The organism is Stenotrophomonas sp. NPDC077421, from assembly GCF_049545505.1.
GTDB lineage: Bacteria > Pseudomonadota > Gammaproteobacteria > Xanthomonadales > Xanthomonadaceae > Stenotrophomonas > Stenotrophomonas nematodicola.
In genome coordinates, this window is sequence record NZ_JBMWDP010000030.1 from 1 (window position 1) to 53,484 (window position 53,484).

Below are 53,484 nucleotides of genomic sequence, written 5' to 3' on the forward strand. Positions count from 1 at the left end.
AGGATGAACAGCAGGTCCAGTGCCTTGACCACGTCCGGGTTCAGGTCGTACTGGCCGTCGGCGGACTCGAAGGTCTGCTTCAGGAAGCGGCTGACGTAATCCAGCGAGGTGTCCGGCGTGTTGGCCGGCAGGCCCTTGCCGTGGCGGTAGATCAGCGCGGACAGCGTCGGCACCTTGGCGATCAGGCGCACGGCGGCCTGGCGGCGCTGTGCCGCGTCGGACAGGTCCAGCGACGCGTGGTAGATGCCCGACAGCTGCGCGATCGCGGCCGCCAGGATGGCCATCGGGTGGGCATCCTTGGCGAAGCTGGCGATCAGCGTGTTGATCGACGCATCGACGTTGGCCTCGGCGGCCAGCTCATCGGTGAAGGCCTTCAGCTGCGCGGCGTCCGGACGCTCGCCGTTGATCAGCAGGTAGACCACTTCGACGTAGCTGGACTTTTCCGAGAGCTGCTCGATGGGGTAGCCGCGATACAGCAGCACGCCCTTGTCGCCGTCAATGTAAGTAATGGCGGACTTGCAGCTGGCGGTGGCGGTGTAGCCGGAGTCGTAGGTGAAGAGACCGGTTTCCTTGGTCAGCTTGGAGATATCGACGCAATCGTTGCCAAGCGTGGGTTTGATGACCGGCAGAACAACCGACGTATCGCCGGCGTTGAGCGTGACCTGATCAAGATCGGACACTGTGTGCGCTCCTCAGGGGAAGGCGCCCACCCAAGCGCATGGGGCAGGCACGTGAAGGAAGTCCACAGCCTCTGCTGTGGATCACGTCATTATCGCACAGCACCATTTGCCACGCCCTAGGACGGAAGTCGTAGACGCAGGGCGTGCGCGCCCCGCTCCAGCAGGCATTCGCGGCTGCCGGGCCGACCGGCATGGACACTGCGTTGCTGCTGCGGCAACAATTTATGAACTGCCGTTCATTCGCCAGCAGGGTTCAAACAGGCAAAAAAAAACAACGGCCGCCTGGCGACCGTTGTTTTCATGCAGCAGCGTGGACCGCTTATTCGGCAGCAGCAGCCGGAGCCGGCTTGCCGAAACGCTTCTGGAACTTGTCGATACGGCCGCTGGTGTCGATCACCTTGTGCTTGCCCGTGTAGAACGGGTGCGAAGCGGACGAGATTTCGATCTTGACGAGCGGGTACTCCTTGCCGTCTTCCCACTGCACGGTTTCTTTCGTCGCCATGGTGGAGCGGGTCAGGATCTTGAAATCAGAGGTAACGTCCTGAAAAACGACGTCACGGTAGTTCGGATGGATATCGGCCTTCATGGACACACCGTAGAGAATATGAAAAACGTAAGCGCGGCATTATAGTCCCGGCGCCCTTCCAGGGCAAGCCGGGACCTCCGCTACATGAACAGGCCTGCCGTGGCGGCCTTACCGGACCCCGAGGGCGGCCCGGACCTGGGCTTCAAAGCGCCCCTGGTCGTAGGCCATCAGCAGCTGGGTATTGTCCGGCTGCCCCGTCTGGCGGTTCCAGTCGACAATGGTAGCACCCCGGCTGTGGACACCGGCCAGTTCCACGTTCAACGGACGCGATTCAACCCGGATCGCCCCCTCCGGCTGCAGCGCCCAGGCCATCGCCAGGGCGTCGGCCGCAAACCAGCGCTCGCCGCGGCTGTCTTCGGACCACAGGCGGGTCTGGCGCGAGATCAGTTCGTAGAAGCGCGCCTTGTCGCTGTCGGCGGCCAGCCATTGCTCGACGTCCTTGTGCAGCAGGCCGTGGGCCACGGTGGCTTCCCAGTCCGCCACTTCGATCTGCGGGAAGCCGGTGAACACCACGTGCGCCGCTTCCGGATCGAAGGCGATGTTGAACTCGGCAGCCGGGGTGATGTTGCCGTGGCAGGTCACCGCCCCGCCCATCACCAGGAAGCGCTTCACGCGCTGCGGCAAGGTGGGGTCGAGCTTCAGCGCCAGCGCCACGTTGGTCAGCGGGCCCAGCGCGACCAGGAACAGCTCACCGGCGTACTGGTGCGACAGACGCAGGATCGCCAGCGCGGCATGCTCGGCCTCGGCGGTGCGGGCAGCGGGCGGAAGGTTGACGTCGCCGAAGCCATCGGCGCCATGCACGTGGGCGGCATCCACCGAGGGGTGCAGCAGCGGGTCGGCGCAACCGGCGAACACCGGCACATCGTCGCGGCCAGCCACTTCGCACAGTTTCAGGGCGTTGCGGACCGTGTGGTCCAGGCCGACATTGCCGGCGGCGATGGTCAGGCCAACGATCGCGTGGCGTTCATCGGCGAAGGCCATCAACAGGGCCAGGGCGTCGTCGACACCCGGATCGGTGTCGATCAGCAGCGGAATCTTCTTGGTCATCTTTGCCGTCTTGATAATCGGCAAGGGACTTTCGCACCCTGTCATGACAAATACAAGGCGGGGGCTGACGCCCTGTCAGGCCGCCGCGTAGCGCACCGCCGAGCCGATCCAGCGCCGCACCACGGTGTCGGCCACCGCAGGCGCTTCGGCGAGCAGGCGCTCGGCCAGTGCGTGCACGCCGGGCAGCAGGTCGGCGTCTCGCGCCAGGTCGGCCATGCGGAACGCGGCCAGACCGGTCTGCCGGGTGCCGAGCAGTTCACCGGGGCCGCGCAGCTCCAGGTCCTTCTCGGCGATCAGGAAGCCATCGTTGGTCTGGCGCATGGTCTCCAGCCGCGCACGCGCCATGTTCGACAGCGGCGCCTGGTACAGCAGCACGCAACGCGACACCGCCGATCCGCGCCCGACCCGCCCGCGCAGCTGGTGCAGCTGCGCCAGGCCGAGCCGCTCGGCGTTTTCGATGATCATCAACGATGCATTGGGAACGTCCACGCCGACCTCGATGACCGTGGTGGCCACCAGCAAGTCGATCTCACCGGCCTTGAACGCAACCATCGTGGCCAGTTTTTCGCTGGCCTTCAGCCGCCCGTGCACCAGCCCCACGCGCACGCCCGGCAGCAGCGCCTGCAGCGATTCGAACGTGGCCTGTGCAGGCGTGGCATCGAGCTCCTCGCTCTCTTCGATCAGCGTGCACACCCAGTACACCTGCTGCCCTTCGGCACAGGCCACCGCGATGCGCTGGATCAGGTCCGGGCGCCGGTCGTTGTTGAGCGCGACGGTCTGCACCGGCGTTCGCCCCGGCGGCAGCTCGTCGATCGCCGAGACATCCAGGTCCGCGTACTCGGACATCGCCAGCGTCCGCGGAATCGGCGTGGCGGTCATCACCAGCTGATGCGGCACGCTGCGCCCGTCGGCGCCCTTGTCGCGCAGTGCCAGCCGCTGATGCACGCCGAAGCGGTGCTGCTCGTCGACGATGGCCAGCGCCAGATCCTTGAACACCACGCTGTCCTGCATCAGCGCATGGGTGCCGACCACGACCTGCGCCTCGCCCGAGGCCACTTCGGCCAGCACCTTGGCGCGCGCCTTGCCCGTGACCTTGCCGGCCAGCCAGGCCGTGCGCACGCCCAGGGGGTCGAGCCAGCCGCGCAGGTTGTTCAGATGCTGCTCGGCGAGCAGTTCGGTCGGCGCAGCCAGCGCCACCTGCTTGCCCCGCTCCACCGCCAGCATCGCCGCCATCGCCGCGACCACGGTCTTGCCCGAGCCGACGTCGCCCTGCACCAGCCGCAGCATCGGATGCGCCTTGGCCAGGTCCTTGCGGATCTGCTCGTACACGCGCTGCTGCGCACCGGTCAGCCGGAACGGCAGGCTCTCGCGCAGCCGCTCGACCAGGGCACCCTGTCCGCGCAGCGAGGGGGCGTGGTGCGCCTGCAGCGCCATGCGCTGGCGGCGCAGACTGAGGTGGTGCGCCAGCAGTTCCTCGATGGCCAGTCGACGTTGCGCCGGGTGGCGGCCGGCGGCCAACGCAGCCAGGTCCGCATCCGGCGGGGGACGGTGCACGGTCAGCAGCGCGGCGCGCAGTGACGGCAGCCCCAGCCCGGACAACCAGTCGGGCGGGAGCAGTTCCAGCGCGGCCTCGTCGGGCAGGCGATCCAGTGCCAGCCCGATGAACCGGCGCATCGTGGCCGGCCCGACGCCCTCGACGGCCGGATAGACCGGGTCGAGGCGGTCACCCAGTTCGTCATCCTCGTGGCTGCCCAGCACGCGGTAACTGGGATGCACGATCTCCAGGCCAAGCTGGCCCGGTTTGGCCGTGCCATAGCAGCGCACCCGCGCGCCCACCGCGAACTGCGCCACCTGCTGGGCGCGGAAGTGGAAAAAGCGCAGCAGCAGCGTGCCGTACGAGTCGTCCTCGATGGCCACCTTCAGCATCGGTCGCCCGCGGAACCCGCGCTCCACCGCGCTGACCCGGCCCTCCACCTGCGCGGCCATGCCGGGCTGGAGCTGGGCGATGGTGGTCAGCCGGGTGCGGTCTTCATAGCGCAGCGGCAGATGCAGCCACAGGTCCTGCAGCGAGGACAGGCCGCGCGCCGCCAGCTTGGCGGCCACGGCCGGGCCGACACCGGCCAGCATCGCCAGAGAGGCGTCGCCGGAAGGCGTCAGGGCCGGGGTGACCGCCGACTTGCGTGCCACGTGGGGGTCAGTCGATGACCATCACCGCGTCGACCTCGAAGTTGGCGCCCTTCGGCAGGCCGGACACTTCGATGGTGGAACGGGCCGGGAACGGGGCCTTGAAGTAGTCCTGCATCACCGCATTGACCTTGGCGAACTCGGCCAGATCGGTCAGGTACAGGCCCAGGCGGACCACCTTGTCCAGCGAGCCGCCGGCTTCTTCGGCCACGGCCTTGAGGTTGTCGAAGGCGCGGCGCGCCTGTGCTTCGATGTCGCCCGCGCCGACGATGTCGCCGGTGGCCGGGTCCAGCGGAATCTGGCCGGAGAAGTACACGGTGTTGCCGGCGCGCACGGCCTGCGAGTACGGGCCGATGGCGGCAGGCGCCTTTTCGGTGTTGATGATCTGGCGGGACATGGTCGCTCCGGTACTTGGAAAAACAGAGCGGTGATTGTAGCAACCCGGTAGCGCCGGGCCATGCCCGGCGACGTTTGGTTCATGCCGCGCTGCACGCTCGCCGGGCATGGCCCGGCGCTACCGGTGCACCATCCACTCATGGCCTCCGGGCCGGGCGCATCCGTAGACTGGCTGCTGATTCCTGTGGGACCAAGCCATGGCAAACGTCTTCGACTCCCCCTTCAAGGGCAAGCTGCTGACCGAAATGGTCACCAACCCCAACATCCTCGTCGGCCGCTACAGCTACTACTCCGGCTATTACCACGGGCACGGCTTCGACGACTGCGCGCGCTACCTGCTGCCTGATCGCGACGACGTGGACAAGCTGATCATCGGCAGCTTCTGCTCGATCGGAAGTGGCGTCAGCTTCATCATGGCTGGCAACCAAGGCCACCGGCACGATTGGGCATCGACGTTTCCGTTCTTCTACATGCAGGAAGAGTCGGCCTTTGCCGCGGCCAATGACGCCTTCAGGCCGGCCGGTGACACCGTGATCGGCAACGATGTGTGGATCGGCGCCGAGGCGATGATCCTGCCGGGACTGCGCATTGGCGATGGTGCCGTGATCGGTAGCCGGGCACTGGTGACCCGCGACGTAGCGCCCTACGCCATCGTGGGTGGCAACCCGGCCAAGGTGCTGCGCAGCCGGTTCGAAGCGGAGGACATCGCGCGGTTGCTGGAAATGGCGTGGTGGGAGTGGCCGCTGGCGCAGATCAAGGCGGCGATGCCGTTGCTGACCGCTGGGGATATCGGCGCGCTGCATGCCTACTGGCGCAAACACGTCGCGTGATGTTGCGGGGGTCAGAGCCCTCTCCGTTGGAGAGGCATCCGACCCCGGGTTCGCGTTACTGGCGGCGCACCGACTGCACGACCGACAGGCGGCGCAGGCGCCGCATCACTTCGGCCAGATGGTTGCGGTCGCGCACCTGCACGTTGAAGCACAGCACGGCCGCGTTGAAGTCGCGGTCCAGGTAGTCCACCCGCTCGATGTTGGAATGGCTCTGGGCGATCGCGGCGGCCAGCTGCGCCAGCACGCCGGTCCCGTTCTCGACCTCGACCACCAGCGAGGTGTCGTAGTCGCCGGACACCGTGGTGTCCCAGCCGATCGGCACCCAGCGTTCGGGCGACTTGCGCAGCTCGGCCAGGTTCGGACAGTCCATGCGGTGCACCACGATGCCCTTGCCGGCGGTGTGGTAGCCCATGATGTCGTCGCCCGGGATCGGCTGGCAGCAGTTGGCGAAGGTGACCACACCGCGCTCGCTGCCGTTGATCAGGATCTTCTCCTGCGAATGCCGGGAATGCGCGCCGCCGCGCAGCTCGGCATAGGCCATCAGCGCCTGCGCGGCCTGGTTGGGCATCCAGTTGCCCAGCGCCACTTCGGCCAGCAATGCCTCCAGGCGCGGATAGCGGTGCTCGGCCAGGAAGGCATCGAGGCGGCCCTTGGGCAGCCGCTCCAGCGAGCTGTCCATCGCCTCCAGCGCGCGGTCCAGCATGCGATGGCCCAGCTGCACGGCGTCTTCGTGTTCGAGCTGTTTGAGCTGGTGGCGGATCGCGGTACGTGCCTTGGAACTGACCACGAACTCCAGCCACTGCGGCTTGGGCGTGGCCGAACGTGCGGTGATCACCTCCACGGTCTGGCCGCTGACCAGCTTGGTGCGCAGGGGAACCAGCTTCTTGTCCACGCGCGAGGCCACCGCCATGTTGCCCACGTCGGTGTGCACGGCATAGGCGAAATCGAGGGCGGTGGAGTTGCGCGGCAAGGCCAGGATCTTGCCCTTCGGGGTGAACAGGTACACCTCGTCCGGGAACAGGTCCACCTTCACGTTGTCGAGGAACTCCAGCGAGGAGCCGGCGGCGCGCTGCGAATCGATCAGCTCCACGATCCATGCATGCGCACGGCTCTGCGCGCTGTTGGGCGAGTCACCGCCGAACTTGTAGGTCCAGTGCGCGGCCACGCCGCGCTCGGCGATCAGATCCATTTCCTCGGTGCGGATCTGCACCTCGATCGGCGAACCATACGGCCCGAACAGCACCGTATGCAGCGACTGATAGCCGTTGGCCTTGGGGATCGCGATGAAGTCGCGGAAGCGCCCGTCCAGCGGTTTGAAGGTGGCGTGCACCGCGCCCAGCGCGTGATAGCACTGCGGCACGCCGCGCACCACCAGGCGGAAGCCGAACACGTCCATCACCTGGTCGAAGGATTTGTTCTCGTCGCGCATCTTGTTGTAGATGCTCCACGGGGTCTTGATGCGGCTGACCAGGCGGTGCTCCAGCCCTTCCTTGGCCAGGCGCTGGCTCAGCTGCACTTCCACCTGCGCCATCGCCTCGCGGCGGACCACCGGCTGGCTGCGGATGTGCTTTTCCAGGATGGCATGGCGCCACGGATACAGCGCCTTGAAACCCAGGTTCTGCAGCTCGCTCTTGACCAGGCTCATGCCCAGGCGCTGTGCGATCGGGGCGTAGATCTCCAGTGTCTCGCGCGCGATGCGGCCACGCGCTTCGCGGCTCTGCGCGCCCAGTGTGCGCATGTTGTGCAGGCGGTCGGCCAGCTTGATCATGATCACGCGCAGGTCGCGCGACATCGCCAGCAGCATCTTGCGGAAGCTCTCGGCGGCCGCTTCCTGGCGGTCGCGGAACTTCAGCTTGTCCAGCTTGGTGACACCATCCACCAGTTCGGCCACGGCCTCGCCGAATTCGGCGGCCAGTTCCTCGCGGGTCAGCGGGGTGTCTTCGATGGTGTCATGCAGGATCGCGGCGATCAGCGCTTCCACGTCCAGGCCCAGCTCGGCCAGCACCTGCGCCACCGCCACCGGATGGGTGATGTAGGGCTCACCGGATTTACGGGTCTGGCCGGCGTGCGCCGAGGCCCCCACTTCCCAGGCGCGGCGCAGCAACGGCAACTGCTCCGGCGGCAGGTAGTGCGCCGCGCGTTCGAGCTGGAGGACATAGTCGGGTACGGCCGCGCCGGGGGGCGAGGCGACCTTGGCAGTGGGGCCTGGATTCATGGTCAGAAGACTATTCCAGCCACGTGATAACGGCAAATTATTGCGTCATGGCCGAACCCTGCCCCTCACATGCAGACAGCCCGCCAAGGGCGGGCTGTCTGGGGCAACAACGATGCATCGCGCGGGCGATCAGTCGTCGTTCTTGGACATGTCTTCGTCGGCAACGACTTCGGCAGCAGCCCATTCCAGTGCTTCACGCTCGGCACGCTCGCGCTCGGCCTTCTCGACTTCGTCGATCAGGGCGTTGTCGATCTTGCGGGCGGCAATCTCGCGCAGCGCCAGCACGGTCGGCTTGTCGTCGGTTTCGCTGTTGTCCAGGGTGGCCTGGACGCCATTGGCCAGCTGACGGGCGCGCTTGGACGCCATCATGACCAGCTCGAAACGGTTGTTCACGACTTCCAGACAATCTTCTACGGTGATGCGGGCCATGCGGGCTCCCGGCAGCCGGCGAGGGCTGCTCAATCGAATGAGGGAAAGGGGACGGATTGTACCGGCGGGGGCTGGACAAAATCAAGCCAACCCGCTACCCGCCCCTTGTGAATCAGTCAGTTGTGGCCGCATCCTGGGTCAGGAGGGCCTGAATCAGGCCCGCATGGCGGACCTTCTGGGCCTCCCGCCGCAGCCGGCTGGCGGTGAAGATGGCACACAGCTCGTCCACGGCGGTCTCGAACACCTCGTTGACGATCACGTAGTCGAAGTCATTGAAATGCAGCATTTCCTCGCGTGCGGCCGCCAGGCGCTGGGCGATCACCGCCTCGCTGTCCTGCCCACGCTTGCGCATGCGGTCTTCCAGGGCCTGCCGGGACGGCGGCAGGATGAATACCGTGACCGTACCGGGCACCAGCTGGCGCACCTGCTGGGCGCCCTGCCAGTCGATCTCCAGCAGCACGTCCTGGCCGGCGGCCAGCTGCGGTTCCACCGACTGCCGGGCAGTGCCCTTCCAGTCGCCGTGCACCCAGGCATGTTCGAAGAAATCGCCGGCGGCGATCATGCGCTCGAACTCCGCGGCACTGACAAAGTGGTAGTGCTCGCCGTTGATCTCGCCGGGGCGGGTCGCACGCGAGGTGAACGAGATCGACAGGGCGATCTGCGGGTCGCGCGCCAGGGTGGCATTGACGATGCTGCTCTTGCCGGCCCCGGAGGGCGCGGCCACGATGTACAGGGTGCCGCGTGCGGGCTCGGCGGTCGGCATGGGCTGGCTGCTCATTCGATGTTCTGCACCTGTTCGCGGATCTGGTCGATCAGCACCTTCAGTTCGACAGCCGCGTTGGACGTGCGGCTGTCCACGGACTTGGAGCCCAGCGTATTGGCTTCGCGGTTGAACTCCTGCAGCAGGAAGTCCAGGCGGCGGCCGACCGGCTCGCGCTGCGTCAGCACGCGGCGGATCTCCACGATATGGCTGCCGAGGCGGTCCAGCTCCTCGTCCACGTCCAGCTTCTGCAGCCACAGCACCAGTTCCTGCTCGGCGCGACCGGGATCGACCGGATGCGGCAGATCGGCCAGGCGGGCCGACAGCTTGGCGCGCTGGCCCTCGCGGATCAGCGGAATCAGCGTGGTGACCTCGGCGGCGATGCGCTCCACGCCGTCCACGCGCTCCTGGATGGCCGTGGCCAGCTTGTCGCCTTCACGCTCACGCGCGGCCACGAAGCCGTCCAGCGCGGTATCCAGCAGCGCCAGCGCCTCGGCCTGCAGGGCCGCGGCATCGACCGCTTCGCCCTGCATCACGCCCGGCACCTGCAGCAGTTCGGTGAAGCTGACCTGCAGGCTGGGGAACCCGGGCGCCAGGCGCCGGGACAGCTCGCCCAGTTGGGCCAGCAGCGCGTCGTTGACCACCAGCGCACCGGTGACCTCCGGGGCACGCAGGCGCACCACCAGGTCGATCTTGCCGCGGCTGCAACGGGAAGCGACGCGCTCGCGCAGCTGCGGTTCCAACGCACGCAGTTCTTCAGGCAGGCGCACGCCCACCTCCAGGAACCGGTGGTTGACCGAGCGCAGCTCACAGGCCAGCGTGCCCCAGCGGGTGGCGCGCTCGCCGCCGGCATAGGCGGTCATGCTTCGAATCATGCGGGTTTCCGGTGCTCTCAAAGTGCAAATGGTACCCTAGCGGTCTTCTCACGGCCTCCTCGCCCGCCGGTCTCCGGCCCGGGCGCGGTTCCGCATCCCCCGTCCTACCCGGAAGCCAAGCATGTCCGATCCCCGTCCCAGTGGCCGCCAGGCCGACCAGCTGCGCGAAGTGCGCATCGAGCGCGCCTTCACCCGCCATGCCGAAGGCTCGGTGCTGGTCAGCTTCGGTGAGACCCGCGTGCTGTGCACCGCCAGCGTGGAAAACCGCGTGCCGGGTTTCCTGCGCGGCAAGGGCGAGGGCTGGGTGACGGCCGAGTACGGCATGCTGCCGCGTTCGACCCACACCCGTAACGACCGCGAAGCCGCCCGTGGCAAGCAGGGCGGCCGCACGCTGGAGATCCAGCGCCTGATCGGCCGCACCCTGCGTGCCTGCATCGACCGCGGCGCGCTCGGCGAACGCACCATCACCCTGGACTGCGACGTGCTGCAGGCCGACGGCGGCACCCGTACCGCGGCCATCACCGGCGCCTACGTGGCCCTGGTGGACGCGGTGAACTTCCTGCTCAAGCGCGGCGACATCAAGCGCAACCCGATCGTCGGCGCGGTCGCGGCGGTCTCCGTCGGCGTCTACCGCGGCACCCCGGTGCTGGACCTGGACTACGCCGAGGACAGTGACTGCGATACCGACATGAACGTGGTGATGAACGACGGTGGCGGCTTCATCGAGCTGCAGGGCACCGCCGAAGGCCATGCCTTCCGCCGCGACGAACTGGACGCGCTGCTGGCACTGGCCGAGACGGGCATCCACGCGCTGTTCGCGGCACAGCAGGCCGCCCTGGCATCGGCATGAACCGGCGCATCGCCCTGACCACGCTGGTGGTGGCCGATTACGATGAGGCCATTGCCTGGTACACCGGCAAGCTCGGCTTCACCCTGATCGACGACATCGACCAGGGCGACAAGCGCTGGGTGGTGGTCGGCCCGACCGACGGCAGCGCCGCCGCCCTGCTGCTGGCCCGCGCCAGCAATGACGAGCAGCGCGCACGCATCGGCAACCAGACCGGGGGCCGCGTCGGTTTCTTCCTGAACACCGATGACTTCCACCGCGATCATGCCGCCATGACCGCGCAGGGCGTGGTGTTCCTCGAACCCCCGCGCGAAGAGGCCTACGCCACCGTCGCGGTGTTCGCCGACCTGTACGGCAACACCTGGGACCTGCTGGAGCCGAAATGAAGACACTGGTACTGGCCAGCGGCAACGCCGGCAAGCTGAAGGAACTGCAGGCCATGCTCGGCGACCTGCCGCTGCAGATCGTGGCGCAGGGCGAGCTGGGCGTGGAGGATGTGCCCGAAACCGGCCTGACCTTCGTCGAGAACGCGCTGATCAAGGCCCGCCATGCGTGCGCCAGCACCGGCCTGCCGTCCCTGGCCGACGACTCCGGCCTGATCGTGGACGCGCTGGATGGCGCGCCCGGCCTGTACAGCGCGCGCTATGCCGGCAGCCCGACCAACGATGCCGCCAACAACGCCAAGCTGCTCGAGGCGATGCGCGATGTGCCGGCCGAACGCCGTACCGCGCGCTTCTACGCGGTGATCGTACTGCTGCGCCACGCCAACGACCCGCAACCCGTGATCTGCGAAGGCAGCTGGGAAGGAACCATCATCGATGCGCCACGCGGCAGCAACGGGTTTGGTTACAACCCGGTGTTCCTGGACCCGGTCCGCGGCCTGACCGCGGCGGAGATGGACCCGGCACAGAAGAACGCCATCAGCCATCGGGCCATCGCACTGGCCAGGCTGCGCGGATTCCTCGCCAGCGCATGAGCGACGGGGCGCGCCGCGAGTTCCATGCGAACGGACGCAGCTTCCAGGTGCTGCTCGCCCTGCTGATGCTGGGCGTCCTGGTCGTGATGGGCGGTACGTCCCTGCTCGGATCGGACAGCAGCGACCCGGCGCATCGGACCCCGTGGGGCTTCCTGTTCGGCCTGGTCGGCAGCATGTGGCTCCTGCTCGGCGTCGTGTTCGCGGTAATGAGCCGGCAACGCGTGGTCATCGGGACCGATGGCCATATCGAGGTCAAGAGCGTGCTCAATGGCTTCCGCACGCGGCGCTTCCATGTCCGTGAGGTGGCCGCGCTGCACTTTGGCAACTGGCAACACAGCACCCAGTCGGTGGTCAGCGAACTGGGCGTGGCCCTGCGCCCCGCTCCACACCGGCAGTGGCAGCATGTGCGGGTGATGAACACGCACGTGGCCGACGGGGGTGCGCTGGTACTGTTCCGCGCCATCGCCGCTGCGGTGCACGCCGCCCAGCCCGAGCTCTCCCTTCCCCGCGAACTGACGCCTGACAACGGCGCCCTCTCCCCGAGCCACGCCGCACGGCAACGTCCATGAACACCCCCTGCAATCACCTCCCCGGCGAAGCCTGCACCGACCACGATCACGATCATGAGGCGCGGCTGGTCCCGCCGCCGCTGTCGCTGTACGTGCACCTGCCCTGGTGCGTGCGCAAATGTCCGTACTGCGATTTCAACTCGCATGCGGCCAAGGGCGAACTGCCGTTCGACGCCTATATCGATGCGCTGATCCGCGACCTGGACCAGGACCTGCCGCTGGTCTGGGGCCGGGTGGTCAACAGCGTGTTCTTCGGTGGCGGCACGCCCAGCCTGTTTCCGCCGGACGCGATCGACCGCTTCCTGCAGGCAGCGGCTGCGCGGCTGCGCTTCGCACCGAATCTGGAAGTCACCCTGGAAACCAATCCGGGCACCGCCGAGCACGGCCGTTTCGACCGCTACCGCGCGGCCGGCGTGAACCGCATCAGCTTCGGCATCCAGACCTTCAACGACGAGGCGCTCAAGCGCCTGGGCCGCATCCACGACAGCGGCGAGGCCGAGCGCGCGGTCAAGCTGGCGCAGGACGCCGGCTACGACAACTTCAACATCGACCTGATGTACGCGTTGCCGCAGCAGACTCTGGGCCAGGCCGAGCACGACCTGGAACGCGCGTTCGCGCTGCAGCCCACGCATCTGTCGCATTACCAGCTCACCCTGGAGCCCAATACGGTGTTCTTCGCCCGGCCGCCGCAGGGCATCCCGGACGAGGATTCGGCGTGGGACATCCAGGAGCACTGTCAGCGTCTGCTGGCCGACGCCGGCTATGCGCAGTACGAGGTCAGCGCCTATGCGCGCCCGGGACGGCAGAGTGCGCACAACCTGAACTACTGGCGTTTCGGCGATTACCTGGGCATCGGCGCCGGCGCGCACGGCAAGATCAGCAGCGGCGCCGGGCAGAACGTGCTGCGCCGCTGGAAGCACAAGCATCCGCAGACGTTCATGGAGACCGCCGGCACGGCCGCATCGATCGGCGGCGACGACATCATCGATGCCGACCGCCTGCCCTTCGAATACATGCTCAACCTGTTGCGCCTGCACGAAGGGTTTGGCCTGCGCGATTTCGAATCGCGCACCGGGTTGGCGCGGGCACAGATAGCCGCACCGTTGCAGACTGCAGTAGCGCGCGGGTGGATGACCATGACAGGCGACCATGCGCAGCCCACCGAACTGGGCCGGCGCTTCACCAACGACGTCGTCGAACTGTTCCTCCCCTGACGCCGGGTTCTTCCCGGTTTGTTGCAGGTGGCATGGACCACACGGAACGCAGCCGGGCAGCACCCGGCTCCGTGGCGGCCCGCGGCCGGGGCGCCTTCACGCACCGTGTGGCGGCAAACCGGGGAAACCGTTAGATTCCGGGTACTCAGGGGAGCCGGAACCACCACGGATGTCTGCGTCCGCACCTTCATCGTTTCAGGCCGACAGCGCGCGCTTTGCCAGCGTCGATGCGCCGCCGCGCGTGCGCCGGCTGCTGGCCGCCCTGCACGCGCAGGCGGTACAGACGCTGAGCAACCCGCTCAAGCTGACCATCGTCGAGCTGGAGCGTGAGTTGTTCCGCGATGCGGAACGCGCACGCAACAGCCAGATCCAGGCCGACATCTACGCCCAGGCGCGGCAGCTGCACGAGGTGAACGCCCTGTTCGCGCCGCGCTTCCTGGCCGCCCTGGCCGACGCGCTGGCGCAGCTGCGCCAGCCGCGACAGGCACACCGCCCGGTGGCCGCCGCCACGCCGGTGTCGGCCAATACCCTCACCCTGGTCACCGATACCGACATCGACCGCGATATCGTGCTGGCCGACATCACCCGGCGCGAAGCCCAGCGGTCGGCCAGCGCGCTGCAGCTGCTGGGCCAGCGCTTCGGCGTCCTCGCGGCCGGCCCGGCGTTCGACGTGGAAGATCTGCCCTTCGGCCCGTACGTGCTGTGCCGGATCGCGCGCGAGCTGGGCGAACAGTTCTCGCTGGGGCTGGAGACCCAGCTGGCGTTGTTCCGTGTGTTCGACCGCCAGCTGATCGAGCGTCTCGGCGAGCTGCTGGAGCGCGCCAACATCCTGCTCGGCCACGAAGGCGTGCTCCCCGGCCTGGTCTATACCCCGTATCTGGCCCGTTCGGCGACCACCCGCCGCATCGTCACCGGCGCCGAGCGTGGATCGCCCGCCCGTGCCGGCGGCGCCGGCGCGCGGCCGCTGACCGGCTGGGGCGGTGCCACGCCCGCCGGTGCCTGGGCGGCCATGACCAGCGAAGCGATGGCGGCCCTGCCACGTTCGCTGCAGAACGCCACGCTCGCACCGATGACCGCTGCGGGGGCCGGTGCAGCGGTACCGGCATCCGCTGGCACCGGTGCGGCCGGTCCGGATCTCACGGCACCGGCGATGGCGGCCCTGCACCAGTTGCTGGGCGCCGCGCGCCAGGCCAACGCCGGGGCAGCACCTGCGGACGGCGGCGGTGCCGCGACGCCGGGCGGACCGGCCACGGCGGGTGCGCCCGGTTCCGCCTCCCAGCTTCCCGCGCAACCGGCGCCAGCCAGCACCGCCGTTCCGATTCCGGACGAGGCCCTGCAGGCCACCCTGGCACGCCTGCAGGGCCAGACCGCACACGCGGCGGGCACCCGCCGCAGCATGGCCGACCTGCACAACGCGCTGCTGGCCCAGGTACGCGCCGACCACGGGCCGCAGGCGGCGCTGACCATCAAGGACAACGACACCTTCGACCTGCTGGACATGCTCTACGGGCAGATCCAGCGCGAAGTCCGCCATGACGCGGCCGCCGCCGACCTGCTGACCCGTCTGCAGGTGCCGGTGGCGCGCGCAGCGCTGTCCGACCCCGCCTTCTTCGTGCGCGACCAGCACCCGGCCCGCGAACTGCTCAATGCCGTGGCCGAAGCAGGGGCCACCTGGCTGGGCGAGGAGGATGTCGATCCGCAGCTGGTGGCCAAGCTCAGCCACGCCGTCGACCAGGTGGTACAGAACTACAAGGGCGACACGGCGGTATTCGACGCTGCCAACGACGACATCCAGCAGCATTTCCGCGCACTGGCGCACAAGGCCGAACTGGCCGAACGCCGGCACGTGGAGGCGGCACGCGGCAAAGAGCGCCTGGAATCGGCCAAGCAGCAGGCCAGCGCCAGCATCGAGCAGCTGTGCGCGCAGGCCGCGCCGCCGCGCTTCGTGCAGTCCCTGCTCAAGCAGGCCTGGTCGGACACCCTGACCCTGACCCTGCTGCGCCACGGCGAGGAGTCGCCACAGTGGCAGCAGCGCCAGGAGGAAACAGCCCGCATCGCCGCCATCACCTGCCAGCCGCCGGGCGCTGCGGACAGCGACACCGCGCTGGGTGAGCAGGTCGAAGCCGCGCTGCTGCAGGTGGGGTACCACCAGGACGAGGCCGCCGCGATCGCCCGCCGGCTGTCCACGCCCGGTGGCGAGGATGACAGCACGTCGCGGACCGAACTGACCGCGCGCCTGAAAGCGCGCACCCGCCTCGGCGAACAGGCCGACAGCGCCGACCCGCGCAAGGTCGCACCGCTGGCGCGCAGCACGGCCGAGGAAGACTGCTACCGCCAGCTGCGCACGCTGCCGTTCGGCACCTGGTTCGAGTTCACCACCAACCAGCAAGGTGACGTGCGCCGCCAGCGCCTGTCCTGGTACAGCCTGGTCACGGACAACGCATTGTTCGTCACGCCGCGTGGGCAGAAGGCCGGCGAGCACTCGCTCGACGCCCTTGCCCGCCTGATGGCGCACGGCCAGGCGCGCATCGTCACCGAAGACAAGGGCCGGCTTATCGACCGCGCCTGGCAGGCCACCCTGCGCACCCTGCGCTCGCTGGCAGGCGCCGGCACTCCGGAGGCATCGGCATGAATACCCCCGACACGCGACGCGCGCCCCGCCGCCAGGTGGCCGAGCTGGTGCCGGTCACCGACTGCATGGCCGAGACCATCATCGGCCGCCTCGGCAACGTCTCCGAAACCGGCATGCTGATGCTGGCCTCCGTGCCGATGCACGAGGATGCCCTGTACCAGCTGCAGTTCGCCATTCCCGGGCCGCACGGCCAGCCGCGCGTGCTCGATGTGGGCGCGCACCTGCTGTGGAGCGAACAGACCCATGCGCCCGGCCAGGCCTGGGTGGGCTTCCGCTTCCTGACACTGAGCCGCGAACACCGCGAACAGCTGCGCGACTGGATCGCGCAGGAATCTTCGGCAGTGTGAGTGCCGGTTCCGGCACAGCGCCGCCGGCGCGATTGCGGCAGAATCAGGGGCTGCACTCCGCACTGTCGAACGAGCCCCCGTGATGAACCAGCCAGACCTCGGCGCCCTGTATTCCCACCACATCGGCGTGCTGTGCCGGCGCGCGGATGAAGCGCTGGCGCGCGGCGGTTTCGACCACCTGGTGATTCCCAGCGGCACCCAGCACTACCAGGCGTTCGACGACCGCGACTATCCGTATGCGGTCAACCCGAATTTCAAAGCCTGGCTGCCGCTGACCAAGGTCCCCAACAGCTGGCTGGTGTACACCCCGGGCAAGCGCCCCACGGTGATTTTCCACCAGCCGTTCGACTACTGGCACGTGGTGCCCGACGCGCCCAACGGCTGGTGGGTGGAGCATGTGGACATCGCGATCATCCGCACCCCCGAGGAAGCGCTGACGCTGCTGCCCAGGGACATCGCGCGCTGCGCGATCCTCGGTGAGCCGCAGAGCGCGCTGGGTGCCGTGGTGCCGAACAACCCCGAGCCGGTATTGAGCTACCTGGACTGGCACCGCGCCAGCAAGACGCCGTATGAAATCGCGTTGATGCGCCAGGCCCAGCGCCTCGGCGTGCGCGGCCACCGCGCTGCCGAAGCCGCCTTCCGCGCCGGCGCCAGCGAGTTCGAGATCCACATGGCGTACTGCCGTGCGGTCGGCCAGGACGCCAATGAACTGCCCTACGGCAACATCATCGGTCTCAACGAACACGCCGCGGTACTGCATTACACCGACCTGGGGCGCACCGCACCGCAGCCGCTGCGCAGCTTCCTGATCGATGCCGGCGCCAGCGCGCACGGTTATGCCAGCGACATCACCCGCACCTATGCGGCCGCCGGCCACGACGAGTTCCAGGCGATGATCGACGCGGTCGACACCGCGCAGCAGGTCATGTGCGCCGGGGTGCGTGCGGGGGTGGACTACAAGCAGCTGCACATCGACGCGCACCTGTCGCTGATGGGCATCCTCAAGGACGTCGGCGTGCTCAAGGTGTCTGCCGAGGCCGCCCTGGCCACCGGCGTCAGCGCCGCGTTCTTCCCGCACGGCCTGGGTCATCTGATCGGCCTGCAGGTGCACGATGTCGCCGGCTTCGCCGCCAGCGACCGCGGCGGCCGCGTCGAACGCCCGCAGGGCCACCCCTACCTGCGCCTGACCCGCGTGCTGGAGCCGGGCATGGTGGTCACCATCGAGCCGGGCCTCTACTTCATCGACATGCTGCTGGACGAAGTGAAGCAGGCCGGCAACGCCGACAGCATCGACTGGGGCCGCGTGGACTTCTTCCGCCCGTATGGCGGCATCCGTATCGAAGACGAGGTGCTGTGCACCGACGGCGACGCCGACAACCTCACCCGCCCTGCCTTCGCCGCCGCGGATTGACCAGCCGCGGGTAGAGCCGACCGCTGGTCGGCTATCGCGCGCAACGCGGGGTGTCGCGATGCCGGCGCGGAGAGCAGCCGACCAGAGGTCGGCTGTGCGGGGCGATGCGGCGTTGGTCGGCAACGCCGCGCCCCGGGCCGGCTCAGCGCGCGGCCATCTCCGCTTCGATCTCGTCCGCGCTGCGCGCCAAGGCGGCGGTCAGCACCTGGTGGCCGTTGTCGGTGATCAGCACATCGTCCTCGGTGCGGATGCCGATGCCACGCCAGCGCGCCTCCACGGTGCGATCATCGACCGAGACATACAGACCCGGCTCGATGGTGAACACCATGCCCGGTTCCAGCATCCGCGAGTCGCCAGCCAGGCGGTAATCGCCGACATCATGTACATCCAGCCCCAGCCAATGGCCGGTCTTGTGCCGGTAAAAGCGCTGGTAATGACCCTCGGCGATGTTCTCTTCCAGGCTGCCCTTCAGCAGTCCCAGCCGCAGCAGGCCTTCGGTGAGCGTTTCCACCGCCGCCAGGTGCCCGGCCTCGTACGCCTGGCCCGGGCGCGCCTGGGCCAACGCGGCCGCCTGCGCCGCGCCCACCAGATCGTGCAGCGCACGCTGTTCGGGCGTGAAACGGCCGTTGACCGGGAAAGTCCGCGTGATGTCGCTGGCATACCCGCGGTACTCGGCGCCGGCGTCGATCAGGACCAGATCACCGTCGCGGCTGCAGGCAGTGTTGTCGCGGTAATGCAGGATGCAGGCGTTGGCGCCGGCCCCGACAATGCTGCCGTACGCGGCCCAGGCATCGTTGGCGCGGAACTGGCGTTCCAGGTCGGCCTGCAGCTCGTACTCGTGGATGCCTGGCCGCGCCACCCGCATCGCGACGCGATGCGCCTGCACGCTGATGTCCGCCGCGCGCTGCATCAAGGCGATCTCGGCCGCAGACTTGAACAGGCGCTGCTCATGCAGCAGGTGGCCCAGCTCCAGGAACTCGTGCGGCGGCTGGGCGCCATGACGGACCTGGGAGCGCACGCGGTTGACCCAGCCGATCAGCTTGAGGTCGAACTCCGCATCACGGCCGAAGTGGTAATACACCCGCGAACGGCCCTCGAGCAGGCCCGGCAGGATGTCGTCCAGATCGTCGATCGGGTACGCATCGTCCATGCCGTAGCGCGACACCGCGCCCTCCTGGCCGGCGCGTGCGCCATCCCAGGCCTCGCGGTCGGCATCGCGCTCGCGGCAGAACAGGATCACCTCGCCGTGGCGGCGCCCGGGGATCAGCACCAGCACCGCCTCCGGCTCGGGAAAGCCGGACAGGTACCAGAAATCCGAGTCCTGGCGGAACGGATAGTGGGTATCCAGGCTGCGCACGCGCTCGGCGGCGGCCGGCAGCACCAGGATCGCGTCGTCGCCGGCCATTTCCATCAACTGGCGGCGGCGACGGGTGTATTCGGCGGCGGAGATGCCGGTCAGCTGCCGGATATCCATCTCAGTTCAGGCGCTGCCGATGGCGCGCGGCCATGACGCAGTCCCCGTGCAGCAGCAGCACCGCCACGCGGATGAACTCCTCGATTTCGGCCAGCGCATCGTCGTCATCGTCGTTGCCGCTTTCAAAATCCTCGCTCGACGCCTGGGCCAGCTTGGCCAGGTCGTTGAGCGCCTCTTCGCCTTCCTCGGACAGCGTCGGGCGGCGACCACCCGCGCCCAGCCCGAAGCCGCCCAGGAACGCGCGCGCCCAGGTGAACAGGGCGTCGGCCTGCGCGGCAGTGTCGCCGGCATCGGACAGCAGCAGCTCGAAGGCGAAATCACGGTCTTCCAGCTGGGCCACACTGGCCTCCAGCAGACGCGACAGCGCCTCGCCCTCTGCCGGCACCGGCAGGGCGTCGTCGGCCAGCACCCGCGCCGGCCATTCGCGCACCGGCGCACCACCGGCGGACAGCCAACCGCACAGGCCGCCGTGGAGTTCAGCGGCGCTGGCGCCCAGGCCCAGGGCCTGGCTGGCCTGGTTTACGTCGTCGACACTCGGAAGTTCGGTCATCTTGGGGCTCGATCAGAAAAAGGTGCCACCGCAGCCGATCACCACGGTTTGTGAGCGCGACAGTGTAGCAATCCGGCCGTCTTCCCCGGGTCGTTGCCGTGCGTCCGGGCTGCCCGCGACAGACCCCGGCCCGGACCGCCGCACGCCCCCGTCATTATTCGCTTGACCGCCCTGTACGCCCTTGCCTATCGTGCCGCTCATGGAACCCGCCGACGCCATCGCCCAGTTGCAGGCCTTCGCCGCACGCGTGGAGGCGTTGCTTGAGCGCAACCAGCGCCTGGCCGAGGAGAACCGCAGTCTCCGCCACCAGCAGGAACAGCTGGTGGCCGAGCGGTCCCAGCTTCTGGCCAAGAACGAGCAGGCCCGCTCCCGGGTCGAAGCGATGATCACCCGCCTCAAGTCCCTGGAGCAGCACACATGAGCCAGACCGAACCGGTCAGTGTCCGCATCCTGGACCGCGAGTACACGGTGGGCGTGGGCGCCGAGGAACGCGAAAGCCTCACGGCGGCGGCCAGGCTGCTGGACGCCAAGATGCGCGAGATCCGCGGCAGCAATCGCATGGCTGCAGTGGACCGGGTGGCGGTGCTGGCCGCGCTCAACCTCGCCCATGAGCTGCAGCAGCTGCGCGACGACCATGCCCGCCAGGCGGTGGCGCTGCAGCAGACGCTGGCCGACCTGAACCGGCGTCTGGACCGCGCCATCGACGGCGCCTGACCGCGCGTGGAACATCGCCACGCGTGCGGCGATGAACACGCGCCTGTCATCGATCTGAATTCTCCTGCAATCCAACCGACGAACGGCCTATCCCCCGGCGCGCGCTTGGCTATAATGGCGACGCGTTCTCTGCTGTGAACGACGGCGTGTGCAAACATTCGCCTTGTCCCTTAATTACGACCACGGGTGCGCGACGGCGCCGGGAGTGCAGGTCCGCCTTGTAGCGGGAAGCCCGAAGGAACCCCAGCGTACCCACTTGAACCCCGGGTTCAAGGTCGTTTCGCACGCATCGTCACCGCGGAGAATGCAATATTCCGGCAAGAGCGACGTTCCCCTGGAGCGTCGCTCTTGTTTTATCCGCCGCTCTCCTTCCATGACCTGGACCCCGGCATGACCGACCCGCGCCTGGCCCTGCGCCAGCAGTTGCGCCACGCCCGTCGAGACCTCCCCGCCGCGCACCGCCTGGCCGCTGCCGACACCCTGGCCGATGCGCTGCTGTCGTTGCCGTTCGCCCCCACCGCAGGCCATGTCGCCGGTTACTGGGCGATGGATGGCGAGATCGCCCTGCACCGCTGGCAGATGCAGTTGCCCGACAACGTGGTCTATTGCCTGCCGGTACTGCATGCGCAGACGCTGCGCTTCGCGCCTTGGCGTCCCGGGCAGCCGCTGACCGCCAACCGGTTCGGCATTCCCGAGCCGGACATGCCGATCGCGCAGACCCTGGCGCCCGAGGAGATGGCGCTGGTGGTGGCACCGCTGGTCGGATTCGACAGCCAGTGCCGGCGACTCGGCATGGGAGGCGGCTGGTATGATCGCAGCTTCGCATTCCGGCAGGCGCGCCAGGCCCCGCCGTGGCTGGTCGGCGTCGGATTCTCGATCCAGCAGGTGGACGCCCTTCCGGTCGCGCCCTGGGATGTCCCGGTCGATGCGATCTGCACCGAACTGTCCACCCTTGTTCCCGCGCCGGTCCACGATCGGCACCCACCGCGATAGAGATGGCATGACCGCACGCAAGCGCTACTGGCTGATGAAGTCCGAACCGGACGCCTTTTCCATCGACGATCTGCAGCGCGTCGGTCGCGAGCCTTGGAACGGCGTGCGCAACTACCAGGCGCGCAACTTCATGCGCGATGGCATGAAGGTCGGCGATGGCGTGCTGTTCTACCACTCCAACACCAAGGTCCCCGGCATCGTCGGGCTGGCCACCGTGGCCAGCGACGCTTACCCGGACGAGACCCAGTTCGACGCCGGGTCGGACTATTACGATCCCAAGGCCACCCGCGAAGAACCGCGCTGGCTGCTGGTGGACGTGGCCTTCGAGCGCAAACTGCGCAACACGATTTCGCTGGACGAGATCAAGCTGCATGCCGATGCGCTGGGCGAGGGGTTCCCGCTCATCGCGCGCGGCAACCGCCTGTCTATCCTGCCGGTGACAGCAGCGCAATGGAAAACGCTGCTGTCGCTGGAAAAGCACTGACCCTTTTCTTTCCTCCTCGTCACCAAGAGTTCTCCGCCATGTCCGAAGCCAAGCGCCTGGCCGCCGAAAAAGCCCTGGAATACGTCGAAGACGGCATGATCGTCGGTGTCGGCACCGGGTCCACCGTTGCCTACTTCATCGACGGTCTGGCCCGCATCAAGCACCGCATCAAGGGCACCGTGTCCAGCTCCGAACAGAGCACCGCGCGCCTGCGCGAGCACGGCATCGAGGTGATGGAACTGAATCACACCGGCACGCTCTCGCTGTACGTGGACGGCGCCGACGAATGCGACGGCAACAAGTGCCTGATCAAGGGCGGTGGCGCTGCCCTGACCCGCGAAAAGATCATTGCCGAGGCCAGCGAGCGCTTCGTCTGCATCGTCGACCCGAGCAAGCAGGTCAAGGTGCTGGGCCGCTTCCCGCTGCCGGTGGAAGTCATCCCGATGGCGCGCAGCCTGGTGGCGCGCCGGATCCTGGAAATGACCGGCGGCCAGCCGGCGTGGCGCGAAGGCGTGATCACCGACAACGGCAACGTCATTCTGGACATCCACCATCTGGAAATCACCGACCCGGTGAAGCTGGAGCGCGAGCTCAACCAGCTGCCCGGCGTGGTCTGCGTGGGCCTGTTCGCGCGGCGCCCGGCCGACGTGGTGATCGTCGGTGGCCAACCGCCGCAGGTGTTCTGATCCCCTGGCCGGCGCCCGGCGCCGGCCCTACCGTCGAGGTGAACGATGATTCTCAAGCGTCTGCTGCCGCTGCTGTTGCTGCTCGCCCTGACCGGTTGCGCCAGCACCGGCGCCCGCCACTGGGTCGAACTGGGCGGTACGCGGTACAAGGTCGAACTGGCGACCAGCGATGAAACCCGCGCACGCGGGCTGATGTTCCGCGACCACATGCCCGACGACCACGGCATGCTGTTCATCCACGAACGCGAGGAGCTGCAGGCGTACTGGATGAAGAACACCAAGATCGCGCTGGACATCCTGTACTTCGATGCGCAGCGCCGGCTGGTCAGCCAGTCGCGCGACGTTCCGCCGTGCTCGGCCGGCGACCGTTGCCCGCCCTACCCCAGCAGCGGCCCGGCACGGTATGTGCTCGAGCTCAACGCCGGCCAGGCCGAAAAACTGGGCCTGGCCGATGGCACCGAGCTGGTGTTCGGCCCCGGCATCGACGACGCCCGATAAGGGAGTGACCGCCGGCCACGGCTGGCGGTCTTTCACATGGCCCCGCTTGAATCGCGAGGCATTTGTCGCCAGTCTTGTCCCATGCAGGGGCAGATGACATTACCGGAGTGGGATTCGCTGGCCGACCTGGACGACGAGGCGCTGCCCCTGTTGCCCACCGCGCTGCTGATCGCCCGCGATGAGTACCCCGACCTGGACCCGAAGGTCTACGACGCGCTCATCCAGAGCCATGTCGAGCACCTGCGCACGGAGGTCGGCACGATCGAGATGTGGCCGATGAAGATCGCGGCCGTCAACCGCCACCTGTTCGACGAACTGGGCTACAGCGGCGACCACGGCGAGTACTACGACCCGCGCAACAGCTACCTCAACCAGGTGTTCGAACGCCGCCTGGGCAACCCGATCTCGCTGGCCCTGGTGCAGATGGAAGTCTCGCGCCGGCTGGGCATTCCGCTGGACGGAGTGTCCTTCCCCGGCCATTTCCTGGTGCGCCTGCCGGTCAACGACGGCGTCCTGGTGATGGACCCCTTCAACGGCGGTCGCCCACTGGACGTGGAAGAACTGCGCGAGCGCGCCCGCTCGCACCTGGGCGGCGAGGTTCCCGATGACGACGTGCTGGCGCAGATCCTCGATCCGGCGCCGGCACGCGCGATCCTGATGCGCATGCTGCGCAATCTGCACGGGGTGTATGCCGAGCGCGGCGAATGGGACCGCGCCGCACGCTGTGCGGACCGCCTGCTGAAACTGGCCCCCGAGCAGGACGACGCATTGCGCGACCGCGGACTGGCCTACCTGCAGCTGGATTACCAGGCCGGCGCGCACCGCGACCTGGCCCAGTACCTGCAGCGCAATGGCCAGGCCAGCGACGCCCAGTGGGTGCGCGAGAAACTGGTGGCGCTGGGCGGGCGCACGCCGCGGCTGCACTGAACACCGCAAGCCGCGATTGACCCGCCAGGCGGATCAGTCCACCTCGACCATCTCGAAATCGTCCTTGGTCACGCCGCAGTCCGGGCACGTCCAGGTATCGGGAATGTCTTCCCAGCGGGTGCCCGGCGCGATCCCCTCTTCCGGCAGACCGTCTTCTTCCTTGTACAGAAAGCCGCAGACAACGCACATCCAGGTGCGGAAAGTGGTGGCGGTGGCATCGGTCATTGGATAATCACGGCGGGACAGGAACGGGCAGCGCCCATTGTCCCACTCCCGTCGTGCTACCGGTAGCCACCGATGACTTCTGCGTCCCGCCTTTCCCCACGCCCCCGTGGCGTTTACCTGATCACCCCCGACGAGGCCGATACCGCCCGCCTGCTGGCGCGCACCGCGCCGCTGCTGGCTGCCGGCGCCACCTGGCTGCAGTACCGCAACAAGACCGCCGACGCCGCCCTGAAGGAGGCGCAGGCCACCGGGCTGCAGGCACTGTGCGCGCAGCACGGGGTGCCGCTGATCATCAATGACGACCCGCACCTCGCCCACCGCGTGGGCGCCGCCGGTGTCCACCTGGGCGGCACCGATGGGGACATCGGCGCCGCGCGCGCCCTGCTGGGCGCGGCGGCCATCATCGGCGCGTCCTGCTACGACCAGCTGGCCAACGCCGAGCATGCGGTCGCCGCCGGCGCCAGCTATGTGGCCTTCGGTGCGTTCTTCCCCACCACCACCAAGGTCACCCGCAGCCGCGCCACCCCCGACCTGCTGCGGCAAAGCGCCGCACTGGGCGTGCCGCGGGTGGCGATCGGCGGGCTGACCCCGGACAATGTCGGTCCCGTCATCGCGGCCGGCGCCGATCTGGTGGCCGTGGTCAGCAGCGTATTCGCCGCCGACGATCCGGTCGCCATCCAGCGCGCCTTCCTCGCCCAGTTCCCGCCTCACCAGGACACCCCATGAACCACGACCAGTCCCACGCCCTGTTCACCCGCGCACAGGCGCTGCTGCCCGGCGGCGTCAACTCGCCGGTGCGCGCGTTCAAGTCGGTTGGCGGTGAACCGTTCTTCGTGCAGCGCGCCGATGGCCCGTACCTGTACGACGTGGACGGCAACCGCTACATCGACTACGTCGGGTCGTGGGGCCCGATGATCGTCGGCCACAACCACCCGGCCGTGCGCCAGGCGGTCAAGCGCGCCATCGACAACGGCCTGTCCTTCGGCGCACCGTGCGAGGCCGAAGTAGTGATGGCCGAGACGCTCACCCGGCTGGTGCCGTCGTGCGAGATGGTGCGCATGGTCAACTCCGGTACCGAAGCCACGCTGTCGGCGATCCGCCTGGCGCGGGGTGCCACCGGCCGCAGCCGCATCGTCAAGTTCGAAGGCTGCTACCACGGTCACGGCGATTCGTTCCTGGTCAAGGCCGGCAGCGGCATGCTGACGCTGGGCGTGCCCACCTCGCCGGGCGTGCCGGCGGGCCTGAGCGAACTGACACTGACCCTGCCCTACAACGATTTCGACGCGGCCACCGCGCTGTTCGCCGAACAGGGCGAGCACATCGCCGGCCTGATCATCGAACCGGTGGTGGGCAACGCCAACTGCATTCCGCCGCGCGAAGGCTACCTGCAGCACCTGCGTGCGCTGTGCACGCAGTACGGCACGCTGCTGATCTTCGACGAAGTGATGACCGGCTTCCGCGTCGCCCTCGGCGGCGCGCAGGCACACTACGGCATCACCCCCGACCTGACCACGTTCGGCAAGATCATCGGAGGCGGCATGCCGGTGGGGGCCTACGGCGGGCGTCGCGAGCTGATGTCGCAGATCGCGCCCGCCGGCCCGATCTACCAGGCGGGCACCCTGAGCGGCAACCCGGTGGCGATGGCCGCTGGCCTGGCGATGCTCGAGCTGGTGCAGGAACCGGGCTTCCACGACCGCCTGAGCGCTGCGAGCGCCCGCCTGTGCGCCGGCCTCGAGGATGCGGCCGCGGCGGCCGGCGTGGCCGTTACCACCACGCAGGTGGGGGCGATGTTCGGCCTGTTCTTCACCGACCAGAAAGTGGACACCTATGCGCAGGCCGTTGCCTGCGACATCGGCGCGTTCAACCGCTTCTTCCACGCCATGCTCGAGCGCGGCGTGTTCCTGGCACCCTCGGCCTACGAGGCCGGCTTCCTGTCCAGCGCCCACGACGACAGCGTGATCGACGCAACGATCGCCGCAGCGCGCGACGCGTTCAAGGTCGTCAACGGCTGATCCAGCGGGAAGGGTACGGGGCTACCGACCCGCGGTCGGTAGCTGCCGGCCGGTTGGTGTTCGGGACTCACCCGAATACAAACCGGCCTTTCATCATCGCGAAGTGGCCCGGGAACGAGCAGAAGAAAGTGTAGTCGCCGCCCTTGGTGAGCCTGGCGGTGGAGAAGGTGACGCTGGTGCTCTGTCCCCCCCCGATCACCGGCGTGTGCGCCAGCACGCGCGCGTCGCCCTTCGGCAGATAGCTGTCGGCCAGCTTCATGCGCATGCCGGCCATCGCCACCGGCTGGTAGTCCGCACTGCGGGTCAGCACCCAGTTGTGGCCCATCGTGGTGGCGGCCAGCTTACCGGTGTGGCGCAGGGTCAGCTTGACCTGGCTGCAGTCCGCAGCGACCTTGATCTCCTTCTGGCTGAAGCTCATCTGATCGGTGCTGTCCAGAGCGACCGCGCAGACGCGGGCGTGGGCAGACGGGGCCAGCACCAGGCCGGCGAGCAACACGGGAACAAGCAGTTTCAAGACAATCTCCAGTCAACGGTCCCCGCGATTCTAGGGGCCGCGTACGCGCACGACCTGCGACGCGATGTCGCAGCGCGCCCCGTCGCTGGGGTACGGTCAGCATTGGACCTGGACGAGAGTGCCCGATGCCGATGGCCGTGGACTGCCTGCTGCTGGATGTCGATGGCGTGCTGGTGCGCTATGCGCGGCACCTGCGCGTACGCCACCTCGCCGCCGCCTGCGGTTGCAGCGCGGCGGCGGTGCACGCCGCCCTGTTCGACAGCGGACTCGACCGCGAGCATGACAGCGGGCTGGACAGCGCCGTGTATCTGGCACGCCTGGGCCAGGCGTTGGGCACGCCGGTCAGCGCGGCGCAGTGGCGGGCCGCGCGCATTGCCGCCTCCATGCTACAGGCCGGGGTGATCGAGCGCGTGCAGCGCATCGCGCGGCATCTGCCGATCGCGGTGCTGACCAACAACGGGGCCATGATGGCCGATACGATTCCGCGCCTGCTGCCGACCCTGGCCGACGCACTGCGCGGACGTATCCTGTGCAGCGGCGCATTGGGCGGGCGCAAACCCGATCCGGCGGTGTTCCTGCAGGCCACGGCGCTGCTCGGCCTGCGACCGGAACGGACGCTGTTCGTGGACGATCTGTTCACCAACGTGCGCGGCGCGCGCGTGGCCGGCCTGCAGGCCGAAACCGCAGCCGACAGCCGTACCTTCGGCAAGGTCATGAAGCGCTACGGGCTGAGCGGCTGAGCGGGACCGCGTACGCGCCCCCGGGCAGGCCGGGGGCACGAAGGATGGCGGCTCAGCGCGAGGCGATGTACGACTGGATGGCCGCCCGCAGGCGCTTGAGGCCTTCGGCGATTTCCTCATCGGTGATGTTCAGCGACGGCACGAAGCGCAGTACGTCCGGGCCGGCCTGCAGCGTCAGCAGCCCCTTGTCGGCGGCATGGTCCAGAATCGCGCCAGCCTGGCCGGCAAAGTCGCGGTCCAGCACCGCGCCCAGCATCAGGCCCCGGCCACGCACCTGGCTGAACACCTTGAACTCGTCGTTGATCCGGCCCAGGCCGTCGCGCAGCGCCTGCGACTGGCGGCTCACGTTGTGGCCGATCTCCGGCGAGGACAGCTTGCGCAACGCCACGCGTGCGACCGCCGCCGCCAGCGGGTTGCCGCCGAAGGTGGTGCCGTGCGCGCCGAACTGCATGACCTCGGCAACTTTCGGGCCGGCCAGCATCGCACCGATCGGGAACCCGCCGCCCAACGCCTTGGCCAGGGTCACGATGTCCGGCTTGATGCCGTCCTGCCAGTGCGCGAACAGCGTCCCGGTGCGGCCCATGCCGACCTGGATCTCGTCCAGCACCATCAGCGCGCCATGCTGGTCGCAGAGATCACGGATGCGCTGCATGAAGCCCGGCTTGGCCGGCATCACACCGCCCTCGCCCTGGATCGGCTCCAGCATCACCGCCGCCACGTCACCGGCGGCCATCGCGGTCTCCAGCTGCACCTCGTCGTTGAAATCGACATAGCGGAAGCCACCCGGCAACGGCTCGTAGCCTTCCTGGTACTTCGGCTGGGCGGTGGCGGTCACCGCCGCCAGGGTGCGGCCGTGGAAGCTGCCGCGGAAAGTGACGATGACGCGCTGGTGGGCCGGGCGGCCCTGCGAGGACGCCCACTTGCGCACCAGCTTGATCGCCACTTCATTGGCTTCGGCGCCGGAATTGCACAGGAACACGCGCTCGGCGAAACGCGAGGCGGTGACCAGTTCCTCGGCCAGGCGCAGCGGCGGTTCGCTGTAGAACACGTTGCTGGTGTGCCAGAGCTTGCCGGCCTGCTCGATCAGCGCTGCGGTCAGGTCCGGGTCGTTGTGGCCCAGCCCGCACACGGCGATGCCGGCGGCCAGGTCGATGAACTCGCGCCCCTGGGTATCCCACACGCGCGCGCCCTGGCCGCGCTCGAGCACCACCTGGCGCGGCTTGTACACCGGCAGGTAGTAATGCGACAGGGACAACAGCGGATCGGGGGCGGCGGCGGTCATGGCAGTCAGGGGCATCGGGAAAGTCCCATTCTCGCGCTTCCGCCGGCTCAGGCACAATGCGGCCCATGCGACCGTTCAGCGCCCCCCAGCTCAATCCCGCCACCGAGACCGGCTGGCGCCGTCGCTGGTTCGACATCATCTACCGCCACGACACCCGGCCGTCGCGCAACTTCGACCTGCTGCTGGTCTACGCCATCATCGCCAGCGTACTGGTGGTGATGTTCGACAGCGTGCAGCGCTTCCACGTTGCCCACGCCGACTGGCTGTACGTGGTCGAATGGGGCTTCACCCTCCTGTTCACCGCCGAGTACGTACTGCGGCTGGTGGTGGTGAAACGACCGCTGCGCTATGCGGTGAGCGTCTGGGGCGTCATCGACCTGGCCTCGATCCTGCCCACCTATCTGTCGCTGTTCATCCCCGGCGCGCAGAGCCTGCTGGTGGTGCGCGCGCTGCGCATTCTGCGGGTGTTCCGCATCCTCAAGCTGACCCGCTACATCGAGGAAAGCGGCATCCTGATGCAGTCGCTGTGGCGCAGCCGGCGCAAGATCCTGCTGTTTCTGTTCACGGTGGTGACCATCACCATCATCGCCGGCACCCTGATGTACGTGATCGAAGGGCCCAACCACGGCTTCACCAGCATCCCCAGCAGCATGTACTGGGCGGTGGTGACGATGGCCACGGTGGGCTTTGGCGACATCGTGCCGCAGACCGTGCTCGGCCGCTTCGTCACCTCGGTACTGATCCTCATCGGCTACAGCATCATCGCCGTGCCCACCGGCATCTACACCGCCGAACTGGCCAGCACCATGCGCGACGCGGAGCTGGCCGCACGCCGTGACGCGCGTGGCTGCCCGCAGTGCGGGCTGGAAGGACACGAGCCCGATGCGCGGCATTGCCGGCGTTGCGGGCACGTGTTGCCGGAAACGTTCAACCAGTAGCGGTCAGTCCAGGAACAGGTCCGGCAGCAGCGGCCGTGAGGGGTCCACCGCGTAACGGCCCAGGTCGGTGATGCCGGCCTGGGCCAGCACCTCGTCATCGAGCAGGAACTGCCCGCTGAATCCGGCCGCCTGGCGGGTCAGCACGGCGTGCGCGGCGTCGGCCAGGATCTCCGGCGTGCGGCAGCCGGCACTGTCCACGCCGGGAATCATGTTGATCGCATCGGTGGCAATGATCGTGCGCGGCCACAGTGCATTCACCGCCACGCCCTGCGGCCCGAACTCGGCGGCCAGTCCCAGCGTGACGAAGCTCATGCCCATCTTGGCCAGCGTGTAACCGGTATGCGGTCCCCACCATTTCGGGTCGAGGCTGGGCGGCGGGGCCAGGGTCAGGATGTGCGGATTGGGTGCCTGCAGCAGGTGCGGCAGGCAGGCCTGCGCGCACAGGAAGCTGCCGCGCGAATTGACCTGCTGCATCAGGTCGAACCGCTTCATCGGTGTCTCCAGCGTGCCGCGCAGCCAGATCGCGCTGGCATTGTTGACCAGGATGTCGATGCCGCCGAACGTGTCGACGGTGGCGGCCACGGCTGCGCGCACCTGGTCTTCCTCGCGGATGTCGCACTGCAGGGCCAGGGCCTGGCCGCCGGCAGCGGTCACGGCGTCAGCGGCGCTGTGGATGGTGCCGGGCAGTTTCGGATTGGGCACCGCCGACTTGGCTGCGATGGCCACGTTGGCGCCGTCGCGCGCTGCACGCAGGGCGATGGCCAGGCCGATGCCGCGCGAGGCGCCGGTGATGAACAGGGTCTTGCCTTGCAGACTGGCCATGCGGACGTCCTCGAAGCGGTTGCGTGGACCGGCATTATGCCGCGCGCGCCGCCTGGCGACCTGCGGAAGGCCGCGTCAGGGTTTGGGCCCCTGCCCTTCGTTGTCTTCCCAGTGCAGGATCCGGCGGGTGACGAAGCGGTACACCGGCTTGCCGGTGCGGAACCAGAGATCCCGTACCCACGAGGGTCGCGCGAGCACGCGTCGTTCCACCGGCGTCAGCGACGTGCCGCAGTACATGCGCTTGTGCTTGAGCAGGTGGCGCAGATCTTCGCGCGCCAGCAGCCGCATCCAGCGCGAGCGCGGATTGCCGATCACCGCCAGCTGGAAGTCGATGACCGCCGGCGAGCCGTCCTCGCGCACCAGCCAGTTGGCTTCCTTGGCCAGGTCGTTGTGTGCGACGCCACGCCGATGGACCTGCTGCAGCAGCGCGCGCGCCGCACGGAAGTACGCCAGGTCGCCGCGCGGCGGACGCTGGTACATCGCCTGGCCCGGCATGTAGCTGCGGTCCAGCTGCTGGCGGTTGGACGCCAGCAGCTGCGGCGTCGCCGCCAGCCCGTCCAGCTGCCGCAGCGCGCGCGCTTCGCGCCGCGCCAGGCCGCGTGCGATCCCGCGCAGCCACCACGGGCCGGCACGCAGATCACGACGGATGAAACGGTGCCCGCCCTGCTCGACCAGCAGGATACGGCCGAAGGTGTCGGACTTGAGCGCCTGCTGGGAAGGGGACGTATTCACTGCGTCATTCTAGGCATGCCAGCGACCCATTCACGTCGATACGCGGCAGATCACGGCATTTCCCTGCTGCTGGCCGGCAATCAGTCACTTTCACAGCCCTATAATCCCCGCATGGACTCGTCATGGATCGATGCCACGCTTGCGTGGATCGCAGCTCACCCCGTGCTTGCCGGCGCGGTCATTTTCCTTATCGCCTTCTGCGATGCGGTCATCGTGCTGGGCGCGATCGTGCCCGCCCTCCCGCTGCTGTTCGCCGTGGGCGTCTTCATCGGCCTGGGGCAGATTTCCGGACCGTATGCGGTGGCGTGCGCGGCCCTCGGTGCGTTTGCCGGTGACGGGATCAGCTACTGGATCGGGCGTCGCTGGGGCGATCGCCTGCGCGGCTTCTGGCCGTTCAGCAAATACCCGCAGCTGCTGGACCGTGGCGAGACGATGTTCCGCCGCAATGCCTTCAAGAGCATCCTGGTGGCACGCTACGTCGGCGCGATCCGCCCGTTCGTGCCCGCCATCGCCGGCATGTTGAAGATGCCGCTGTCGCGATACATCCAGGCCAGCGGCATCGCCAGTCTGTCCTGGGCGGTGCTGTTCCTGGCGCCGGGTTGGGTGCTTGGCGAAGCCTATGATGCCGTCGCTGCGGTCGCCGGGCGGCTGGTGATGGTGCTTGCCCTGCTGGGCGTGATCCTGGGCCTGGTATGGGCGATCGTGCTGTACGGCTACCGCTGGTCGGCCGCGCGCATGGACAGCTGGCTGGCCGCCCTGCTGCGCTGGTCGCAGCGCCACCCCACGCTGGGCCGCTATTCGGTGTCGGTGCTGGACCCGCAGCGCCGCGAATCGGTGCCGCTGGCGATGCTGGCGCTGATGCTGCTGCTGCTGGGCTGGTGCTGGTTCGCGCTGCTGATGGCAGTGGTCGCGCATGGCGAGCCGCTCGCGCTGGACCTGGCCGTGCACCAGGCCATGCTGGCCCTGCGCAATCCGCTGGCCGACTACCCGATGGCCGCACTGGCCTCGCTGGGCGCCTGGCCGGTACTGGCACCGGCCACGGCCGCCGGCATGGGGTATCTGATCTGGCGCCGGCGCTGGATGGCCGCCGGCCACTGGCTGGCGGCACTGGCCTTCGGCCTGGCCCTGACCAAGCTGCTCGGCGCCACCGTGCACGTGGTACGCCCGCCCGATGCCAGCAGCGGGTTCGGCTTCCCGTCGGTGTCGGTGACGATGGCCACCATCACCTTCGGCTTCTTCGCGGTGCTGATCGCGCGCGAGCTGCCCGGTCGCACCCGCGTGTGGCCGTACCTGCTGTCCGGTGTCATCGTCAGCGTGATCGGCTTTGCCCGCCTGTACCTCGGCGCGCATTGGCTCAGCGACGTGATCGGCGGGATGCTGTTCGGCATTTTCTGGCTGCTGGTGCTGGGCATCGCCTACCGCCGCCGCTTCAACCGCTCGTTCTGGGTCAAGCCGGTGGCATGGCTGTTCTACGGCACCTTCGCGGTGGCCGCGCTGTGGTACGCGCCGCGCAACATCCCGGTGAAGCTGGCACGGTTCGAGCCGGCGCAGCCGGCACCGGTGGATATCGCCTCGGCCGCGTGGTGGCAGCAGGCGTGGCAGCAGCTGCCGGCGCGGCGTAACGAGTTCGACGACGACCAGCGCTGGCCGCTGGACGTGCAGGTGGCCGGGCCGCTGGCACCGTTGCAGAAGCGCCTGGAAAGCCAGGGCTGGCGCGTGCAGCCGCAGGCCGGCTGGGAACAGGCGCTGCTGATGCTGGACAAGTCGGCCGGCCAGGACGAAATCCCGGTGCTGCCGGCCACGCTGGACACCCAGGTGGAATCGCTGCTGATGCTGCGCGCGGGCAATGCGCCCGACGAGGTCTTCGCGCTCCGCCTGTGGCCGGCGCCGGCCCGCCTGCAGCCCGGCGACCAGCCGCTGTGGCTGGGCAGCGCGCAGACCCTGCACTACCAGCGGCATTTCAGCCTGATTGGCATGTGGCGGCCGATGCGCGGCATCGACCCGTCGCTGAACGCCGTGCGTGAGGCGCTGGACGGCCTGCCGCAGCAGGTCTCCACCCATCCGGACACACAGATGCCGGTACTGCGGGTCAAGACCACCCCGTAACGCCGGGCTCTACCCGGCGGCGGAGCCCACGCTCACGCGGGTATCCAGCGCAGCAGGTCCTGCAGCCGCTGGTGCGGATCATCCTGCTGCAGCAGCTGCAGCCGCTGCGGTTCCTCCAGCGGCAGCAGCTCGGCGAGCCGCCAGCCCACCCATGCGGCCTGGTCGAGCTGCCCCGGGTGCACCGGGGCGAATGCCGCGCCCGCCTGTTCGATGATGTGTTCCAGCACGGTGGCCAGCAGCGCGTGTTCGGGGCGCAGCTCGTCATCGTGATCGGGTGGACTCCACTGCACGTCGGCCAGCACCAGGCCATTGTCACGCACGCGCGTGCGCAGCACATGGAAGCGGCGCTGGCCGCGCAGGCGCAGCACCAGCACGCCATCGGCACCGACGTCGAAATCCTCGATGCGCGCTTCCACGCCGTAGGCCGCCGGCAGGGCCGGGCCACCGACCTCGTCGCCGTCCAGGATCAGGCACACACCAAAGGTGGAATCCTGCCGGCCGCACTCGCGCAGCATGTCCAGGTAGCGGCGCTCGAACACCCGCAGGCCGAGCGCGGCGCCGGGCAGCAGCACGGCGTGCAGGGGAAACAGCGGCAGGGACGCAGTCTCGGTCATGGCCGTTACGATGCCTGCAACTGCGCCAGAAAGCGGCGCGGCGCGCCGTCGAAACCGCCGTTGGACATGAACACCACGTGGTCGCCCGGTGCCACCACACGACCCAGCTGGGCCAGCAGCGCATCGGTATCGGGCACTGCGTACGCATCGCCGCGTACCGCAGCGATCACCGCCGACGCATCCCAGGCCAGCTCGGGACGGTGCAGGAACACCACTGCATCGGCCAGGTCCAGCGACGGCGCCAGCGCCTGCGCGTGCGCGCCCAGGCGCATCGAATTGCTGCGCGGCTCCATCGCCACCACGATGCGGGCATCGCCCACCTTGGCGCGCAGGCCGTCGAGGGTGGTGTGGATGGCGGTGGGATGGTGCGCGAAATCATCGTAGATGGTCACGCCATCGGCGCTGCCGATCACTTCCATGCGGCGCTTGACGCTGCGGAAGCTCGCCAGCGCCGGGATCACCTGCGCCGGGTCGACGCCCACCGCATGCGCGGCGGCCAGTGCGGCCAGCCCGTTGAGCACGTTGTGGCGACCCAGCAGCGACCACTGCACCTCACCCACGTCCACGCCCCGATGGGAGACGCGGAAGCGGCTGCCGTCGGCGTGCACCAGCGCGGCGCTCCACTCCAGCGCCGGATCGAAGCCGAACCGCTCCACCGGCGTCCAGCAGCCCATCGCCAGCACCTCGGCCAGACGCGCGTCCTCGCCGTTGACGATCAGCCGCCCGCGCGCCGGCACCGTGCGCACCAGATGGTGGAACTGGCGCTGGATCGCGGCGACGTCGGGGAAGATGTCGGCATGGTCGAATTCAAGGTTGTTGAGGATCGCCACCAGCGGCCGGTAGTGGACGAATTTGCTGCGCTTGTCGAAAAAGGCGGTGTCGTATTCGTCGGCTTCCACCACGAACTCACGACCACTGCCCAGCCGCGCGGACACGCCGAAGTCTTCGGCCACGCCCCCGATCAGGAACCCCGGCTCACGGCCGGCGGCCTGCAGCAGCCAGGTCAGGATGGTGGTGGTGGTGGTCTTGCCGTGGGTACCGGCCACGGCCAGCGTGTCGCGGCCCGGCAGCACCTGCTCGGCCAGCCACTGCGCACCGGAGATATAGCGCTGGCCGGCGTCGAGGACCGCTTCCACCGCCGGATTGCCGCGCGACAGGGCGTTGCCGACCACCACCGCGTCGCAGTCGGGGCCGACGCTGTCGGCGCGATAGCCGGGGTCGAGGGTGATGCCCAGCTGTTCGAGCTGGGTGGACATCGGCGGATAGATCGCCTGGTCACTGCCACGGACCGTCAGGCCCTGTTCGCGTGCCAACGCGGCTACGCCGCCCATGAAAGTGCCTGCAATGCCCAGGATATGTATCGTGCTCATGCGCTCGATTGTCGCCGATCACTGTCGATGCGTGTGCGCGTCGTCAGACAAGTCCTACAAAGACTGTGAGAAAAATCCACACCCATGTCGGGGAATTCCCGATAGCCAACTAGTGTGAACACGGACACAATTCAGGTTGCCAGCCGTAGCACCCCATTGGTCCTACTCCCCAAGAGGCCATCCCCAGGGGGGCTCATGCTGCGGGGCCCTGAGCAAGCCCGCCAGCTGGCGCCTTAAGAACAGACACGCCTGGTCCCTTCGGGGACCGGGCGTGCCTGTTTTCGGGGCCGGCTGCACCGATCCCCGACCGCAGGCGCTGCCGAAGCAGCGCCCGGGAGGTCAGCGCTGGATCGCCGCGCGGATGCGCGCTTCCACCTCGTCCAGCTCACCCACGCCATCGACGCGGGCCAGCGTGCCGCGGCCGGCATAGAAATCCACCACCGGCGCGGTCTGGTCGTTGTAGACCTGCAGGCGCTGGCGCACCGACTCGGGATTGTCGTCGGCGCGGCCCTGTTCGGCGGCACGGCCGGCAATGCGCTCGACCAGCAGTTCGGTCGGCACGTCCAGCTGCACCACGGCGTCCAGCGGCTGGCCGATCTTGGCCAGCAGGGTATCCAGCGCGTTGGCCTGGGCCACGTTGCGCGGGTAGCCGTCCAGGATGAATCCGTTGGCGACGTCGGCCTGGCCCAGGCGCGATTCCAGCATGCCCAGCAGGATGTCGTCGGACACCAGGTTGCCGGCGTCCATCACGGCCTTGGCCTGCCTGCCCAGCTCGGTACCGGCGGCCACTTCGGCACGCAGCAGATCGCCGGTGGAAATGTGCGCAATCGCCAGCTGTTCCTTCAGGCGCGTCGCCTGTGTCCCCTTGCCCGAACCGGGCGGTCCCAACAGAACCAATCGCATCAACCTGACTCCAACTTGGTAAGAAATAGGAAGGGCGCGCGCCCCGGGAATGTCCACAATCACGCTGCACCGCAATACGCGCACTTTACCCCATCCGGGTAATGTCCCTGCAATGTCCTTCCCCCAGACCAAGGTCGACCCATGTCAAAAGGTACCCTGCTGTATGCCCAGTCGGGCGGCGTCACCGCCGTCATCAACGCGACCGCCTCGGCGGTCATCAGCACCGCCCGGGCCAAGGGAATCAAGGTGTTGGCCGCGCGCAACGGCATCCTTGGCGCACTGCGCGAGGAACTGATCGACACCTCGAAGGAAACCGCCGCCGCCATCGCCGCGCTGGCCCATACCCCGGGCGGGGCCTTCGGCTCGTGCCGCTACAAGCTGAAGTCGCTGGAGGCCGACCGGGCCCGGTACGAACGCCTGCTCGAGGTCCTGCGCGCCCACGACGTGCGCTGGTTCCTCTACAACGGCGGCAACGATTCGGCCGACACCGCCTGGAAGGTGTCCCAGCTGGCCAAGGCATTCGACTACGACCTGACCTGCATCGGGGTGCCCAAGACCATCGACAACGATCTGGCGGTGACCGACACCTGCCCCGGCTTCGGGTCGGCCGCCAAGTACACCGCGGTGTCGGTGCGCGAGGCCGCGCTGGACGTCGCGGCGATGGCCGAGACCTCCACCAAGGTATTCGTCTACGAGGCGATGGGCCGTCATGCCGGCTGGCTTGCCGCCGCTGCGGGATTGGCCGGCGAGGGCCCCGACGATGCCCCGCACATCATCCTGCTGCCCGAGCGCGCCTATGACGAGGCCGCGTTCCTGGCCAAGGTCAAGGCGGTGGTCGAACGCGTGGGCCACTGCGTGGTAGTGGCCTCCGAAGGCATCCAGACCGCCGATGGCCGCTTCGTGGCCGATGCCGGCGGCGGCAAGGATTCCTTCGGGCACACTCAGCTCGGTGGCGTGGCCTCGCAGCTGGCCGCGCGGGTCAAGGATGCACTGGGCTACAAGGTGCACTGGACCCTGCCCGACTACCTGCAGCGTTCGGCCCGCCATATCGCCTCCAGAACCGACTGGGAACAGGCGCAGGCGGTCGGCAAGGCCGCCGTGCAGTTCGCACTGAAAGGCCAGAACGCGGTGATGCCGGTGATCGTGCGCAGCAGTGACAGCCCCTACCGCTGGAAAATCGAGGCGGCCCCGCTGCACAAGGTGGCCAACCACGAGAAGAAGATGCCGGCCAGCTTCATACGCCGGGACGGCTTCGGCATCACCGCCAAGGCGCGCGCCTACCTGTCGCCCCTCATCAGGGGCGAGGCCCCCCTGCCCTATGGTGCCGATGGCCTGCCGAAGTACGTGACGCTGAAAAACGTGGCGGTCCGGAAGAAGCTGGCGCCCTGGCAGGAAGGCTGATCCTGCCGCCCGGCGCCGACCGGGCATTTGCGACACCGGGGGGGCGGACCCTACAATCCGCCCCGCCAGCAAGGTCTGCTGGATCTCGCCCTAGCGACCCACCCTCCGCGCACCGCGGACGATGACAAGGACTGTACCGATGATGCGCCATCCCCTGTTTGCCGTACTGCTGCTCGCCGTGGCAGCCCCTGCGTTCGCCGACACCTGCGAAAGCAGCTTCCAGAAGAAGGGCAATCCGCTTTCCGGCACCACCTACACCGCCTCGGTGACCGTGCCCGACCTGACCGTCAAGAGCGCGATCGGTCAGATGAACGTGATCGCCAAGGGCAACAACATGGACGTGCTGAGCGCGGACGCAGAGAACGGCGCGATGCTGATCGAAGATCCGCAGTCGGCCATGCACAAGACCATTCCGATCATCATCAGCGCCACCAGCGAAGGCCGCACCGGCACGGTGGCGATGACGGTCAAGCTCAACCCGGGCGCCTTTGCCAAGGCCGACGCGATCCGCGCCGAGATGTGCAAGATGCTGACCCAGGTCAAGCCCGGCAAGGCCGGCGAACAGTTCGCCGCGTCCACCCCGAAGGCCTCGACGGTGAACATTTCCGCTTCCGATTTCGGCTTCCAGCTGCGTACCCAGCACAAGGACAACCCGGCCGCGATCGAACCGCGCTACCAGGGCAAGATCTATTCGATCACCGGCCGCGTCAACGGCGTGCTCAAGAGCGGTGGCACCTACAACACCGGCTTCGACATTCCCAGCAGCACCTCGGGCATCGACTTCGAAAGCGTGGCCATCACCTGCGCGTTTGCCCCGAGCCAGGCAGCCTTCGCGCTGGCGCTCCGCCCGCGGGAAAAGGTCACGCTGGTCGGCGTGGTCGACCGCTACGACCAGATCGGCCGCGTGCTGTGGCTGAAGGACTGCAAGGGCAACTGAGCCCGCGCAACCCGGCGTGATACCCGAGCCCGGACCGGCCCTGCCGTCCGGGCTTTTTCATGGCCTGTAACCGGCATCCCGCCACGTCACGCCATCAACGGCAGGCGTTGCCTTCCACCGTCATCTGCGCGGCGAACATCGGCACCGGCGCGATCCTGCCGGCCGCCGCCTGCTTCCTGGCCTCCTCCAGGTAGATCCGCGACTGCCCCTGGCCATCGAGTTCGGGCTTCTGCGCGACCGGCATGCGCCACACGCGTACCACCGCCTGCTGCGCCGGGCATGCCGCGCTCGGCACGCGGATGACGTCATTGAGTTTCCATCCCTTGGCCTCGCTCGGCTGCGCCTTGTCGAAATCGACGAAACGCGCGCGCGGCTGGCATTGCTCGCTGGTGCGCACCACGCTGAACCGGTAGGGCTGCGCGACGTTACCGGTGAACACGCCTTCCAGCCGCGCGCAGGCTTCGGGAATCTGGCGCAGCGTGTGGGCGGCATTCACCGCCTGTGGGGCACCGGCGGCGCGCTGCAGTTCCGGGGTCTCGGCGGCAGACGCAGCCACGGCAGGCAGCAGGGCCAGCCAGAACAGGTGACGGGGGGACATGGCGATGCCTCGTTGGGAATGGGAAGAGGGTCGCTTGGCGCAGATGAATGGTGTGGCAAGGCGGCACCGACCACGGGACCGGGCAGTGCCTGCCGTGATGGCCCTTCCGCGCCACCGGATGCGACCTGGAGCGCATACCGGCATCCACATCTGGCGGTTTCCGCGCTTTTCCCGGCATACTCGGGGGGCACCAGGATTGCTGAACAAAGCCACACGCTTGATGACCGGGCACGGTCTGAACGGGTTGGTCCTTAGCTTGCAGCCCGTTGTGCCCCGCGTGGTGAGGTTCATCCGTCGACTGGATGCCATCCATCACCCGGGAGGGGACATGCTGGAACGATACGGGCTTACCCTGGCGCTGATCTGCGCCATCCTCGCGATTCTCTACGGCATCGTGTCGGCACGCTGGATCCTCCGGCAACCGGCTGGCAATGCCCGCATGCAGGAGATCGCCGCCGCCATCCAGGAAGGCGCGCGCGCCTATCTCAACCGTCAGTACCTCACCATCGGTGTCGCCGGCATCGTGCTGTTCGTGCTGGTCGGGTTCTTCCTCAGCTGGTACACCGCGACCGGCTTCGCGATCGGTGCGGTGCTGTCCGGTGCGGCCGGCTACATCGGCATGAACGTGTCGGTGCGGGCCAATGTGCGCACCGCGGAAGCGGCGCGCAAGGGTCTCGGCGCGGCGATGGACGTGGCGTTCCGCGGCGGCGCGATCACCGGCATGCTGGTGGTCGGACTGGGGCTGCTGGGCGTGGCCGGCTATTACGCCCTGCTGCTGCGGCTGGGGCTGGATACCGCGCAGGCGCTGCACGCACTGGTCGGGTTGGCGTTCGGCTCGTCGCTGATCTCGATCTTCGCGCGGCTCGGCGGCGGCATCTTCACCAAGGGCGCCGACGTCGGTGCCGACCTGGTCGGCAAGGTCGAAGCCGGCATCCCCGAAGACGATCCCCGCAACCCTGCGGTCATCGCCGACAACGTCGGCGACAACGTCGGCGACTGCGCGGGCATGGCCGCCGACCTGTTCGAGACCTACGCGGTGACGGTGATCGCCACCATGCTGCTGGGCAGCCTGATGATCGCCGAAGCCGGACGCAACGCGATCCTGTACCCGCTGGTGCTGGGCGGGGTCTCGATCATCGCCTCGATCATCGGCGCGCTGTTCGTCAAGGTGAAGCCGGGCGGTTCGATCATGGGCGCGCTGTACAAGGGCGTGATCGTCTCGGCGGTGCTGGCGGCGATCGCCTTCTATCCGATCACGCTGCAACTGATGCCGGACAACGCGCACGGTGCATTGAACCTGTACTTCTGCGCGTTGATCGGGCTGGTGCTGACCGGGCTGATCGTGTGGATCACCGAGTACTACACCGGCACCCAGTACACGCCGGTGCAGCATGTCGCGCAGGCCTCCACCACCGGCCACGGCACCAACATCATCGCCGGGCTCGGTGTGTCGATGAAATCGACCGCGCTGCCGGTGATCGCCGTGTGCGTGGCGATCTGGCTGGCGCACTACTTCGGTGGCCTGTACGGCATCGCCATCGCCGCCACCGCGATGCTGTCGATGGCCGGCATGATCGTGGCGCTGGATGCGTACGGGCCGATCACCGACAACGCCGGCGGCATCGCCGAGATGGCCGAGCTGCCACCGGAGATCCGCAGCATCACCGACCCGCTCGACGCGGTGGGCAACACCACCAAGGCGGTGACCAAGGGCTATGCGATCGGCTCGGCGGCGCTGGCCGCGCTGGTGCTGTTTGCCGACTACACGCACAACCTGCAGGCGGCCCATCCCGGCGAGGTGTTCGCCTTCGACCTGTCCGACCACACGGTGATCATCGGCCTGCTGATCGGCGGCCTGATCCCCTACCTGTTCGGTGCGATGGCGATGGAGGCGGTCGGCCGTGCGGCCGGGGCGGTGGTGGAGGAAGTGCGCCGCCAGTTCCGCGACATCCCCGGCATCATGCAGGGCACCGGCAAGCCGCAGTACGACAAGGCAGTGGACATGCTGACCCGCTCGGCGATCCGCGAAATGATCGTTCCCTCGCTGTTGCCGGTCGCGGTGCCGGTGGTGGTCGGCCTGCTGCTGGGGCCGCGTGCGCTGGGCGGCCTGCTGATCGGCACGATCGTGACCGGCCTGTTCGTGGCGATCTCGATGACCACCGGCGGCGGCGCCTGGGACAACGCCAAGAAGTACATCGAGGATGGCCACTTCGGCGGCAAGGGCAGCGAAGCGCACAAGGCCGCGGTCACCGGCGATACCGTCGGCGATCCCTACAAGGACACCGCCGGCCCGGCGATCAATCCGCTGATCAAGATCATCAACATCGTCGCCCTGCTGCTCGTGCCCCTGCTGTAGTCAGCGCCCGCGCAGGGAAAACGCCACCGGCACCATGACCTCCACCGGATCGCCGGGGAGGTCCGCCGGTGGCGGCGGCATCGGGTTGCCACGGCGCACGGTGTCCAGCGTCTCGGCATCCAGCAGCGCGTGGCCGCTGCTGGTGCCCAGCCGGATGTTGCTCGCATGCCCCTGCCTGTCCACCGAGAAGCGCACGTAGGCCACGCCCTGCTGGCGCAGACGTTCGGCCTGGCGCGGATAGCGGCGGTGCTGCTCCAGGTGGCCCAGCAGCAGCCCCTGCCAGGTCACCTGCGCGGGACTGCGTTGACCGGACACGGTCTGCTGCCCGGCATAGCGCTGCGATGCCTGCGCCTGCACGTCCGGCGGGGCCAGCGTCTGGTCCACTTCGGCAAGGTCGGAGGGGTCCTCACGCTCGCGAGGTTTCTGCGGCTGCGGTGCCTGGCTGAGCGCGGCGTCCGGGTCGGACGGCAGCACCAGCCGTGGCGGCGGTGTCGGGGTGGGCTGCGGGCGGTGCTGCTCCTGCTGTGCCGGCCCCGGCGGAATCTCGGTGGCCGGCGCCGGCGGCGCTTCGGCGGTGGCTGCCAGCTCGATCGCGATCGCCTCCTGCGGCAGCGCAACGGGCGGCGCGGCGGTCCGCGCGTGCCACCACACCACCGCACCGATCACCGCCGCATACAGTGCCACCACGATGCCCAGGCTGGCCGCCCAGGGCACCTGCGCCTCGTTGCGCAGGCTCATGATGCCGTCTGTTCCAGGCCAACCAGCGCCACCTTGGTGTAGCCGGCGCTGCGCAGCGCGTTGAGCGCCTGCATCACCGCGTCATACGGCACGCCCTTGTCGGCGCGCACGAAGATGCGCTGCGCTGGCGTGCCGTCGCCGGCCCGGTCCAGGACCGCCTTCAGCGCCCCGGCGTCCACCGCCGTGTCGTTGACGCTCCAGCGCAGGTCGGCCTGCACGGTCAGGTACACCGGCTCGCTGTCGCGTGGCTGCGGGCGTGCATTGCTGGCCGGCAGGTCCACCGGCAGATCCACCGTCGCCAGCGGTGCGGCCACCATGAAGATGATCAGCAGCACCAGCATGACGTCGATGAACGGGGTGACGTTGATCGCGTGGGTCTCCTCCAGCGCGTCCTCGTCGTGGCGGGCGGTACGCAGGGCCATGCGGGCCGCCTCAGCGCGCCGCCACGGCGATGCCGCGGCGGTCGAGGTCGCGTGACACCAGCTGCTGCACGCCTGCGGAGACATCGCCGGCCAGCGCACGCAGTCCGGCCAGCACCCGCGCGAAGTGGTTGTAGATCACCACGGCGGGAATCGCCGCCACCAGACCGAGTGCGGTGGCCAGCAGCGCCTCGGCGATGCCCGGGGCGACCACCGCCAGATGGGTGGTGTTGGCATCAGCGATGCCGATGAAGCTGTTCATGATGCCCCACACGGTGCCGAACAGCCCCACGAATGGAGCGATCGCGCCAATGCTCGCGAGCACCCCCACGCCGCTGCGCATGTCCCGTGCATAGGCCAGTTCGATACGCTCCAGCCGCGAGCCGATGCGCTCCTTGATGCCGGCAGCATCGGCGCCGTCGCCGGACAGGCGCAGCTCGGTGCGCGCGCCATCGAGCAGCGCATGCGCCACGCCCTGCCCCAGCACCGCGCCGGCAGCGCCGTCCGCGGCCGGCAGGTGTGCGGCGTCGAGCAGCAGGGCCCGCGCGGCACGCAGCGCGCGCGACTGCCGCGACAGGGCCCAGCCCTTGGCCAGCAGCACCGTCCAGGTGGCCACCGATGCGGCCGCCAGCGCCAGCATCACCGCCTTGACCACCGTATCGGCCGCCAGGTACATGCCCCACGGCGTGAGGTCGTGCGACAGCGCCGCGACAGCGGCGGGAACATCAACAGGAAGCGTCATCGTCTGGATCTTTGTAGGGAGAAGGTGCATCAGCGGCGCGCGCATCCTGCGCGACGGCGACCGGGGGAACCGACAGGGGGGCGGCATCCAGCCGAGGGGCCGGGCGCGACAGGACATAGGCCGCGCTCGCAGCGAAGAACAGTCCCACGCCGAGCAGCAGCCGCCACGACGGTTGCGCTCCCCAGCAGAACAGCGCAAAGCCCAGCGCCATGCCGCCGGCGGCGAACGCCTTGCCCTTGCCACTGACCGCGCCCTGCTCGCGCCACAGCCGCAGTGCCGGACCGTAGCGCGGGTGGTCGAGCAGGCGGCGCTCGAAACGAGGCGAACTGCGTGCGAAACAGCCGACCGCCAGGATCAGGAAAATGGTGGTGGGCATCACCGGCAGCAGCGCGCCGATCACCCCCAGCGCCACCATCAGCCATCCCAGGCAGAACCAGAGCCAGCGCATCAGGCCTGTCCGGCACGGCCCCGCACGGCGCGCGTGCGGCTCATGCGAATTCCAGCTCGACGTGGCCGTGCACGCTGCGGAAGGCAGCGTCGGCGGCGTCGATGACCTGCTGTTCCTGCGCATCGTCCAGGGTCACGCCATCCAGTGCAGCGGTGAACTCGCGCCAGTGGCGCGCAGCTCCGTCCGGATGGGCGGCCAGGTGACGCGCGCCGAAACCGGCGTCCAGCCCGAGTTTGGCGGCCATTTTGTACAGGATGGTGCCACCGAGGTTGGAACCTTCGGCCACGTACAGCCAGCCGAGCGCGGCCGGCAGCGGCAGGTCCGGGTCCAGGCGCATCGGTACCGGGCCCGGCAGGGTCTGTTCCAGGTCGCCGAGGTCACGCGCGATCAGCGGCAGGCGGCGGCGGGTGTCCAGGTCGGGCAGCAGCGCGTCCAGCGCGATGTTGGCGTACAGCGCATCGATATCGCGGTGGAAGCGGTACTGCACACGCAGGAAGCGGGCGAACTGCGCACGGCTGGCGAAGATGTCGCCGGCCATGATGCGTTTGTCGAGGGCACCGTGGCTGTCGCGGGTGGCCGCTTTCAGGCGTTGGCTGCGGGTGGCGGGAAGAAGGTCGGTGGCGATCATGGGGCTCGGCGTGTACGGGGTCCCTGCTTGGACGACTGGCACGACCGCTTCCCCAACCCCGATTGTCGTGCGGGCCGCGATGACGGCTTCACCGGCCTGCGTCGATAATGCGGATCACGTACTTCGCCAAGGCTTTTCGATGATCACCACCGAACCCCGCATGACCAACCTGTTCCTGCAGCTGGGCCTGGACGCCAGCCCGGCGGCGATCGCCGCGTTCATCGCCAGCCATCAACTGCCCGCCGAGGTGGCTCTGGTCGATGCGCCGTTCTGGAACGACGGCCAGCGCCAGTTCCTCGCCGAGCAGCTCAAGTCCGATGCCGACTGGGCCATCGTCGTCGACGAGTTGGGCGAGGCCCTGCACGAACAGGCGGTCAAGCGCGCTACCGGCCTCTGAGCCGGTGACGCGGTGGGGCCGGCCGTGGCCGGCCCCTGTTCTGCACGGACTCAGTAGCGGTAGGTCAGCGCCAGCCGCACGGTGCGGCCCGGGGCCGGCATGATGCCCAGCGCCAGCGGGTCCAGGTAGTAACGGTCGGTCAGGTTGTCCACGTTGACGTCCACCGCCAGCTGCTCGGTGGCACGCCAGCTGGCGAACAGATCCACCAGCGTGTTGGGACGGTACAGCTGCTGGATGGCCGACAGGCCCACGTTCCATTCCTTGTCCAGCTTGCTGATCGGGCCGGCGTTGTGGATCACGCGCGTACCGAAGGTCAGTCGTTCGTCGAACAGACGCGAACCCAGCGTCATGTTGACCGTATAGCGCGGCGGGTTCTGGGTATTGCTGTAGGAGCCTTCGAAGCCGCCATCAACGCAGTCCGGCGTGTTCTTCAGTTCCTCGATCCTGCGCTGCACACCGTAGGCACGACGCTCGGCAGCGATGTCCGGGGCGCAGGTCTTGGCCTGGAAGTAATAGTGCGCCGACAGATCGGCAAACACCTTGCCGGCATCGTAGTTGGACTGGAACTCCATGCCCGAGACCTTGAAGCGGTCGATGTTGCGGATGTAGCCGGCCGACAGGGTGCGGTAGTCGCGGGTGATCAGGTCGTCGATGCGGGTATCGAAGTAGGCCAGCTTGAACGCCGCACGGTCGCCGTCAACGAACAGGTCGTGCTGCACGGTGCTCGCGCCCACTTCCCAGGTGCCGGCACGCTCGGGCTTGAGCTCGCCGACCGGCTTGGCGGCAGTGAACAGGCCCAGCGTGGACTCGAACAGGCTCGGCAGCTTCACGCCTTCGGCATACTTCACGTACACCATCGTGTCTTCGGTGAAGCGGTAGGCCACGCTGGCCGACGGCATGAACGCGCTGTCGCGGCGACGGATCGGCTTGGACCAGGTCCAGCTGACCGGCACGCTCAGGTCCTCGGCATCGTCGGCGTCGTAGAAGTTCCAGCCGGCGATGTCCGCCACCGTGCCCTGCTTGTACGGCGATGCCAGCAGCGAGGCCTGGGTGAACTGGCCGTTGGCATCCGGATACCAGTTCAGCATCGCGATGCGCGTGGCCCGCCACGACGGCAGGTTCGGGTTGCCGTTGAGCAGCTGCGTGTAGCGGTACTGGCCGATCACGCCGTAGGTTTCCGGCGTGGCCAGGCGGTTGCGGTCATGCACGTCCACGCGGTTGTAGCGCCCGCCCAGCATCAGCTCCCAGTGCTCGTCCGGCTCCCACTTCACCGATGCGACGGCGCTGTATTCCTTGCGTCCGGCATTGCGCAGGAAACGGTTGTTGACCAGATCATCGTGCATGATCGGCGCGTTGCGACCCGGGCCGACGTCCTCATCGCTGTAGGACAGGCCATAGTTGAGCGTGAACAGGCCCGCATCGTTGGTCAGGAGCGTGGTGTTGCCCACGTCCAGGCCCAGCCGCGTCTGCTGCATGCTGTTGCGGTAGGCGCTCTTGTAGCCCGGGTCGGTGTTGAAGGTCGGGCCGTCATACCACTCGGTGCGGCGGTCGAAGTACCACGGCGTGATGCCGGTCAGGCCGTTGTACATCAGGCTGTGCGCGTCGGTGTACCAGAGGTTGGCCTTCAGATCGACCAGGTCGGTGTCCGGATTGAAACGGTACCGCAGGTTGTACGCGTCCAGGTCGATGCGGCCCGGTTCCCACTGCGGCACGCGGTCGCGGTCCACGCGGATGATCTGCGAGGCCATGATCTCGCCCTGCTCGCCTTCATAGCGGCGGTAGCCGCCTTCCAGCGTCTGGTTCTCGTCGATGCGCCAGTTGCCCTTGATCAGGAACGACTCGGACTCGGAGGACGTGTTGAACACCTCGGTGCGCGGCGGATTCAGCGGCGCCAGCGTGCGGCGGGTCTGCGGAAAGTCGTCGTAGCCGTGCTTGCCCGCGAAGTAGTTGCCCTGGTCGCGGCGCGCGTAGGCGGCCACCAGGTCCACGCTGTCCCAGTGCCTGGCCGCGGCGATGTTGAAGAACCGGCTGCCGGTGGCGTTGCGGTCGGTACGCGGCACGCCGCTGTAGGCCGGTACATTGTTGGCGCTGTTGTTGGCCAGGCCGCCGCGGATGCGTACACCGCTGTCGCGGCCGTCGCGCAGCACGTCGTCGACCTTCAGCGTCTCCATCTCCACCACGCCGCCGATGCCGCCGGACGCGTTCACGCCCAGACTGGGGCCCTTGGTGATGGTCAGGCTGGAAATCAGGTCCGGGTCCAGGTAGGTGCGCTGGGACTGGCCGGCATAGCCGCGGTAGGTGTCCATCGTCGACTGCCCGCCGTCGATGATCACCGGAATGCGGCTCTGCCCCTGGATGCCGCGGATGTTGAGGTCCAGTGCGTTGGCGGTGCGCGGGTCGCCTGCCGTGACACCGGCCACGCCCTTGACGATGTCCGCCGTGGACGTGCCGCGGAAGCGCTCGAGGGTCGCGCGCGGGACGTACACGCTGGACCCGGCGGTGCGGTAGGCATCCAGCGTGTGGTCGCCGCCGCTGCCGCCGGTGTCGGTGCGGTCGCCGGCCACGCGCAGGGCGTCGGTGACGATGACGCCGTCTTCGCGTGCGGTGGTCGCGCTCCGCTCCAGCGTTACCGCGTCCGGGCCGACCCGGCGCATCACCAGGCCACTGCCCTGCAGCAGGCGTGCCAGTGCCGAGGACGCATCCAGTTCACCGCTCACCGCGGTAGAGGTGACGCCGTTGGCCAACGCGGCCGGATAGGCGACCTGCATGCCGGACTGGCGCATGAAGCTGCGCAGTGCCTCACCCAGCGGCTGGGCCGGAATGTCGAAGCGGTGCGTGGCGGCGGCCGCATCGCCAGCGGACTGGGCCAGGGCCGGCAGTGCGGTGAGGGATGCCAGGCCGGCGGCCAGCAGGGCGACGCACAGGCGGGACGGACGCGGGCGAAGACCCGGACGGGAGGGAGTACGCATGAAGGAACCTGTCGGAATGCAATGCCACGAAGGCGGATGACCCGCGCAAGGTGCGGGCACGGCGGACGTACGTGGCGGCGGCGGGTACGTTCGGGGTGTTAGACGCGCGGCGCGGCGCCAGCCCCAAGGGAAAATGCAGGACGGATCGGATCGGCCTGGCGCGGTGTGCGGTCAGTCCGGCGTTGGCGCCGCGCCGGCACGCACGATCGCCACGCCCAGCGGCAGGCGGGTCACGCGCAGACCGGCCGTGCCTGCCAGCGCATCCAGCGCCTGCTCGGGCCGATCGATGTGGAACGCCGCGCTCACCGCCGGCAGGTGCGATACATCGCCCCGCACAAAGGTCGGGCCGGACCGGTAACGCCCGATGCCGGCGACGGCGTCGCGCACGTTGACCGCGTCCAGCAGCAGTTCGCCCTGTCGCCACGGGGCAATGCGGTCCAGCGCGATGTCCGGCCCGCGCTCGACGCGACCGTCGCGCACGAACGTCGCGCGCTGCCCGGCCTGCAGATAGGTCCAGCCGCCGCCCTCGCGGGCTGCCACACGCACGCGTCCCTGTTCGACCCGGGCTTCCACGCGCGCGCGCGCGGTGTCGACCACGAACGCGGTGGAGATGTCTTCGACCACCCCACCCTGCGCGTTCACCAGAAAACGCCGCTGCGGATCCGGCGCCACCTCGAACCAGGCCCGCCCGCGCAACAGATCGATCGTGCGGGTGCTGCCATCGAAGTGGACCGCGATCGCCGAATCGGCGTCGAGTACCGCGCGGCTGCCATCGGGCAGCGCCACGGTTTCGGTGGCGATGCCGGTGCGGTGGTCCGAGCGCAGCTGCAACCAGGCTTCCGGCGCGCACCAGGCCAGCGCCAGCACGGCCGCTGCGGCCACGCCCAGACGCAGCCCACGGGAACGGCGCGGTGCGCGCGTTGTGATCGGTGCCGTTGCCACGGGACGTGGGCCAACGCTGCGCCAGAGCTGGCGCTCGTACTCGAACGCGTGGCGGTGGCCCGGCTCGGCCAGCCAATCCTCGAAGGCCTGCATGCGCACAGGGTCGTCAGCCGCCCCCGAGGCCAACCACGTGATCCAGGCGCGCGCCTGCTCCGCCACGGGCGCGGGCGGGGAAAACGGCGGGGTGGGCTGCTGCGGGCTCATGGCTGGCGGTCTGCGCGATCGGGGGCGGATGAAGCGACGACACCGTCGGGCATCATCAGGAACAAGACGAACGGGGGCGGCGCGTCCCCAAGACAGGGTACAGGTCCCGGTGTCAGCGCCCGGCGCGGGCCCAGGCAAGACGCTGGAGCGCCGTGCGCACATGGTTCTCCACGGTCGTCACCGAGACCCCCTGCCGGCGCGCCACATCGGCCTGGGTCATGCCCTGCAGCCGATGCAGGCGGAAGATGGTGCGGGTCGGCTCGGGCAGATGCTCGGCGGCCTGCAGCACCCGCTGCAGTTCGTCCTGGGCCATCGCCTGCTCTTCGGTGGACAGCACCTCGTCGGGCCCCCACAGGTAGTGCTCGGCCAGCAGCCGGGTACGGCGGGTCCGCTCGCGCCCGTGGTCGGTGGCCAGGTTGGTGGCCAACCGGTAGAGGTAGGCGCGGGGGTTGTCGATCTGCTGCGCGCTGTCCACACCGCGCGCCTTGAACCATACCGACTGGATCACGTCTTCGGCGGTCCCGTCACTGCCCAGGATGCGTTGCACCAGGCGCAGCAGCGCCGGGCGTTCACGGATCAGCAGCTCGGTGAGGGTGGAGGCGTTGGTGGACATGGCGGCGGACACGGCAACGATCGGACGGCAGGAACATGGCAGCCACCGGCCGCCATGAGGCGCGGCATGTTACCCCGCAAATGAGAATGCGTCACGTTTGTGGCGGGCCGCCCGATCGCTGCCCGCCCGCCCCGCCTCAGCTGCGGCCGGGGACCCGCACCGCGCGCACCACCCCGGTATTGCCGCCACCGCAGTAGAAGCGCCCGGCGCCGTCCCATTCCAGCCCGCTGACCTCCTTGCCAGCCGGCATGTCCAGACGCTCAAGCACCGCGCCGGTCGCCGGATCGACCCGCCGCAGATCGCTGCGGCCATCTTCCCAGGTGCCATGCCACAGCGCATCGTCCACCCAGGTGACCCCAGTAACGAAGCGGTCCGACGGGATCGTGCGCAGGATCGCCCCCGTGTGCGGGTCGATCTGGTGGATGCGACGTTCGCGGTACTGCCCCACCCACAGGCTGCCCTCGGCCCAGGCCATGCCCGAATCGGTGCCATCGCCGGGGGCGGGAATGGAGCCGAGCACGGTGCCGGTCGCCGGGTCGATGCGGTCGATACGCGCGCCGGCGATCTGGTACAGGTGGGTGCCGTCGAACGCGGTGCCGGCATCGCAGGTCAGCGGCCACTGCCGGACCGCCGCGCCGGTGTCAGGATCGAAGGCCACCAGCGCTTCGCCGGTGGCCGCCCAGACATGCCGCCCGTCGTGGCTCACGCCGTTGATGGTGGACGCGCCGGCAAATGGTCCGTATTCGGCCAGTACCTCGGCCACGGGAACGGTCTGCGTGTCAGAGGACAGCGTGGTGTGCGTGTTCATGGTGTTCTCCTGGCCCGCACGGGAGGGGGACCTGACCACGACCCTAGTCAATCGGCAGCGTGGCAGGGAGTAACAAGATCGTCGTGAATCCGGTCAGCGGCGGCGCCAGCCAGCGCTGGGTGCGGCCCTGCCCGACCGCCCGCACGCGTCCGGCGCCCTCCAGCTCCGCCAGGGCGCGCTGCACGCTGCGCTGGCTGGTGCCCAGCGCCAGCGCCAGCGCCGAACTGGCCCAACCCGCCCCGTCGGAGAGCAACGCCAGCAGGGCGTCCTGCGCATCGTCGCGCGGTGGTGCCAGCACCACCACCTCGCGCGCCGCCGCCGGCAGCAGCACGAAGCCGGCCGCCGTTGCATCCACGCGTGCCCACGGCTGCACCAGCGCGCGCAACCTGCCGATCTCCACGCGCAACCGCGCGCGGTGGGTGTCATCGGGATGGCGCATGCCGAACGCACGGCCGATGAGCGCGTCACGCCCGGCATCGCCCGGCCACGCCTCGGCCAGCGCCCGCAGCAGCGCGAACAGCACCGGCCGGCGTGCCAGCGAGCGGCCCGTCGCACCGGCATGCACCCCGCGCCGGCACGCATCCACCACCAGCGCATCGGCGTCCCACAGCGCTGCTACGCCGTCCAGGGTCAACGCCTGCCACTGGCCGCCGCGCCGGCAGCGCGCGGCCGGCGTGTCCAGGGTGTGCCACGCGCGTTCGACCTCGCCCTGCAAGGCCGCGATGCGCGCATGCGCGGCCGCTTCGCCGGCGCGCTGAAGGGCCGCGCGTGCCGCTGCGACCTGAAGCGTGCGCAGCGCCACTTCGGCGTGGGTCAGCTCGGCCATCGCGGCCAGGGGAGCCGGCAAGGGCTGCCCGTCCAGGTGGTCCAGCGCGGCACGTGCATCGGCCAACCGGCCGAGCAGCACCTCGCGCCGCGCGAGCACCAGCCAGGCCTGCAGTGCGTTGGTGCCGTCGCCGCGTGCCGCCAGCGTGGCGGCCGCCGCGCGCAGCGGCCGCGACGATCCGCCGAGCTCGCGCAGCGCCAGCGCCACCTCCGCATCGGCCACCACGCAACGGGCCTGCGCCAGCGCTTCCTGCGGACCGAACGCGCGTGCGGCCCGTTGCAGCAGCTCGCGCGCCCGAGGCCAGTCCTGCAGCTGCGCCAGCGCCACCCCGCGCAACGCCAGCGCAGGCGGGTCCTCCCGCAGGGCGACGTGCCTGAGGGCGGCAAGCGCGTCGCCGCTGGCAAGGGCACGCGCGGCGGCAGCAGTGAGCGAATCCATGACGACAGGCTACCTGCCCTGCAACCAGGACGCATGGGCGCTGCACCCCGGCACGGTCAGCGCAGGCAGTCACCCAGCGACTCGAAGATGGACATCTGCGCACCCGGCAGCCTGCGGAAGATCGCCCTCGGGCCTTCGAGTGCCGCAAAGAAGGTCTCCACCGTGGTACCCGGCGGAATGGGCAGGCTGCACAGCCAGGTGGGTTGATCGGCCAGGATGGCGCCGGTGGCGCCGTCCACCTCCAGTTGGCTGGCCGCGAAGGCCCAGCGGCAGTCACTGACGGTGCCGGTGCCGGCCGCCACGGAGCACCGCAGCTTGAAGGCTTCGTAATCGCTGTACGCTCCCTCGCAGAACGTGTCGGCGCAGACATCGTCGAAGCCGGCCATCAACCGCCGGCGCAGGTCGTGGAACGCGTCCCAATTCGCCTGGGAGCGTGGGTAGTCGACCAGGTCGACATGGGTTGGCGGTGCGGCAGCAGCGGCCGGCGCGACAGGGGCGGCCATCAGGACGGACAACAGCAGCAGGGGCTTGGCGATCATTGAACGACTCCGTGGATGGCGATGCCCGGGACGTGGCACCGCAGGACAGGCATCAAGGCAGGCAGTCCCGCAGGAACTCGAACATCGAGCGACCTGTGCCTGGCAGGGGGTTGAACAGGTGGCCGGAGCTGTCGGGTTGCCAGTCCATCGCGGCCAGGAAGGTCGCCACCGGCAGCCGCCGCGGCAGGGGGAGCGGACAGAGCCAGTGCAGTACCTCGGTCCGCAGCGCGCCGGTGTCCGGGTCGATGTGATCGCGGCTGGCCGATACCGGGAAGCGGCACTGCGTCAGGGTGTCGTCGCGGGTATCCACCACGCAGGCCAGGCGCAACGGCCGGTAGTTGTCATGGGCGCCCTCGCAGAAGAAGTCCTCGCAGAGATCGTTGAACTCCAGCATCAGCCAGCGGTTGAGCTCGTGGTAGGCGGTGTCGTCGGCGGATTCATCCGGTCCGACCCGCGCGGCCAGGTCGATGAAGCGCGGGCCCGCGGCCTGCAGGGGCACGGCCAGGCACAGCCCGAGCAGGACAACAAGGCAGAGGCGCGGCCAGCGGAGGCGGAAGCAGGCAATGACCATCGGGGTCTCCAGAGGGGGATGGCCCTACCCTGCGCCTTCAGCCTCATCCCGCCGATAAGCACGCTCCGCGCGCCAGCGTCGGAATGCCCCGCCACGTCCGGTGGGTACCGTCCGACCTGCACGCGGCCCGCCAAAGGCATAAAATGGGGGGCTGTACGCCAACATCCCCCTCTCGGAGCACACCTCAATGGGTCTGGAACTCGTCTCGCCCGGCAAGAACCCGCCGGAAGAAATCAACGTCATCATCGAGATCCCGAAGGACTCGGAGCCGGTGAAGTACGAAGTGGACAAGGAAACCGGCGCGATCTTCGTCGACCGAAGCCTGTCC

General features: G+C 68.7%; 58 protein-coding genes and 1 other RNA gene. 27 read left to right on the forward strand and 32 right to left on the reverse strand.

Annotated features, from left to right (window positions below; translation table 11 throughout):
• The 5 genes from ACPEH1_RS15090 to ACPEH1_RS15110 all read right to left on the reverse strand — a co-directional run.
• Positions 1-680: citrate/2-methylcitrate synthase (locus tag ACPEH1_RS15090; protein ID WP_423716006.1), on the reverse strand; the 680-nt coding region annotated here is incomplete at its 3' end.
• A 319-nt stretch (positions 681-999) separates the two neighbouring features.
• Positions 1,000-1,266, reverse strand: a complete 267-nt coding sequence (locus tag ACPEH1_RS15095; protein WP_017356718.1) for a type B 50S ribosomal protein L31 — start codon at positions 1,264-1,266, stop codon at positions 1,000-1,002.
• Between the two features lie 108 nt (positions 1,267-1,374).
• A complete protein-coding gene (locus ACPEH1_RS15100) occupies positions 1,375-2,313 on the reverse strand; it encodes a nucleoside hydrolase (protein ID WP_017356717.1) in 939 nt (312 codons plus the stop codon).
• A gap of 75 nt (positions 2,314-2,388) precedes the next feature.
• Positions 2,389-4,500, reverse strand: coding sequence for an ATP-dependent DNA helicase RecG (recG, locus tag ACPEH1_RS15105; protein ID WP_136002974.1), 2,112 nt, complete (start codon positions 4,498-4,500; stop codon positions 2,389-2,391).
• Positions 4,501-4,507: 7 nt separating this feature from the next.
• On the reverse strand, positions 4,508-4,894 hold the full coding sequence (locus ACPEH1_RS15110) for a RidA family protein (RefSeq protein ID WP_017357262.1): 387 nt from the start codon (positions 4,892-4,894) through the stop codon (positions 4,508-4,510).
• A gap of 196 nt (positions 4,895-5,090) precedes the next feature.
• On the opposite strand from ACPEH1_RS15110, the gene catB reads away from it, so the two are divergent.
• Positions 5,091-5,723 carry a type B chloramphenicol O-acetyltransferase gene (gene catB, locus ACPEH1_RS15115; protein ID WP_136002972.1) on the forward strand — a complete coding sequence of 211 codons (633 nt, stop codon included), beginning with the start codon at positions 5,091-5,093 and terminating at the stop codon, positions 5,721-5,723.
• A gap of 55 nt (positions 5,724-5,778) precedes the next feature.
• On the opposite strand, the gene ACPEH1_RS15120 is transcribed toward catB, so the two are convergent.
• The 4 genes from ACPEH1_RS15120 to ACPEH1_RS15135 form a co-directional block, all read right to left on the reverse strand.
• A complete protein-coding gene (locus ACPEH1_RS15120) occupies positions 5,779-7,938 on the reverse strand; it encodes a RelA/SpoT family protein (RefSeq protein ID WP_017357260.1) in 2,160 nt (719 codons plus the stop codon).
• Positions 7,939-8,067: 129 nt separating this feature from the next.
• Positions 8,068-8,367 (reverse strand): DNA-directed RNA polymerase subunit omega, encoded by a 300-nt coding sequence (rpoZ, locus tag ACPEH1_RS15125; protein ID WP_017357259.1) that lies wholly within the window; start codon positions 8,365-8,367, stop codon positions 8,068-8,070.
• A gap of 112 nt (positions 8,368-8,479) precedes the next feature.
• Positions 8,480-9,145 (reverse strand): guanylate kinase, encoded by a 666-nt coding sequence (gene gmk, locus ACPEH1_RS15130; RefSeq protein ID WP_017357258.1) that lies wholly within the window; start codon positions 9,143-9,145, stop codon positions 8,480-8,482.
• A complete protein-coding gene (locus tag ACPEH1_RS15135) occupies positions 9,142-10,002 on the reverse strand; it encodes a YicC/YloC family endoribonuclease (RefSeq protein ID WP_017357257.1) in 861 nt (286 codons plus the stop codon). The genes gmk and ACPEH1_RS15135 overlap by 4 nt, the downstream gene beginning before the upstream one ends.
• Before the next feature lie 121 nt (positions 10,003-10,123).
• On the opposite strand from ACPEH1_RS15135, the gene rph reads away from it, so the two are divergent.
• The 8 genes from rph (at position 10,124) to pepQ (ending at position 17,998) form a co-directional block, all read left to right on the forward strand.
• Positions 10,124-10,852, forward strand: a complete 729-nt coding sequence (rph, locus tag ACPEH1_RS15140; protein WP_423716007.1) for a ribonuclease PH — start codon at positions 10,124-10,126, stop codon at positions 10,850-10,852.
• Positions 10,849-11,235, forward strand: a complete 387-nt coding sequence (locus ACPEH1_RS15145) for a VOC family protein (RefSeq protein WP_017357241.1) — start codon at positions 10,849-10,851, stop codon at positions 11,233-11,235. The genes rph and ACPEH1_RS15145 overlap by 4 nt, the downstream gene beginning before the upstream one ends.
• Complete coding sequence (gene rdgB / locus ACPEH1_RS15150) at positions 11,232-11,825, forward strand: RdgB/HAM1 family non-canonical purine NTP pyrophosphatase (RefSeq protein WP_017357242.1); 594 nt, start codon at positions 11,232-11,234, stop codon at positions 11,823-11,825. Before ACPEH1_RS15145 ends, rdgB begins: the two co-directional genes overlap by 4 nt.
• On the forward strand, positions 11,822-12,394 hold the full coding sequence (locus ACPEH1_RS15155) for a hypothetical protein (RefSeq protein ID WP_287250953.1): 573 nt from the start codon (positions 11,822-11,824) through the stop codon (positions 12,392-12,394). The genes rdgB and ACPEH1_RS15155 overlap by 4 nt, the downstream gene beginning before the upstream one ends.
• Positions 12,391-13,608: a radical SAM family heme chaperone HemW gene (gene hemW, locus ACPEH1_RS15160; RefSeq protein WP_017357244.1), complete on the forward strand. Its 1,218-nt coding sequence runs from the start codon at positions 12,391-12,393 to the stop codon at positions 13,606-13,608. The genes ACPEH1_RS15155 and hemW overlap by 4 nt, the downstream gene beginning before the upstream one ends.
• A 169-nt stretch (positions 13,609-13,777) precedes the next feature.
• A complete protein-coding gene (locus tag ACPEH1_RS15165) occupies positions 13,778-16,240 on the forward strand; it encodes a DUF1631 domain-containing protein (RefSeq protein ID WP_136002969.1) in 2,463 nt (820 codons plus the stop codon).
• The gene (locus ACPEH1_RS15170; protein ID WP_153164723.1) at positions 16,237-16,587 is read left to right on the forward strand and encodes a PilZ domain-containing protein; all 351 of its coding nucleotides are present in this window, start codon (positions 16,237-16,239) and stop codon (positions 16,585-16,587) included. The genes ACPEH1_RS15165 and ACPEH1_RS15170 overlap by 4 nt, the downstream gene beginning before the upstream one ends.
• Before the next feature lie 82 nt (positions 16,588-16,669).
• Positions 16,670-17,998 carry a Xaa-Pro dipeptidase gene (gene pepQ, locus ACPEH1_RS15175; RefSeq protein ID WP_136002967.1) on the forward strand — a complete coding sequence of 443 codons (1,329 nt, stop codon included), beginning with the start codon at positions 16,670-16,672 and terminating at the stop codon, positions 17,996-17,998.
• A 142-nt stretch (positions 17,999-18,140) separates the two neighbouring features.
• On the opposite strand, the gene ACPEH1_RS15180 is transcribed toward pepQ, so the two are convergent.
• Both ACPEH1_RS15180 and ACPEH1_RS15185 read right to left on the reverse strand, forming a co-directional pair.
• Positions 18,141-19,466, reverse strand: a complete 1,326-nt coding sequence (locus ACPEH1_RS15180) for an aminopeptidase P N-terminal domain-containing protein (protein WP_165699792.1) — start codon at positions 19,464-19,466, stop codon at positions 18,141-18,143.
• Positions 19,467-19,473: 7 nt separating this feature from the next.
• Complete coding sequence (locus ACPEH1_RS15185) at positions 19,474-20,022, reverse strand: UPF0149 family protein (RefSeq protein ID WP_423716008.1); 549 nt, start codon at positions 20,020-20,022, stop codon at positions 19,474-19,476.
• Positions 20,023-20,221: 199 nt separating this feature from the next.
• On the opposite strand from ACPEH1_RS15185, the gene ACPEH1_RS15190 reads away from it, so the two are divergent.
• The 8 genes from ACPEH1_RS15190 (at position 20,222) to ACPEH1_RS15225 (ending at position 24,324) form a co-directional block, all read left to right on the forward strand.
• On the forward strand, positions 20,222-20,443 hold the full coding sequence (locus tag ACPEH1_RS15190; protein WP_017355837.1) for a TIGR02449 family protein: 222 nt from the start codon (positions 20,222-20,224) through the stop codon (positions 20,441-20,443).
• On the forward strand, positions 20,440-20,736 hold the full coding sequence (locus tag ACPEH1_RS15195; RefSeq protein ID WP_017355838.1) for a cell division protein ZapA: 297 nt from the start codon (positions 20,440-20,442) through the stop codon (positions 20,734-20,736). Before ACPEH1_RS15190 ends, ACPEH1_RS15195 begins: the two co-directional genes overlap by 4 nt.
• 123 nt (positions 20,737-20,859) lie before the next feature.
• A non-coding RNA gene (gene ssrS, locus ACPEH1_RS15200) (6S RNA) lies at positions 20,860-21,044 on the forward strand.
• 82 nt (positions 21,045-21,126) lie between these two features.
• Positions 21,127-21,729 carry a 5-formyltetrahydrofolate cyclo-ligase gene (locus ACPEH1_RS15205; RefSeq protein ID WP_136003180.1) on the forward strand — a complete coding sequence of 201 codons (603 nt, stop codon included), beginning with the start codon at positions 21,127-21,129 and terminating at the stop codon, positions 21,727-21,729.
• Positions 21,730-21,736: 7 nt separating this feature from the next.
• Positions 21,737-22,213: an EVE domain-containing protein gene (locus tag ACPEH1_RS15210; RefSeq protein ID WP_017355840.1), complete on the forward strand. Its 477-nt coding sequence runs from the start codon at positions 21,737-21,739 to the stop codon at positions 22,211-22,213.
• 38 nt (positions 22,214-22,251) lie between these two features.
• Positions 22,252-22,899: a ribose-5-phosphate isomerase RpiA gene (gene rpiA / locus ACPEH1_RS15215; protein ID WP_423716009.1), complete on the forward strand. Its 648-nt coding sequence runs from the start codon at positions 22,252-22,254 to the stop codon at positions 22,897-22,899.
• Positions 22,900-22,944: 45 nt separating this feature from the next.
• Positions 22,945-23,397, forward strand: coding sequence for a DUF192 domain-containing protein (locus ACPEH1_RS15220; protein WP_136002966.1), 453 nt, complete (start codon positions 22,945-22,947; stop codon positions 23,395-23,397).
• Between the two features lie 81 nt (positions 23,398-23,478).
• Positions 23,479-24,324 carry a SirB1 family protein gene (locus tag ACPEH1_RS15225; RefSeq protein WP_136002965.1) on the forward strand — a complete coding sequence of 282 codons (846 nt, stop codon included), beginning with the start codon at positions 23,479-23,481 and terminating at the stop codon, positions 24,322-24,324.
• Positions 24,325-24,357: 33 nt separating this feature from the next.
• Here ACPEH1_RS15225 and ACPEH1_RS15230 read toward each other — a convergent pair whose 3' ends face one another.
• A complete protein-coding gene (locus ACPEH1_RS15230; protein ID WP_136002964.1) occupies positions 24,358-24,549 on the reverse strand; it encodes a rubredoxin in 192 nt (63 codons plus the stop codon).
• 72 nt (positions 24,550-24,621) lie between these two features.
• Here ACPEH1_RS15230 and thiE point away from each other — a divergent pair, with 72 nt between their 5' ends.
• Complete coding sequence (gene thiE, locus ACPEH1_RS15235; protein ID WP_136002963.1) at positions 24,622-25,275, forward strand: thiamine phosphate synthase; 654 nt, start codon at positions 24,622-24,624, stop codon at positions 25,273-25,275.
• The gene (gene hemL, locus ACPEH1_RS15240) at positions 25,272-26,561 is read left to right on the forward strand and encodes a glutamate-1-semialdehyde 2,1-aminomutase (RefSeq protein WP_017356525.1); all 1,290 of its coding nucleotides are present in this window, start codon (positions 25,272-25,274) and stop codon (positions 26,559-26,561) included. Before thiE ends, hemL begins: the two co-directional genes overlap by 4 nt.
• Positions 26,562-26,628: 67 nt before the next feature.
• On the opposite strand, the gene azu is transcribed toward hemL, so the two are convergent.
• Positions 26,629-27,075, reverse strand: a complete 447-nt coding sequence (gene azu, locus ACPEH1_RS15245; RefSeq protein WP_136002962.1) for an azurin — start codon at positions 27,073-27,075, stop codon at positions 26,629-26,631.
• 131 nt (positions 27,076-27,206) lie between these two features.
• On the opposite strand from azu, the gene ACPEH1_RS15250 reads away from it, so the two are divergent.
• Positions 27,207-27,815: an HAD-IA family hydrolase gene (locus tag ACPEH1_RS15250; RefSeq protein ID WP_423716017.1), complete on the forward strand. Its 609-nt coding sequence runs from the start codon at positions 27,207-27,209 to the stop codon at positions 27,813-27,815.
• A gap of 52 nt (positions 27,816-27,867) precedes the next feature.
• On the opposite strand, the gene ACPEH1_RS15255 is transcribed toward ACPEH1_RS15250, so the two are convergent.
• Positions 27,868-29,097, reverse strand: a complete 1,230-nt coding sequence (locus tag ACPEH1_RS15255; protein WP_136003178.1) for an acetylornithine transaminase — start codon at positions 29,095-29,097, stop codon at positions 27,868-27,870.
• A 65-nt stretch (positions 29,098-29,162) separates the two neighbouring features.
• Between ACPEH1_RS15255 and ACPEH1_RS15260 the strand changes: the two genes are divergently transcribed.
• The gene (locus ACPEH1_RS15260; RefSeq protein ID WP_017356529.1) at positions 29,163-30,035 is read left to right on the forward strand and encodes an ion transporter; all 873 of its coding nucleotides are present in this window, start codon (positions 29,163-29,165) and stop codon (positions 30,033-30,035) included.
• A gap of 3 nt (positions 30,036-30,038) precedes the next feature.
• Here ACPEH1_RS15260 and ACPEH1_RS15265 read toward each other — a convergent pair whose 3' ends face one another.
• Together ACPEH1_RS15265 and ACPEH1_RS15270 are read right to left on the reverse strand one after the other, a co-directional pair.
• A complete protein-coding gene (locus tag ACPEH1_RS15265; protein ID WP_017356530.1) occupies positions 30,039-30,857 on the reverse strand; it encodes an SDR family oxidoreductase in 819 nt (272 codons plus the stop codon).
• Positions 30,858-30,932: 75 nt separating this feature from the next.
• Positions 30,933-31,589 (reverse strand): phosphotransferase, encoded by a 657-nt coding sequence (locus tag ACPEH1_RS15270; protein WP_136002961.1) that lies wholly within the window; start codon positions 31,587-31,589, stop codon positions 30,933-30,935.
• A 111-nt stretch (positions 31,590-31,700) separates the two neighbouring features.
• On the opposite strand from ACPEH1_RS15270, the gene ACPEH1_RS15275 reads away from it, so the two are divergent.
• A complete protein-coding gene (locus tag ACPEH1_RS15275; RefSeq protein WP_136002960.1) occupies positions 31,701-33,695 on the forward strand; it encodes a bifunctional DedA family/phosphatase PAP2 family protein in 1,995 nt (664 codons plus the stop codon).
• A gap of 32 nt (positions 33,696-33,727) precedes the next feature.
• Here ACPEH1_RS15275 and ACPEH1_RS15280 read toward each other — a convergent pair whose 3' ends face one another.
• The 3 genes from ACPEH1_RS15280 to ACPEH1_RS15290 form a co-directional block, all read right to left on the reverse strand.
• Positions 33,728-34,309, reverse strand: a complete 582-nt coding sequence (locus ACPEH1_RS15280) for an LON peptidase substrate-binding domain-containing protein (RefSeq protein ID WP_017357030.1) — start codon at positions 34,307-34,309, stop codon at positions 33,728-33,730.
• Between the two features lie 5 nt (positions 34,310-34,314).
• Positions 34,315-35,679 carry a UDP-N-acetylmuramate:L-alanyl-gamma-D-glutamyl-meso-diaminopimelate ligase gene (gene mpl / locus ACPEH1_RS15285; RefSeq protein WP_017357029.1) on the reverse strand — a complete coding sequence of 455 codons (1,365 nt, stop codon included), beginning with the start codon at positions 35,677-35,679 and terminating at the stop codon, positions 34,315-34,317.
• A 339-nt stretch (positions 35,680-36,018) separates the two neighbouring features.
• Positions 36,019-36,582 carry an adenylate kinase gene (locus ACPEH1_RS15290; RefSeq protein WP_423716010.1) on the reverse strand — a complete coding sequence of 188 codons (564 nt, stop codon included), beginning with the start codon at positions 36,580-36,582 and terminating at the stop codon, positions 36,019-36,021.
• Between the two features lie 141 nt (positions 36,583-36,723).
• On the opposite strand from ACPEH1_RS15290, the gene ACPEH1_RS15295 reads away from it, so the two are divergent.
• Positions 36,724-37,983, forward strand: a complete 1,260-nt coding sequence (locus ACPEH1_RS15295; RefSeq protein ID WP_017357027.1) for a 6-phosphofructokinase — start codon at positions 36,724-36,726, stop codon at positions 37,981-37,983.
• Between the two features lie 139 nt (positions 37,984-38,122).
• Complete coding sequence (locus ACPEH1_RS15300; RefSeq protein ID WP_017357026.1) at positions 38,123-38,920, forward strand: OB-fold protein; 798 nt, start codon at positions 38,123-38,125, stop codon at positions 38,918-38,920.
• A gap of 94 nt (positions 38,921-39,014) precedes the next feature.
• Here the strand turns inward: ACPEH1_RS15300 and ACPEH1_RS15305 are convergent, their stop codons facing one another.
• Positions 39,015-39,518 carry a hypothetical protein gene (locus tag ACPEH1_RS15305; RefSeq protein ID WP_423716011.1) on the reverse strand — a complete coding sequence of 168 codons (504 nt, stop codon included), beginning with the start codon at positions 39,516-39,518 and terminating at the stop codon, positions 39,015-39,017.
• Between the two features lie 328 nt (positions 39,519-39,846).
• Between ACPEH1_RS15305 and ACPEH1_RS15310 the strand changes: the two genes are divergently transcribed.
• Complete coding sequence (locus ACPEH1_RS15310; RefSeq protein WP_136002956.1) at positions 39,847-41,874, forward strand: sodium-translocating pyrophosphatase; 2,028 nt, start codon at positions 39,847-39,849, stop codon at positions 41,872-41,874.
• Here the strand turns inward: ACPEH1_RS15310 and ACPEH1_RS15315 are convergent, their stop codons facing one another.
• From ACPEH1_RS15315 to ACPEH1_RS15335, 5 genes are read right to left on the reverse strand one after another with little or no spacing between them, the layout of a single operon-like run.
• Positions 41,875-42,612, reverse strand: a complete 738-nt coding sequence (locus ACPEH1_RS15315) for an energy transducer TonB (protein ID WP_153164729.1) — start codon at positions 42,610-42,612, stop codon at positions 41,875-41,877.
• Positions 42,609-43,034: a TonB system transport protein ExbD gene (exbD, locus tag ACPEH1_RS15320; RefSeq protein WP_136002954.1), complete on the reverse strand. Its 426-nt coding sequence runs from the start codon at positions 43,032-43,034 to the stop codon at positions 42,609-42,611. The genes ACPEH1_RS15315 and exbD overlap by 4 nt, the downstream gene beginning before the upstream one ends.
• Positions 43,035-43,044: 10 nt before the next feature.
• Positions 43,045-43,773 (reverse strand): tonB-system energizer ExbB, encoded by a 729-nt coding sequence (gene exbB / locus ACPEH1_RS15325; RefSeq protein WP_229296484.1) that lies wholly within the window; start codon positions 43,771-43,773, stop codon positions 43,045-43,047.
• A complete protein-coding gene (locus ACPEH1_RS15330) occupies positions 43,757-44,221 on the reverse strand; it encodes a YbaN family protein (RefSeq protein WP_423716012.1) in 465 nt (154 codons plus the stop codon). The genes exbB and ACPEH1_RS15330 overlap by 17 nt, the downstream gene beginning before the upstream one ends.
• Positions 44,222-44,261: 40 nt before the next feature.
• Complete coding sequence (locus tag ACPEH1_RS15335; protein WP_017354295.1) at positions 44,262-44,849, reverse strand: biliverdin-producing heme oxygenase; 588 nt, start codon at positions 44,847-44,849, stop codon at positions 44,262-44,264.
• A gap of 139 nt (positions 44,850-44,988) precedes the next feature.
• On the opposite strand from ACPEH1_RS15335, the gene ACPEH1_RS15340 reads away from it, so the two are divergent.
• Entirely contained in the window at positions 44,989-45,246 is a 258-nt protein-coding gene (locus tag ACPEH1_RS15340) for a DUF2789 domain-containing protein (protein ID WP_423716013.1), read from the forward strand.
• A 50-nt stretch (positions 45,247-45,296) separates the two neighbouring features.
• Here ACPEH1_RS15340 and ACPEH1_RS15345 read toward each other — a convergent pair whose 3' ends face one another.
• From ACPEH1_RS15345 to ACPEH1_RS15375, 7 genes are all read right to left on the reverse strand, one after another.
• Positions 45,297-48,215, reverse strand: coding sequence for a TonB-dependent receptor domain-containing protein (locus ACPEH1_RS15345; protein WP_423716014.1), 2,919 nt, complete (start codon positions 48,213-48,215; stop codon positions 45,297-45,299).
• A 171-nt stretch (positions 48,216-48,386) separates the two neighbouring features.
• On the reverse strand, positions 48,387-49,361 hold the full coding sequence (locus ACPEH1_RS15350; RefSeq protein ID WP_153164733.1) for a FecR family protein: 975 nt from the start codon (positions 49,359-49,361) through the stop codon (positions 48,387-48,389).
• A 112-nt stretch (positions 49,362-49,473) separates the two neighbouring features.
• Entirely contained in the window at positions 49,474-49,974 is a 501-nt protein-coding gene (locus tag ACPEH1_RS15355) for an RNA polymerase sigma factor (protein WP_017354291.1), read from the reverse strand.
• A gap of 136 nt (positions 49,975-50,110) precedes the next feature.
• Entirely contained in the window at positions 50,111-50,782 is a 672-nt protein-coding gene (locus ACPEH1_RS15360) for a glutamine cyclotransferase (RefSeq protein ID WP_262071775.1), read from the reverse strand.
• 43 nt (positions 50,783-50,825) lie between these two features.
• Complete coding sequence (locus ACPEH1_RS15365) at positions 50,826-52,046, reverse strand: helix-turn-helix domain-containing protein (RefSeq protein WP_136002949.1); 1,221 nt, start codon at positions 52,044-52,046, stop codon at positions 50,826-50,828.
• A gap of 56 nt (positions 52,047-52,102) precedes the next feature.
• Positions 52,103-52,585 (reverse strand): hypothetical protein, encoded by a 483-nt coding sequence (locus ACPEH1_RS15370; RefSeq protein WP_423716015.1) that lies wholly within the window; start codon positions 52,583-52,585, stop codon positions 52,103-52,105.
• Between the two features lie 52 nt (positions 52,586-52,637).
• Positions 52,638-53,156, reverse strand: a complete 519-nt coding sequence (locus ACPEH1_RS15375; protein ID WP_423716016.1) for a hypothetical protein — start codon at positions 53,154-53,156, stop codon at positions 52,638-52,640.
• 187 nt (positions 53,157-53,343) lie between these two features.
• Between ACPEH1_RS15375 and ACPEH1_RS15380 the strand changes: the two genes are divergently transcribed.
• Positions 53,344-53,484: inorganic diphosphatase (locus ACPEH1_RS15380; protein WP_423716018.1), on the forward strand; the 141-nt coding region annotated here is incomplete at its 3' end.

Bases quoted from the DNA above. Each gene is read 5' to 3' on its own strand.
- rpoZ (WP_017357259.1), bottom strand. From the start codon at position 8,367: ATGGCCCGCATCACCGTAGAAGATTGTCTGGAAGTCGTGAACAACCGT.
- ACPEH1_RS15280 (WP_017357030.1), bottom strand. From the start codon at position 34,309: ATGACCGAGACTGCGTCCCTGCCGCTGTTTCCCCTGCACGCCGTGCTG.
- pepQ (WP_136002967.1), top strand. From the start codon at position 16,670: ATGAACCAGCCAGACCTCGGCGCCCTGTATTCCCACCACATCGGCGTG.
- ACPEH1_RS15295 (WP_017357027.1), top strand. From the start codon at position 36,724: ATGTCAAAAGGTACCCTGCTGTATGCCCAGTCGGGCGGCGTCACCGCC.
- ACPEH1_RS15195 (WP_017355838.1), top strand. From the start codon at position 20,440: ATGAGCCAGACCGAACCGGTCAGTGTCCGCATCCTGGACCGCGAGTAC.
- ACPEH1_RS15100 (WP_017356717.1), bottom strand. From the start codon at position 2,313: ATGACCAAGAAGATTCCGCTGCTGATCGACACCGATCCGGGTGTCGAC.
- ACPEH1_RS15305 (WP_423716011.1), bottom strand. From the start codon at position 39,518: ATGTCCCCCCGTCACCTGTTCTGGCTGGCCCTGCTGCCTGCCGTGGCT.
- rdgB (WP_017357242.1), top strand. From the start codon at position 11,232: ATGAAGACACTGGTACTGGCCAGCGGCAACGCCGGCAAGCTGAAGGAA.
- ACPEH1_RS15335 (WP_017354295.1), bottom strand. From the start codon at position 44,849: ATGATCGCCACCGACCTTCTTCCCGCCACCCGCAGCCAACGCCTGAAA.
- hemW (WP_017357244.1), top strand. From the start codon at position 12,391: ATGAACACCCCCTGCAATCACCTCCCCGGCGAAGCCTGCACCGACCAC.
- ACPEH1_RS15315 (WP_153164729.1), bottom strand. From the start codon at position 42,612: ATGAGCCTGCGCAACGAGGCGCAGGTGCCCTGGGCGGCCAGCCTGGGC.
- exbD (WP_136002954.1), bottom strand. From the start codon at position 43,034: ATGGCCCTGCGTACCGCCCGCCACGACGAGGACGCGCTGGAGGAGACC.
- ACPEH1_RS15185 (WP_423716008.1), bottom strand. From the start codon at position 20,022: ATGACCGAACTTCCGAGTGTCGACGACGTAAACCAGGCCAGCCAGGCC.
- ACPEH1_RS15275 (WP_136002960.1), top strand. From the start codon at position 31,701: ATGGACTCGTCATGGATCGATGCCACGCTTGCGTGGATCGCAGCTCAC.
- ACPEH1_RS15135 (WP_017357257.1), bottom strand. From the start codon at position 10,002: ATGATTCGAAGCATGACCGCCTATGCCGGCGGCGAGCGCGCCACCCGC.
- ACPEH1_RS15355 (WP_017354291.1), bottom strand. From the start codon at position 49,974: ATGTCCACCAACGCCTCCACCCTCACCGAGCTGCTGATCCGTGAACGC.
- ACPEH1_RS15370 (WP_423716015.1), bottom strand. From the start codon at position 52,585: ATGATCGCCAAGCCCCTGCTGCTGTTGTCCGTCCTGATGGCCGCCCCT.
- rph (WP_423716007.1), top strand. From the start codon at position 10,124: ATGTCCGATCCCCGTCCCAGTGGCCGCCAGGCCGACCAGCTGCGCGAA.
- ACPEH1_RS15330 (WP_423716012.1), bottom strand. From the start codon at position 44,221: ATGCGCTGGCTCTGGTTCTGCCTGGGATGGCTGATGGTGGCGCTGGGG.
- hemL (WP_017356525.1), top strand. From the start codon at position 25,272: ATGAACCACGACCAGTCCCACGCCCTGTTCACCCGCGCACAGGCGCTG.
- ACPEH1_RS15260 (WP_017356529.1), top strand. From the start codon at position 29,163: ATGCGACCGTTCAGCGCCCCCCAGCTCAATCCCGCCACCGAGACCGGC.
- ACPEH1_RS15165 (WP_136002969.1), top strand. From the start codon at position 13,778: ATGTCTGCGTCCGCACCTTCATCGTTTCAGGCCGACAGCGCGCGCTTT.
- ACPEH1_RS15310 (WP_136002956.1), top strand. From the start codon at position 39,847: ATGCTGGAACGATACGGGCTTACCCTGGCGCTGATCTGCGCCATCCTC.
- ACPEH1_RS15230 (WP_136002964.1), bottom strand. From the start codon at position 24,549: ATGACCGATGCCACCGCCACCACTTTCCGCACCTGGATGTGCGTTGTC.
- ACPEH1_RS15190 (WP_017355837.1), top strand. From the start codon at position 20,222: ATGGAACCCGCCGACGCCATCGCCCAGTTGCAGGCCTTCGCCGCACGC.
- ACPEH1_RS15205 (WP_136003180.1), top strand. From the start codon at position 21,127: ATGACCGACCCGCGCCTGGCCCTGCGCCAGCAGTTGCGCCACGCCCGT.
- ACPEH1_RS15220 (WP_136002966.1), top strand. From the start codon at position 22,945: ATGATTCTCAAGCGTCTGCTGCCGCTGCTGTTGCTGCTCGCCCTGACC.
- ACPEH1_RS15340 (WP_423716013.1), top strand. From the start codon at position 44,989: ATGATCACCACCGAACCCCGCATGACCAACCTGTTCCTGCAGCTGGGC.
- ACPEH1_RS15300 (WP_017357026.1), top strand. From the start codon at position 38,123: ATGATGCGCCATCCCCTGTTTGCCGTACTGCTGCTCGCCGTGGCAGCC.
- ACPEH1_RS15170 (WP_153164723.1), top strand. From the start codon at position 16,237: ATGAATACCCCCGACACGCGACGCGCGCCCCGCCGCCAGGTGGCCGAG.
- ACPEH1_RS15110 (WP_017357262.1), bottom strand. From the start codon at position 4,894: ATGTCCCGCCAGATCATCAACACCGAAAAGGCGCCTGCCGCCATCGGC.
- thiE (WP_136002963.1), top strand. From the start codon at position 24,622: ATGACTTCTGCGTCCCGCCTTTCCCCACGCCCCCGTGGCGTTTACCTG.
- ACPEH1_RS15290 (WP_423716010.1), bottom strand. From the start codon at position 36,582: ATGCGATTGGTTCTGTTGGGACCGCCCGGTTCGGGCAAGGGGACACAG.
- ACPEH1_RS15345 (WP_423716014.1), bottom strand. From the start codon at position 48,215: ATGCGTACTCCCTCCCGTCCGGGTCTTCGCCCGCGTCCGTCCCGCCTG.
- ACPEH1_RS15210 (WP_017355840.1), top strand. From the start codon at position 21,737: ATGACCGCACGCAAGCGCTACTGGCTGATGAAGTCCGAACCGGACGCC.
- exbB (WP_229296484.1), bottom strand. From the start codon at position 43,773: ATGACGCTTCCTGTTGATGTTCCCGCCGCTGTCGCGGCGCTGTCGCAC.
- catB (WP_136002972.1), top strand. From the start codon at position 5,091: ATGGCAAACGTCTTCGACTCCCCCTTCAAGGGCAAGCTGCTGACCGAA.
- ACPEH1_RS15250 (WP_423716017.1), top strand. From the start codon at position 27,207: ATGGCCGTGGACTGCCTGCTGCTGGATGTCGATGGCGTGCTGGTGCGC.
- ACPEH1_RS15155 (WP_287250953.1), top strand. From the start codon at position 11,822: ATGAGCGACGGGGCGCGCCGCGAGTTCCATGCGAACGGACGCAGCTTC.
- ACPEH1_RS15225 (WP_136002965.1), top strand. From the start codon at position 23,479: ATGCAGGGGCAGATGACATTACCGGAGTGGGATTCGCTGGCCGACCTG.
- ACPEH1_RS15095 (WP_017356718.1), bottom strand. From the start codon at position 1,266: ATGAAGGCCGATATCCATCCGAACTACCGTGACGTCGTTTTTCAGGAC.
- gmk (WP_017357258.1), bottom strand. From the start codon at position 9,145: ATGAGCAGCCAGCCCATGCCGACCGCCGAGCCCGCACGCGGCACCCTG.
- ACPEH1_RS15120 (WP_017357260.1), bottom strand. From the start codon at position 7,938: ATGAATCCAGGCCCCACTGCCAAGGTCGCCTCGCCCCCCGGCGCGGCC.
- ACPEH1_RS15145 (WP_017357241.1), top strand. From the start codon at position 10,849: ATGAACCGGCGCATCGCCCTGACCACGCTGGTGGTGGCCGATTACGAT.
- ACPEH1_RS15360 (WP_262071775.1), bottom strand. From the start codon at position 50,782: ATGAACACGCACACCACGCTGTCCTCTGACACGCAGACCGTTCCCGTG.
- rpiA (WP_423716009.1), top strand. From the start codon at position 22,252: ATGTCCGAAGCCAAGCGCCTGGCCGCCGAAAAAGCCCTGGAATACGTC.
- ACPEH1_RS15365 (WP_136002949.1), bottom strand. From the start codon at position 52,046: ATGGATTCGCTCACTGCTGCCGCCGCGCGTGCCCTTGCCAGCGGCGAC.
- ACPEH1_RS15265 (WP_017356530.1), bottom strand. From the start codon at position 30,857: ATGGCCAGTCTGCAAGGCAAGACCCTGTTCATCACCGGCGCCTCGCGC.
- ACPEH1_RS15255 (WP_136003178.1), bottom strand. From the start codon at position 29,097: ATGACCGCCGCCGCCCCCGATCCGCTGTTGTCCCTGTCGCATTACTAC.
- mpl (WP_017357029.1), bottom strand. From the start codon at position 35,679: ATGAGCACGATACATATCCTGGGCATTGCAGGCACTTTCATGGGCGGC.
- ACPEH1_RS15350 (WP_153164733.1), bottom strand. From the start codon at position 49,361: ATGAGCCCGCAGCAGCCCACCCCGCCGTTTTCCCCGCCCGCGCCCGTG.
- ACPEH1_RS15375 (WP_423716016.1), bottom strand. From the start codon at position 53,156: ATGGTCATTGCCTGCTTCCGCCTCCGCTGGCCGCGCCTCTGCCTTGTT.